Genomic DNA, 56,199 nt, shown 5'->3' with positions numbered 1-56,199 from the left:
GCCGCCAAGACCAGAACGACCAGCCCGACCAGCCAGAGATTCACGCCCGCGTGGCGACCGCAACGACCGTGGCCCACGACGCCCGGAGAACTTCGAAGACAAGATAAGCCGCTTCTTAAAGGATAGTGAAGACCGTCTCACCAGCCTCCGTAAAAACCAGGATAAAAAAGGCCGAGGACGCTAAAACTCCCGCTTTACGGGAGTTTTTTATTTGATCAAAAAATAATTTCCAAAAACGCGTAAAATACCGACAAAAAGAGGAAGGTCATTTTGGAGTCGTGTAGAATATATATAACTAAGCCCGTTTCGCTAAGCGCGAATCACCTGATGGCCGACGTCGATCGCAAAAACGTCGGTCTTTTTTTTTGTCTTTTTTCCTACAAAAGTCGTTTGAATTTGTCGGACGATTCTTGGTATATCGCTCGATGTTTTGACAAATTTTACAAAGAGCCATCCGTATAATGAGAACCACATCATATACAGAACGGGTGGTGCTATCTAACATGTGGAATAAGTCACAAGTCATCTCCGGCACGGGCGGAGTCATGTCCGAGCGGATCAATCAGCAGGTTACGCAGACTGTAGAGTCGTGGGGAGAGAAGATCTCTGCTTTTATTCAGAAGTGGCACGTACTGCCGCTCACGATGGGCTTCTTGCTTGGACGGGCTCTCATATTGGACGAGCTGTCACCGTTTATCGTTCCATACTTTATCGTCATGTACTATCTCAGGCGGGATACATTGCTGGTCAGTTCACTGGCAATGGTGGCCGGGGCACTGACTCACTCGGTTCCATTGGCACTGGAGTCGTTCTTGAGTCTGGTGGTGGCGCTGGGAGCGTCGAAGATGACGGATAAGTTTCGACGAAAAGATTTCTCGCTGACGCCGTTTGTCGTGCTGGGTACTGTGTTTTTCAGCCATATCCTATATAACATCATTACGAATCAGGTTACTACCTACAGCGTGGTGATGGTGGGAGTCGAAGCGATCCTGAGCTTTGTCCTGACGCTCATCTTCGTCCAGTCGCTCTCGATCATCCACCTCGCGAAGCCATATGAGCCACTGAAGAATGAAGAGATTGTCTGTCTGGTCATCCTGCTTGCTTCCCTGATGACAGGGACGGTGGGCTGGACGATACAGGGAGTGTCGATGGAGCATGTGCTGTCCCGCTATCTGATCCTCTTGTTCGCTTTCGTCGGTGGAGGGACGATCGGGGCGGCAGTGGGAGTCGTCACCGGACTGATCCTCAGCCTCGCCGACGTCAACTCATTGCAGCAGATCAGCCTGCTTGCTTTCTCCGGTCTGTTGGCTGGATTGCTCAAGGAAGGCGGCAAAGTCGGTGTCTCCGCAGGTCTGCTGATTGGAACGACCATCCTCGCGATCTACGGCGGGGCGCAGGAGATGCTTTATATCTCCTTATTTGAGACGATGTTCTCCGTGATTTTGTTTATCCTGACACCGGCTACGATATGGAAAAAGGTCTCCCGCTTCATCCCGGGAACCGTCGAGAATATCCAATCCCATCAAGAATATATGCGACGCATCCGCGATGTGACGGCGGGCAAGATCGAGCAGTTCTCCGAGCTGTTCACCCAGCTTTCCCGAAGCTTCGCCCAGACGGCGGAGACCCAAGTCGATGAAGAAGTGATCGACCAGTATATGAAGCGGGTCAGCGCGATGACCTGCCAGCGCTGCTGGAAACGTGAGCAATGCTGGGACCGTGAAGGCGAAGCCACTTATGAAGCGATGCGCGCCATGATCGAGAATGTCCATGAAGAGCAAGGCTCTCTCAATTCCAATGTGATCTCCAAAGACTGGGAGCGTAAATGCGTCAAAACCGAAAAAGTAGTGGACGCGATGGAACAAGAATACGAGCGGTTCCTCGCTTTTAATGAATTGAAGAAACAGGTGCACGAAAGCCGCAAGCTGGTGGCAGACCAACTCTCTGGTGTCTCCCGGGTGATGAGTGATTTTGCCCGTGAGATTCAGCGGGAGGGGATGGAGCTTAGTTTTCAGGAGAAGCAGGTATTCCGTGCCCTCGAAGGTCTAGGGCTTGCAGTCAGGCGAGTCGATATCCACAGTCTGGAGGAGGGTAAGGTAGACATCGAGATCAGCCAGCCGACCTGCTATGGGAGAGACGAATGCGCCAAGATCGTCGCGCCGATGCTGACCGAGATTCTGGGTGAGAATATCATCGTCAAGGAAAGACAGTGTGAAGCATTCAAAGACGGTCATTGCAAAATGTGCCTCAGCTCGGCCCGCACGTACGAGATCGAGATCGGCATCGCAGGTGCTGCCAAAGGGGGCAAGCTGCTCTCCGGTGACAGCTTCAAGACGATGGATCTCGGCAATGGCAAGGTGGCCGTAGCAATCAGCGACGGCATGGGCAATGGGGAGCGGGCTTATCTGGAGAGCCAATCCGCGCTCGATATGCTCCAACAGCTCCTGAAATCCGGAATCGACGAAAAATTAGCAATTAAGACGGTCAACTCGGTACTCGCCCTGCGCTCGACCGATGAGATGTTTGCCACCGTTGATCTGGCCTTGATTGATTTGCAGACAGCCAACACCCGGTTTATCAAAATCGGCTCCACCCCAAGCTTCATTAAAAGAGGCAACGATGTCGTCAGCGTGACCGCCAACAACCTGCCTGTCGGTATCTTAGAAGAGATCGAGGTGGATGTGGTCAGCCGCAATCTCAAGCCGGGCGACCTGCTGATCATGATGTCAGACGGGATCTACGATGCACCGCGCCATATCGAGAACAGGCAGATGTGGATGAAGCGTCTGGTCTCTGAGGTGACGACCGATGATCCGCAGGAAGTGGCAGATCTATTGCTGGAGCGTGTGATTCGGGAGCACCATGGCGAGATTGTCGACGATATGACTGTACTGGTGACACGGATTGATAGATTCGTCCCGCAATGGGGTGCGATTCATGTGAATGGTATGGAAAAAGTAGAGCGGCCAAGAGTGGTCAGCTAGGTATGTTTTTTAGAACCTCCGACGATACTGGTAGAAAAGCTACTAGTTTCGGGGAGGTTTTTATTATGGCGAAAGTAGCAACATTACGGCAAATCTTAGTCGTTACCGATGGATGCTCCAATGTGGGGATCAGTCCGATTGCAGCCGCTACCTTGGCACGAGAGCAAGGCATCACCGTCAATGTCATCGGCGTCGTCGACCGCAATGAGCTGGGTGAGCAAGGAGAGCAGGAGATCCGTGAGATGGCACAGGCTGGCGGGGGCTTAAGCGATATCGTCTATCCGGCTCAGCTTGCACAGACCGTCCAGATGCTCACACGCAAGGCGATGACCCGCACGATCCAGAATGTCGTCAGCCAAGAGCTCAAAGAAATCCTCGGTGATTCCAAGCTGGAGACCCTGACACCAGAGAAACGGATGCAGGTAGCCGGACTCGTCGATGACCTCGGTGAAAAGAGCGGTCTGGAAGTCGTCATGCTCGTCGACACCTCAGCCAGTATGAAAGCCAAGCTCAACGCGGTACAGCAAGCGATCTATGATTTCAGCATCAGCCTTCGCTCCCGCCGTGGCACAAGTCGGATGGCCGTCTGTACATTCCCAGGCAAACAGCGCCACCTCGAAGTCCGCATCCCGTGGACCAATCAGGTGGAAAAAGCCTACGAGCTGACCAATGCCCTGACCATGAGCGGCATCACTCCGACCGGCCCGGCGATCACCGAAGCGATTGCCCTGTTTGACCATGTCGAGCTGCCTGATCATCTCGCCGACCGCTACCGCCTCGAAGACAAGCCACCGCGCAAAGATCACAGAGACCAAGACGGATACCTGCAAGACCATGTATTCTAACGATATGTTTCCCCCACTGCCCCGGCAGTTCAGCGGTAAATGGCATCACAACTCCTACCGGGTGCTCTCTGAGCTGGGGCGAGGGGCAAACGGTGTCGTCTACCTCGTCTCTCATCTGGGCAAGAAGCTTGCGGTCAAAGTGGGCGTCGACCCCATGGATCTATTAATGGAGGTCAATCTATTAAAAAGCGTCCAGAAGCTCCAAGACCCCAAAGTCGGCCCAGCGGTCTGTGATGTCGATGACTTCGTAGTGGATGGCAAAGCCTACAGCTTTTACGCGATGGAATATGTAGAGGGCGAACGCTTGGATGAATATGTAAGTCGGGTCGGTGCGGATTGGGTCCCTGTCCTGATGGTGCAGCTGCTGTCTCACTTGGACATCCTGCACAGCCAAGGCTTCGTCTTCGGAGACCTCAAGCCAGAGAACGCCATGGTGATGAACACGACCAAGCGCATCTGCCTGATCGACTTCGGCGGGGTAAGTAAGATCGGCAACGCCGTCCGCCAGTTCACTGAAGAATATGACCGAGCCTTCTGGCAGGCAGGCGACCGACGTGCTGACACTGGTTATGATCTGTTCTCGTTGGCTGTCATGATGATGCGTCTTACGCTGGATAAAGCAGAGTGGAAAAGAATATCCCAAGCAACACGACACGTCCAAATGCTTTATGATATAATACGGGACAATGAGAACCTGTATGGATATCGCGTGCCACTGGTGAGAGCTTTGCAAGGCAAGTACACCAGTGCTTCCCAGATGAAGGCGGACCTGCTCCAAGCCTTCCGTGAAGGGAATGCTGTATCCAAGCGTAAAGCAGCCAAGGCAAGCAGTACAGCCAGCAAATGGATCGGCGGCTTTTTCGTCGCCTCGTTATTGCTGCTCGCAGGTTCTATGTATCTTGTCTGGATGTGAGGGATGCACCATGATGACCGCTAACAACCACGTGATGGAGACCTGCATACTGGCAGGCAGGATCATGTTGAAGAGCGGAGCGGAAACATACCGAGTGGAAGATACGATGGCTCACATCGCGCAAGCAGCTGGAATGGATGACGTCTATAGTTCTGTGACTCCGAGTACGATTATTCTCAGCTATTGCGACGGAGACCAGGATCATACCAGGATGATTCGGGTCTTCCGTGGCAGTGTTGATCTGAATAAAGTAACACTGGTTAACCAAGTCTCCCGCCATTATGTATCAGGTCAACTGACGCTGGAACAGGCCCACCAACACCTTTTGGAGATCGAGCAGAAAAAGCCACAATACCCAGCCTGGATGCAAAGTCTGGCCTCGGGTTTTGCCAGTGGCTCTTTTACTGTTTTATTGGGGGGAACCATCTGGGATATGATTCCGACGATGATCGCAGGGATGCTGGTCAACAAGAGTATCGTCTACATTGAACAGGTGATGCGGGTCAAATTCTTCACGGAGTTTTTGGCAGGCTGTGTCGGTGGTTTTTTCGTCTTACTTATGTATCACCTGTTTCCTGATCTTCATCTGAATTATATGTTGATTGGCACGATGCTTCCGCTTTTCCCAGGGATGGCCGTGACCAACTCGCTTCGTGATATCTTGGCGGGCGACTTGGTGGCTGGAATGTCCCGAGGCGTGGAAGCCGTACTTACCGCGTTATCGATCGCTGTGGCGACGGCGCTCGTGCTTTCGTTGTGAGGTGGCATAAGAGATGTATGTATTGCTTGGATTAGTACTCAGTTTTGGTTCTGCTGTCGCCTACGGCATGCTGTTTAACGTACCGGTCCGTACCTTGTTGGCCGGAGGAACGGTTGGGATGCTGGCTTGGTTGATTTTTAAATCATTGCCGGTGTTCGGAGCACAGATTGGTCTTGCCACTTTTGCTGCAGCGACGTTTATTTCACTGGCCAGTCAATGGCTGTCCGTGAAGTTGCGGGTACCATCGACGAACTTCAGCACTGCGGGGATCATCCCGCTGGTCCCCGGCTCGACCGCTTACAAGACCATGCTTTCCTTTGTCAACGGGGATTACCTCCAAGGCATCACGCTTGCGGTGGAGACCTGTGTGGCAGCGGGTGCGATTGCCGCAGGATTGACCTTGGGGCTGTCGCTCTTTTCAATATGGAAAGGAATTGTGGCCCGCTATGCTCCTAAGAGTGCAAAAGCGAATTAAAGAAACCAACATGCTGACCCATGGAGAATCGATCGTCGTGGGAGTCTCCGGCGGGACGGATTCGACGGCGTTGTTGCATATCTTGTCTGCGCTTAATCAACAATACAAGTATGGCTGGCAGATTCATGTCGTTCACCTCAATCACTGTTTTCGCGGTGAAGAATCAGACGGTGATGCCGCATACGTGGAGGACTTGTGTCATACAGTAGGGGTAAGGTGCTGGTCGTTTCGGCGGGATGTCCCGGCTTACATGAGAGAGACGGGGCTGGGTTCCCAGGAAGCGAGCCGCCAGATCCGCTACGGGTTGTACCAGCAGGTGGCAGAAGAAACCGGCTCGACCAAGGTCGTATTGGCCCATCACGCCGATGATCAGGTGGAGACGATCCTAATGCGAATCCTGCGCGGCACAGGTATCCATGGTCTGTCTGGTATGCCTGAGCGCAGATGGCTGGTGGATGACCGAGTGGAGCTCGTCCGCCCGCTCCTGACTGTGAGCCGTCGTGATCTGGAAGCTTACTGTCACGAGGTTGGACTCACCCCGCGCGAGGACAGCAGCAACCAATCCCGCAAGTACCAACGCAACAAGCTTCGGCTTGATCTCATTCCGTTGATGGAGGAGCTCAACCCGAGGTACCGGGAGCATATCCTCAAGCTCTCCAGGCTCGCGCAGGCAGATGACGCCTATTTAATGGAAGAAACAAAACGCGTAGCCGGACAGGTGATTTTGTCGCAAGACGCAGAAAAAATCATATTAGATCGAAAGAAATTTCAAACTTGTGACCTTGCTTTACAAAGCAGAATGATTACTCTAATATTAAGTTATCTCTCAAACGGTATGGAGTGGTCTTCGCAGCATGTGGAGGCCGTTTTGCACGTCATTGGGCAAGAGAATCCGTCAGCTGCCGTACATCTCGCCAATCAAGTAGTCGTAGAGCGGATGTATGAGCATATCCATATTAGCAAGGAAGCAACATTTGAGCAGGTGCAACCGTTTGCCTTGCCACTCATCCTGCCAGGGACGACGTGGATTGGGCAGAATGGTACCGTCATCCATGCCAGCTATCTCGACCGCGCCCCTCATTGGCACGGCTTCACAGCGAATCAGGCGGTTTTTGATGCCGACCAGCTGGAAGAGATGCTGCATGTCAGAAGCCGCAGGCCGGGTGACCGGATTACGCTGTCAGGCGGTACGCAGAAGCTCAAGGAACTGCTCATCGACGCCAAGGTACCCAAGCAGGCGAGAGACCGCATTCCATTGATCCTTGCAGGAGACGTGATCATCTGGGTCCCAGGTGTAAGACGTTCCGCCCACGCGCAGGTCTCAGACCGCACGACCCGCTTTCTCTATATCGAAGTTGAGTTCCGAGAAGAATGGCAGGAGGTACATCATGCATAACGACATAAAAGACGTACTACTGAGCGAAGAACAGATCGCGGAAAAAGTGAAGGAATTAGGCCAGACCCTTGCTGATGAATACCGTGACAAAAACCCATTGGTGATTTGCGTCCTCAAGGGTGCTGTTCTTTTCATGGCTGATCTGGTACGTCAAATGCAGATTCATTGCGAAATGGATTTTATGGCCGTATCCAGCTACGGCAACAGCACAGAATCCTCAGGGGTTGTGCGCATCCTCAAAGACCTCGACACATCCGTTCAAGGACGTCATGTGCTGATCGTCGAAGACATCATGGACAGCGGCCTTACCTTGAGCCGTCTGGTCGAGTCTCTCAAAATCCGTGAAGCGGAAACCGTAAAAGTGGTAACCCTGCTCAACAAGCCGGAACGCCGCAAAGTAGACATCTCCCCAGACTACAGCGGATTCACCATTCCAGACGAATTCGTCGTAGGATACGGTCTGGATTATGCGGAGAGATACCGCAATCTGCCTTATATCGGCATCCTGAAGCCTGAAGTGTATACGAAATAAGCAGGTAAGCATTTCTCTCAGGTTGTGAAGATATATTGTATTATGATAAAATATGGGAAGTGTCTTTTTTGTGAGAGGAGGTAAGAAATGAATCGTTTTTTCCGTAATACAGGGTTCTATTTACTCATTTTCCTCGTCACGGTAGGGATTGTTAACTTTGTCCTCTCCGGGACCGACAAAATGGCGCAATTGACCTACCAGGAATTTAGGCAAGACCTGACCAAGGATCAAATCACAGAAGCACAACTCCGGGTTGATGGGGGTACATATCGCATAGAGGGGAAGCGCAAAACAGCCTCTGCGAATCAAGAAGCATTCACGACCAACGCTCCATTATACGATGACGAATTGCTCGCGCTCATCAATAAGAAGATTGACGCAGGGTTGATTACTAAGGTGGATTTCAAGCCGGCTGAAGGCAACAATATCTGGCTGACTTTCCTCACATCGATTATTCCTTTCGTCATTATCTTTATCTTATTCTTCTTCTTGTTGAACCAAGCTCAGGGCGGTGGCAGCCGGGTGATGAACTTCGGCAAAAGCCGTGCCAAGCTGTACAACGATGAGAAGAAACGCGTGACATTCGACGATGTAGCGGGTGCAGATGAAGAAAAAGCTGAGCTCGTGGAAGTGGTTGAATTCCTCAAAGACCCTCGTAAATTCGCTGCCGTTGGCGCGCGAATTCCAAAAGGTGTGCTGCTGGTAGGTCCTCCGGGTACAGGTAAAACATTGCTGGCTCGTGCCGTTGCTGGTGAGGCAGGCGTACCATTCTTCAGCATCTCAGGTTCCGACTTCGTAGAAATGTTCGTCGGTGTGGGTGCATCCCGCGTCCGCGACTTGTTCGAAAATGCGAAGAAAAATGCTCCATGTATCATCTTCATCGACGAGATCGATGCCGTAGGACGTCAGCGCGGTGCAGGTCTTGGTGGTGGACATGACGAGCGGGAGCAGACGCTCAACCAATTGCTCGTCGAAATGGATGGTTTCGGTGCCAACGAAGGTATCATCATGGTGGCAGCGACCAACCGTCCGGACATTCTTGACCCGGCGCTTCTGCGTCCAGGCCGTTTTGACCGTCAGATCACGGTTGACCGTCCAGACGTCAAAGGCCGCGATGCTGTACTCAAGGTACACGCACGCAACAAGCCGCTCGGCGAAGATGTCAATCTCGATACAATCGCCCGCCGTACCCCAGGGTTCACGGGTGCTGATCTGGAAAACCTGTTGAACGAAGCGGCTCTTCTGACCGCACGTAAAAACAAAAAACAGGTCACCATGCAGGAAGTAGACGAAGCGATCGACCGTGTCATCGCAGGACCAGCGAAGAAATCCCGCGTGGTCAGCGAAGACGAACGCCGTCTGGTTGCATACCACGAAGCAGGTCATACCATCGTGGGCTACTACCTCAAGAATGCAGACATGGTACACAAGGTGACCATCATCCCGCGCGGTCAAGCGGGTGGTTATACCGTCATGTTGCCAAAAGAAGACCGCTTCTTCGCAACGAAGAGCGACTTGCTTGATAAAATCGTCGGCTTGTTGGGTGGCCGCGTAGCGGAAGAAATCGTACTCGGTGATATCTCCACTGGTGCGCACAATGACTTCCAGCGCGCGACTGCAATCGCACGAAGCATGATCACCGAATACGGGATGAGCAAGCTTGGTCCGATGCAGTTCGGCCGTTCACAAGGTCAGGTCTTCCTCGGCCGCGACCTCGGACATGAGCGTAACTACTCCGAGCAGATCGCCTACGAGATCGACCAAGAAATGCAAAGCATCATCAATGAGCAGTACGAACGTTGTACACAACTTCTGACCACCTACCGCCAACAGCTTGAAGATGTGGCGCAGGCCCTGCTCAAATACGAGACACTGGATGCCGAACAGATCAAGCAATTGATCGAAAACGGCAAGCTTGACCAAGAGCCGAACTTTGTTCCAGGTGATCTCTCCGTCAACATCCTGCCACGGGATGACAAGAAAGAATAAGCAACAGCTGTAGAAGAGGCGCCGTTATCAGGTGCCTCTTTTTTATAAAAGAAACCGCGTAGGGGGACAAAAGAGATGGATTTTCTCGATGTAGGACTGGCGGCGTTTGACTTGGACGGGACGATGCTGAACCGGCAATCACAGATGAGCGAGGGCAATAAAGAAGCGTGTCGGGCCCTTCAGGCACAGGGATGCAAGCTGCTCTTAGCGACGGGCCGAACGTATCTGTCGGCGTCGATGGCTTGTGATCAGTACCCGTTTGACGGCTATGTGTGCAGCAATGGAGCAGCGATCTATGAGGCAGATGGAACCTTGATTCAGAGTGTCAACCTGCCGCCAGATATTGTGACTGATGCGGTGGATATGATCAAGCAACGGACGATATACTACGAGGTACATGATACGTTAAGCAACCGCTGGATGATCCAGGAAGACCGCGCCCGGGTGGAACAGGAGCTTTTGCCCCAAGAGGATAAGCACGGAGCGTTTTCCCTGCGCAACTATTCCTTCCATAAGCTGACCAAAGTGATCGAGCAGGAAGAACTGTTCCGCAAAATCCGCTCAGGCGAGAACCAGATCGTCAAGGTGTTCTATTGGCATCCTGATCCGGCGGAGATTCTCTGGGTGCGCGAACAGCTGGCTCCACTGGGCGAGCGTATCCATCTCACCTCATCAGGCTCCCGCAATGTAGAGCTGGTAGCTCCCGGTGTGAACAAGTGGCAAGGCTTGCAGCACTTCACGCGGAGATGGGGTATCACAGCAGAGCGTATCGCGGCTTTTGGTGACGCCGCCAATGATACTGATATCCTGTCCCAAGTAGGTGTCTCCGTAGCGATGGGCAATGCCTCCGATGAGATCAAGCAGCTGACCCGATACACGACCCGAAGCCATGAAGAAGATGGTGTGGCTCATTTTATCCGGGAACGATTATGGAAGAACATCTAGGCTGTACAATTCCCCTACTATTTCCGATTGACAACTCTTTGAGACAGGGATACATTAAAACCAATACTGTAAAAGCCAGTAGTAGGAGGTTTTAGAATGGAAGCCTTGGCGCTTGAAAAAAAAGCCCAGCGCAATGCCGAATTGCGTGAACGATTAATGCAACTCAAAAAAGAGCGCAATGCGATTATCCTCGCTCACTTTTATCAACGCCCTGAGATTCAAGAGGTAGCAGACTTCATCGGTGACTCATTTGGTTTGGCTCAAAAAGCAAAAGAAACCGATGCTGACGTCATCCTGTTCTGCGGCGTTCACTTTATGGGTGAGAGTGCGAAAATCCTTAACCCAAATAAAACAGTCATCATCCCAGACGAACGTGCGGGCTGTCCAATGGCCGACATGGTCAACGTAGCTGGTCTGCGCAAACTCAAGGAGCAGCACCCGAACGCAAAAGTGGTGGCGTACATCAACACCTCTGCGGACGTGAAAGCGGAAACATACGTATGCTGTACCTCGTCCAACGCGAAGAAGGTCATCGAATCCGTCGACGCGGAAGAGATCATCTGGGTTCCGGATAAAAACCTCGGTCACTACGTCTCCCAGTTCACCGACAAGAAAATGATCATCTGGGAAGGCTACTGCAACACGCATGACCAGCTGTCTGTCGAAGACATCATGAACATGAAGGCGCAGTACCCAAATGCAGTGGTAGCCGTTCACCCTGAGTGCCGTCCGGAAGTGGTACAGCTGGCTGACTATGTAGGCTCCACAACCGGTATCCTGAAATTCTGCCGTGAGTCCGCTCATGATGAATTCATCATCGGTACCGAAGACGGTGTACGCTACATGCTGGAGAAAGACAGCCCGAACAAGAAGTTCCACTTCGCATCCAAATACCTCGTCTGCCCGAACATGAAGGTCAACAACTTGAAAAAATGCGTCGAGGCGCTGGAAAACATGAAGCCGGAAATCTACGTACCAGAACACGTGGCAGAAGCTGCCCGTGCTTCCCTGGAGCGTATGCTTGAAGTGGCTCCAGACTAATTGTCGAGAGCGAAGAGAAATGCAAAAAGCCGATGAATCCTGCTTGATCGAGAGAGCAGTGGTTCATCGGCTTTTTATGTAGAAGAGTTCTGAATCTTACATGCCATCAGTATAATCCCAAACAAAAAAGGCTATGCTCAGTAGTAGGAACTGTCAAAAGCATAGCCTTTTGATATGACTGTTCGGTTAGGCAGAAGGCATTGGAGTCGGAGTCGGTGGTGCATAATCCGCTTTGTAGTGGTTGTCGATGATGTCGCGGATTTCTTTGTCGGTTTTGCCTTCTTCTTTGAGCTTGGAGGAGACGACAGCGATTTCCATGCATGTACCACAGCGGGTTCCGTGGTCATCCCAGACGACAGAGCCGTCTTCCTTCACTTCTTTGATGAAGCAGTTACCGTTGTTTTGGTGGCCGGCTTCATCACCGCAACCGCAATAGCATGGAATCCATTGAAGGAGGTCATTGTTTTTGGCAGCAGTCTGATAAGCGAGGATGATGCGTGGGTCTTTACCGTTCAAGAAGCTTGGCAGTACATCTTTAGAGGTGGTTACTTCTTGAAGGTCGCCATTCGGCAGTTTATGTTGTTCATGCTGTTCATGTTGTTGATTAGCATTCCCATTCGTGGAATCAACGGCTTGTTGTCCGCAACCAGTGAGGATGGTAAGAGACAAAACCGTCGCGTACATCATTTGGATAGGTTTCATATGCGTACAAACCTCCTTTTCTCTTACCTAGTATATCATATGTCCAAATAAAAATGTTAGGAATCAACTGCAAATCGTAATAGTTCTTATTTACAGATGGGATGCATATAAGTATAATGTTACAAGTGATGATTGTACCAGAATCCCACGGGATAGTACAGGAGGATGGAAAAGTGAAGAAGATTCATGCTAACAAGGCATATACGATTTTATCATTGGTTCTTATGAGCGCGTTATTGACGACGGGGTGTGGGGCACCTGCCACACAAGCGGGCAATGGAGTCGTAGCTGAGACCAGTGCAGAACAGACCGGTCAATTGACGGTGTATACATCGTTTTACCCGCTCTACTATGTAACCTCGCGGATCGCAGGTGAGCATGCGGAGGTGACCAATATCGTACCTGCAGGGGTAGAGCCGCATGATTTTGAACCGACTGCCAAAGACGTGATTGATATGTCCAAAGCGAAGCTGTTCATCTACAATGGTAGCGGTCTCGAGGGCTGGATCGATAAAGCGCTGGAGGGAATGGATCAGTCCAATATGACCGTGGTGAAGGCGACAGATGGCCTTACCCTGCTCAGCGCCGAAGCGGGACATGAGCATGAGGAACATGCAGGAGAAGCTGCGACCGAAACCTCGGCAGACGCGCATGGGCACGAAGCGCATGCGGGTGAAGCAGCCACAACAGAAGGCACAGAGCAAGGCCATGACGAGCACGGACACGCAGAGCATGGCGAATTCGATCCGCATACATGGCTGGACCCAAGCTTGCTGAAGCAGCAGGCAGAAAAAGTCCGCGATACGCTGATCAAGCTGGACGCGGCCCATAAGGCGGACTATGAGCAGAACTATACGAAGCTGGCAGCTGATCTGGACGCGCTTGACCAAGAGTTCAAGGACATGGCAGCAAAAGCACCGAAAAAAGAGTTCATGGTTGCGCACAGTGCGTTTACGTATCTGGCCCACCGCTATGGTCTGGAGCAGGTCTCCATCTCTGGGATCTCCCCGGCCGATGAGCCATCCCCGGCTGAGATGAAAGAGCTGGTTGAGCATGTGAAAGAGCACAAAATCAGCTACGTCATGTTCGAGACACTGGTCTCCCCAAAGGTGGCAGAAGTGATCGCGCGTGAAGCGAATGTGAAGACAGCGACGCTCAATCCGCTGGAAGGCTTGACCGTAGAAGAAGAGAAGGCGGGCAAGGATTATCTCTCCATCATGCGTGAGAACATGGAGACCCTGCGCACCGCCCTGCAATAGGGAACACAATCGTCAGAGTCGGGACAAAAGCTGGTTTTCTTTTCAGAGGAGGCCAGCTTTCTTCTATATAAAAGGCTTGTGACACGGATTGGTCTGTAGTACGATGGAAGTTGGCAAATCAGAATAAGTACGATTACGAATCAACAAGGAATGATGGATATGAGTCAGGAACAAGGTACACCAGTTGTGAATCTCACATCTGTCGGGTTCCGTTATGATGACGGTAAGACGGTGTTGGAGGACATTGGGCTCTCATTGTATAAAGGTGATTTTCTCGGGATTGTCGGGCCGAATGGGTCCGGTAAATCGACATTGATGAAGGTAGTGCTGGGGCTTCTTACGCCGACTACGGGTACGGTCGAGCTGTTCGGTACGCCGCTTAGCAAGTTCCGTGACTGGACCAAGGTGGGGTACGTAGCCCAGCAGGTCGCACATGGTGCTGGCGGATTTCCGGCGACGGTGCGGGAAGTGGTCGCATCCGGTCTGGTCGGGAGAGTCGGGCTGTTCCGCCGCCTCAAGGCCGAGCATTATGCCAAAGTCGAGCAGGTGATCGAGCGGGTCGGTCTGAAGGTGAAGAGCGACGAGCGGATCAACAAGCTCTCCGGTGGTCAGCTGCAGCGTGTATTTATCGCGCGGGCATTGGTCGCAGATCCAGAGCTGTTGATTTTGGATGAGCCGACTGTCGGGGTGGATCAGGAGTCGATCGAGCAGTTCTATGGTCTCTTGCGTTCGCTCAAAGAAGAGAGCGGAATGACGATGATGATTATCAGTCATGATATCGGCGTGATGTCGGAGTGGGTGACCAAGGTGGCTTGTCTGAACCGCCGCATTCACTTCCACGGGACAGCGCATGAGTTCGAGCATAACCAAGAGGATATTTTTAAATCGATGTATGGTGAAGGCTTCAAGCTGCTTGCCCATCATCATCAGTAAGGATGCGGGAAAAAGAAGGAAGGATGCAACATGCTAGCGGATTGGTGGAATTATGAGTTTTTACGGTATACCTTGTTTTCGGGGCTGTTGATCGGCTTGATCTGCCCGATTCTCGGGACATTTCTGATCGTGCGCCGTTTGTCGATGATGGCGGATGGATTATCCCATGTGACGCTGTCCGGGGTGGCGGCGGGGATGCTCCTCGGTAAAAAGTTCGCCTTGTTTGCGGCGATTAACCCGTTGTTCTTCGGGATGGTCTTCTCGGTGATCGGCTCGCTGTTTATCGAGCGGCTGCGTAAGGTGTATAAAGCGTATCAGGATTTGGCGATCCCGGTGATTTTGTCGGCGGGGTTGGGGTTGTTCACGGTTCTTGTCAGTGTCGCGGATGGATTTAATACGGACCTGTATTCGTATCTGTTCGGGAAGATCGTCACTGTGACGATTGAAGATCTATTGGCACTGGTCGGCGTTGCGGCTGCGGTGCTGTTGACCGTGGCGCTGATTTACAAGGAGTTGTTTGCGGTATCCTTTGATGAAGAGTTCGCCCGTGTATCGGGAGTGGCGCGTAAACGGATTAATCTCTGGTTCATGGTACTGGTTGCGTTGACGATTGCGGCATCGATGCGGATTGTCGGGGTGCTTCTGATCTCGGCGCTGATCACGCTTCCGGTGGCGGCCAGCCTGCAGATTGCGGGGAGCTTTCGTCAGGCGATCTGGTATTCGATTATTTTTGCAGAAATCTCGGTGTTGTCCGGGTTGTATATAGCTTACATGATGGATTGGGCATCTGGTGGGACGATTGTGCTGGCAGCTGTATTGATTCTGATGATCGTCCTCTTAGGCAAGCGCGTGCGCAATCTGATGCGGTAAGCAGAAAAGGAGGCTTGCACGATGACTTTAGATGAAGCACTGCAACTGTTAAAAGATAAGGGATTCAAATATACAGGAAAACGCGAAGAGATCATTCGCATCTGTGCCAAGGAGAAGCGTTATCTGTCGGCTAAGGATATCATGGAACGGATGAAAGAAAACTATCCGACGCTCAGCTTTGACACGGTCTACCGCAATCTGTCCACCTTCGTCGAGCTGGGAATCCTCGAAGAGACCGAGCTTGAGGGGGAGGGCAAATACCGCCTGACCTGCACGACACACGGTCATCACCATCACGTCATCTGTACCGGATGCGGCAAGACGACGACGCTCGCCAGCTGTCCGATGACCGTGATTCCGCAGATCCCGACTGATTTTACGGTAACGGGGCATAAGTTTGAAGTGTATGGTACTTGTAAAGAGTGTTCATAGAAGGTGAACATACGGATCGGAATAGAAAAAGCCGGGACGCGGCCCCTCATCAAGGGAGGGAGCGCTTCCCGGCTTTTTGTCTGACCAGCCACTTGCGTAGAACCCAAGGCACGACGAACATGATGAAAAAGACGCGGAACAGCTGGTAGCTGCTTACAATCGACAGATCAGCATGGACGGTATGTGCGGTGATTCCCATCTCGGCGACACCACCAGGAGCGGTACTGAGGAAGGCGGTCGGAAGCGAGATATGGTGCAGTGACGAGAGTAGGATCGCGATGACCACGGAGACAAGCAGCAGTACGATATTGCTGAGGGTGGTGAGCGTGCCTACTTTGCCGAATTGCTTCAAGTTATTGATCTTGAGTGTAAGACCCAGATACGTGCCGACCATTACCTGGGAAATGATGATCAAAAGAGGCGGCAATGGTGGAGCAGGGATGTTGGTCATGATAATGGTCAGTGCGGTGGTCAACAGCGGGCCTGTGATGAGTGCGGCAGGCATATTGATCCGGTGAGCCAGCCATGTGCCGATTGGGACGACGATCAGGAAGAGCAGGAGTTGTGACCAGAACGGAATCATGGATCGAAGTTCCGGTACCGTACCAGCATCTGTTGTGGCAGCAGTGGCAGTCGTTACGGCCGAACCGGCTTCAGTGTGAAGCGTACCTGCACCTAATCCAGATACCAAGCCTTCCGCCAGCCCACCTATGCCATGCACAGTCAGGAGGGGCACGATAAAAATCACGGCGAACAATCGGATCGTCTGCATGAACGTCACGACGGTCGTATCTGCGTCCTCTTCTTCTTCGCTGAGCAAGACGATATGCGACAGACCGCCGGGGATACTGCCGAACACACCGGTTACCGGATTGATCCCTGACTTTTTGGCGACCCAGTAGCCCATCGAGACACTGAGGACCACGACCGTGACCGTTATCAACAGCATATAAGGTGCTTGAATCAGAATCTGCCATGCCGTATCACGGGTAAAGGAAGTGCCAAGCATATAACCGAGAAAAAGAAATGAGATCGTACGAAGCAACGGGGGCGCATATAATGGACGCTTGGTCATCCCGCGCCAGATCATGACAGCGGTGATAGAGCCAAGCATCCAAGAGAGAGGGACGTTCAGCCAAGTGAACAGCAAGGCGCCCACTAAAGCAACGAGGTAAGTCTCAACACCCCGCAGCCAGGGAGACTGAGAAGATCTGGTTCTCATGATGAATAACTCCTTATCCAAAGGGTGACATATTACTTTTATCTTTTAACTATCTTTTATTTTACTATACTTGAAACGGTCATTGTCTTTTGAATTGTTCATTTGGATCATACTTGCTTCCGCTGATGGGCAGGGCTTTCTCATGCTCCCCCGCTTTTGCTATAATGGGTGGGACAAACGTACTTATCACTTACTTTGATGGAGAGAAGGGTATTTTGCTATGATCCCGCGTTATATTGTCAACTTTGACTTAAAGCAGTTGCCACGGGAAAAGACCGATGTGGTTGTGATCGGCGGGGGCATTGCGGGTCTCTACACAGCATTGGAAATCAGCAAATATGCAAATGTTGTCTTAATCAGTAAAAAAAGTCTGGATGACAGTAATACACGATGGGCGCAGGGTGGGATCGCTGCAGTGACAGCGAAGTCGGACTCACCTGCGCTGCATCGTCAGGATACATTGATTGCGGGAGCGGGTCTTTGCTCGTACGAGGCCGTTGAGGTGCTCGTACATGAGGGACCGGATCGCTTGAAAGAATTGATCGAGTATGGAACGGAGTTTGACCGTGACGCTGAGGGCCAGTTTGAGCTGACCAAAGAAGGCGCACACAGCAAACGCCGCATTCTGCATGCTCGTGGGGATGCGACAGGGGCGGAAATCGTCCGTGCGCTGTCGGTCAAGGCGCGGGAGAGCGAACGGATTACCGTGCTGGAGAATCATTTTGTCGTCGATGTGGTGACCTCCAAGGATGAATGCGTCGGAGCGCTGGTGATGAAGCCGGACGGGGAGATGTATTTCCTTGAATCTACCGCGACTGTGCTTGCCACGGGCGGAGCGGGACAACTGTACCGCTATACGACCAATCCAGAGATTGCGACTGCGGACGGGATTGCCATCGCGTATCGGGCCGGGGCAAAGATCAAGGATGTCGAGTTCATCCAGTTCCATCCGACTGCCTTGTATTACCCAGGGGCGCCGCGCTTCCTGATCTCAGAAGCCGTGCGCGGGGAAGGTGCGATCCTGCGCAATATCAACGGGGAGCGCTTCATGGAGCAGTACCACCAGCAAAAAGAACTGGCGCCCCGCGACGTCGTAGCACGCGCGATCGTCTCCGAGATGGAGAAGACCAACTCGTCCTATGTCTATCTCGATATCACGCATGAGTCGGAGGAGCTGATCAAGCACCGTTTTCCGACTATCTATAAATACTGCTTGAAATACGGCTTAGATATGACCACAGACTGGATTCCGGTAGCACCAGCCTGCCACTATATCATGGGCGGAGTCAAAACCGACCTGAACGGCGAGACCTCGACACCGCGCCTTTTTGCCTGCGGAGAGGTCTCCTGCTCAGGCGTACACGGGGCGAACCGTCTGGCCAGCAACTCGTTATCCGAAGCGGTGGTATACGGTCACCGGATCGCCGAGCGGATCAAAGAACTGCAGCCACACGAACAGGTATCTGATCTCTGGTACGAGCAAAAACGCAGCGGCAAAACCGTTAACACGATCCAACAGCGCCTCAAGCTGCAAAAGCTGATGCTCCGCAACGTCGGCCTCAAGCGTCACGAAAAAGGTCTGCTCAAAGCCATTGAAGAGATGGAACGCATGTTGCGTTATTTTGAGGGTGATTACCACGGGCGGGAAGCGTTCGAGTACCTCAACCTGCTGACCAGCGCGCTGTTGACCACCCGTGCTGCCTTGATCCGTGAAGAGAGCCGGGGCGGGCACTACCGCGACGATTTCCCGAAAAAAGATGACCTGATCTGGCGCAAGCACATTATTCAAACCATTGACGAAGGTGTACGAGAGGAGAACAACCAACCCGATGATCTGGAATAAACGTGAACTCCAACAAAAAATCGAAGAGTGGCTGCGAGAGGACGTAGGCTACGGGGACATCACCACGATGACCACCATCCCAGCTGATGAGCAGGGCACAGGAATCCTTTATACAAAAGAAGCTGGGATTATCGCAGGTCTTGATGTGGCTGAGCTGGTTTTTGCTGTGGTCGATCCAACGCTTACTTTTACCAGAAAAGTGGAAGAGGGTACATTCGTAGACAAAGGCGTGCAGATCGCCGAAGTCACAGGCTCTGTCCAATCCCTGCTGGTCGGCGAGCGTCTGTCGCTCAACCTGCTGCAACGTCTATCCGGTATCGCTACCCGCACGAGCGAATATGCCAAAGCGATCGAGGGCACCAAGGCTCGCGTCGTGGATACACGCAAAACTACACCAGGGCTTCGTCTGCTGGAAAAATACGCGGTACGTGTGGGCGGCGGTCATAACCACCGTTTTGCCCTGTATGATGCCGTGATGATTAAGGACAACCATATCAAGGGTGCAGGCAGTATCACCCAAGCCGTACAGGCAGCGCGTGCAGCGATTCCGCACACGATGAAAATCGAGGTGGAGACCGAATCCCTCGAAGAGGTGCAAGAAGCACTGGCGGCAGGAGCGGACATCATCATGCTGGACAATATGCCAAACGACATGATGCGTGAAGCGGTCGGGATGATCGGCGGACGTGCGATCGTAGAAGCATCCGGTGGGGTCAACTTGGAGACGATCCGTGGAATCGCAGAGACCGGTGTTGACGTGATCTCCGTAGGTGCGCTGACCCACTCCGTCAAGGCGCTCGACATCAGCTTGGACTTGAACCAACGCAAACGCTAAACGCCATACATAGCCATATGTAAGAGCAAAAAGGGGATTAGACGATCATGCTGCTGGTCATTGACATAGGAAACTCCAATATCGTACTCGGTCTGTATAAGGGCGAGGATCTGACCCATCATTGGCGCATCGCCACCGACCGGAACAAGACAGAAGACGAGTACGGTATGCTGGTCTACAATCTGTTTTTGAGTGTGGGGCTTCGTCTCGACCAAGTGGACGGCGTGATCATGTCATCGGTGGTTCCGCCGCTCAACAAGACGATTGAGCGGATGTGCCTGAAATATTTTCATAAAAAAGCGCTCTGCATCGGGCCTGGCATCCGCACCGGGCTTAATATCAAGTCAGAGCATCCGCGCGAAGTCGGTGCTGACCGAATCGTCAATGCCGTGGCCGCACTGCATGAATATGGGGCACCACTGATCATCGTCGATATGGGGACGGCTACGACCTTTTGCTATATTGATGAGCGGATGCAATATTGGGGCGGGGCAATTGCGCCGGGGATCGGGATCTCGACCGAAGCACTGGTCAGCCGTGCAGCCAAATTGCCACGGATAGAGATCACCAAGCCATCCTCTGTGGTCGGACGCAACACCATCGCTTCGATGCAGTCGGGGATTTACTATGGCTTCGTCGGTCAGATCGAGGGAATCGTGCGCCGGATGAAGCAAGAGGCATCGGCCAATCCGAAGGTCGTCGCTACGGGTGGCCTCGCGAGGCTGATCGCGGATGGGACGGATAGTATCGATGTGGTAGATGAAAATTTGACGCTCAAGGGGCTTCGGCTGATCTATGAGCGCAATAAGAGTTCGTAATCTCATAAGGACGCCAAAAAAGCCGGTTTTCCCGTACAGGAATTCCGGCTTTTTTGTATTTTTACGTCAATTTGTAGTCAATGGGTAGCTCAATCATCCGCAGATTATTCGCCAGCAGTTTGGGCAGATGCAGCAGCATCAGCAGACTTTTTAAATTCAGGTTTGCCATAGCCTTTGTTCTCCACCATTTCTGTTACACGGGTTTCCATGTCGGTCTTCATCTCAGCTGCTTTTTCAGCGGTAAGCTTGCCGTCTGTCACAGCTTGGTCCAGGCGTGCTTGGTGTTCGCTTACGAGCAGATCGATCACCGCTTGCTTGGTTACACCTTGTGCTTCCGCGATTTCAGCGAGGGACTTGCCGGATTGGAGCTGTTCTTTCAGCGCGTCTTGGTCGAGGTTGAGCAGAGTTGCCAGTTCTTCGCTTGCGAAGCCACCGTGACCGCCGAAGCCGCCGTGTTCACCGCGATCCAGACCTGTTTTTTCGATCATTTCAGTAGCTTTGGTGGCGAATTGGGTTTTCATCTCAGCAGCTTGTTCGGAAGTGAGCTTGCCGTCTGTTACCGCTTGGTCAAGGCGTTCGCTGTTTTGTTTGGTAAGCAGATCGATCACTGCTTGTTTGGTCACGCCTTGTGCTTCTGCGATCTGAGCGAGGGATTTACCAGCTTGGAGCTGTTCTTTCAGCGCGTTTTGGTCGAGGTTGAAGAGAGTAGCCAGTTCTTCGCTGTCAACGCCGCCACGTCCGCCGAAGCCGCCGTGTTCACCTGGGCCGCGATCCAGACCTGTTTTTTCGATCATTTCCGTTGCCTTGGTAGCGAATTGGGTTTTCATTTCCGAAGCTTGCTCGGAAGTGAGCTTGCCGTCTGTTAGGGCTTGGTCAAGGCGCTCGTTGTTTTGTTTGGTGAGCAGTTCGATCAAGGCTTCTTGGGTTACGCCTTGTGCTTCTGCAATCTCGGCGAGGGATTTACCAGCTTGGAGCTGTTCCTTGAGTGCTGCGTCATCGAGGTTGAGCAGAGTGAGCAGCTCGGTGTTGTTGCCGCCGATTGCGCCTTTATTGAAGCCGCCGCGGACTTTCATGTCACCCATTTGTTTTTGACCGAGACCCCAAGGTGCTTTCGCCGTTTGGACGGTGCTGGTTGTTGCTTGGTCAGTTGTGGTGGTGGCAGCAGCGCTTACCCCGCTGATTCCTGCTGTAAGTACGAGTGCTCCGAGTGCGGACAAGATAGTGAATTTTTTCATCATGATTATTCATCCTTTCAGGTGGTTGGTTTTATTTGTGTTTGTGTGTTTGTCTTGCTTACAGGTATTAGTTTAGACCCCGGTTCTTAGCTTTTTCTTTACGAGTTCTTATGTGTTTCTTAAAAGATTGTGTAAAACTCATGGAAAGGAGTGGAAATGCCTGTTTACCATGATTCAACACACGAGCGGCCAGGGTAAGTATGCATGCAGGCACTTATGACGCTTCAATCGGGGCGCCCATTTTAGCTGATGGTACAAGGAATATGTAACACTTTGGAATTCTGAACCGTCTATAACGTAGGGTATGGCCAATCTTTGGCTGTTCGATTATTCGTTACACCAACAGCGATCATTCATGATGATAAGGGATAGAGTGCATAGAGACCGATAACGGATAGAAAAAAAGGAGTGAGAAGCGAGATGTTAGGGAGCGTGACAAAAGTGGCAGTAGGTATCGCCTTGATCGGTTCGCTGTCAGGCAACAGCAAGGTATCCGTCAACGAAGAAAAGCGACTGGACGGCCGTGAAGTCAGAAGCGTGGAGATCGTCACCGACATGACATCCATCCAGCTGACGGCCAGCGAAGATGAGAACGTCCGCGTCCATTTTCATGGAGACGTGAGCGAGGAATATAAGGATAAGCTTGTGTTTACGGCTGAGCAGGTAGGGAACCGGCTGGAGGTCAAGGCAGTGCTGAGTGATGATCGGGCTGGCACGGAGGGGACTCCGGATCATGCGGTGAATACGCGGATTGATATTGCGTTGCCGAGTAAGATGTATAAGAAGTTCAGCATTGCGAGCCAGACGGGGGAGATTAAGCTGGCGACGAATATCCAGGCGGGGAAATGGGAGATGAAGACGGAGACGGGGAAGATTACGGTGGATGTGGTGTAGGGGGGAAGTCAGGAGTCACAAAAAATAAGAATATATCTTGCACCCATTTCTCTCATATAAACTTCACCATGTAAGTACGATGGTGGAGTTTTTCTTTTATGTCCATGACATCTTATCAGTATGGATAGAGTGAGGCGTGAAAGGCTTCTATCTTTGGATAAGATGAAGATAAATGTGGGACCGATCGAAATCCAATTATGACAGGAGATATGTTAAAGACGATGATATATCTGATGAGAGCTTGGCTAATCCTATTTATCCTCAAATATTAGAGCTGGAAGTGATGTGTGGAAAGACTTCCTAAAGTAAAAAAAGACCCTCCGTGATAGGGGGTCTTTGGTTTTCCGAATCATAGCAGGGCGGCGTATCCTGATCTCTTGTAACCTGCCAAATGCAGGCGCGTGGGGAACCTTTCCCACCTCAATGATTCGGTTTATTTATGATATTGCTGTTTGATTCTAATCATGCATGTCATGTTACATTTCAATCATAACATTTACGAAGTACCCTTGCAATATCGTAGGAAACGGAAAGAGCATTTAGAGACTTTAACTGTTGCAGACAGTTATTCATAGGGCTTTAATCTGCCCGAACGTAGCCTTTTTTGTACCTTATTTTCTGCATTTTTTAAATCATAAAAAGTGGAGATGAACAAGTACCCGGATGGATCTATTTTAATGGCTAGAAGGATAGAATCAGAAATCTGCTTTACCAACTCTATGCTGTTTGGTTCTTTTGGGTTTTGTCCTATGTAGTCTGGATTTTGAATGATATCAGGAATATGTTGATGATACAATTCCCAAATGCCAGGGTGTCTTTTCTGAACGTGTTTTTTTAAGCCGGGGTACATCCAGACATGTGGAGACATTTGATAGTCTATCCCTAATATTTGGTTGATTTTTGCAATATCCAAAATCCCAATGATTTGACGCTCAGTTGACTCATATTGTTTTGTAACTGTCCCCATATAAACCGCCCTTCCCTACATGCAATTACACTACGATTGAGTTGAGTAATTGTAAGTTAAGAATAACTCCCATTAAATGATTTTTAGATCTGATAACTCCTTTCGTCGCCTAAATAAACAAAAAGAGGACTACTTATCGGCAGGTTTCATGCCAATAAATAGACCTCGGGTACTCCGTAAGTCAACATACCATTGCCAATATTAAAATTGTATTTTCAGGATAAGAGAAAACACTTAATTCAGCAAATACCTATTTTTGTCCCAAGCGATACCGATTAGAGGATTATCGCTTTTTTTGTCCCAACGACTTGGCGTACGATAGGCACAGTTGATTTTCCCCTTGTAGAAATTCTATGAAAGGAGGCGCCTATCTATCATGCCAAGCAAAACCCCAGTCATCCACCCCATCCGTCTCATCGCTGCCCTGATCTTTGCACTCGCCGTGGCTCTCGGATCGTATCATCTGCTCAAGCCACACACTTTTACCTACGTCAAACTCCGCGATGATGTCAACGTTGAAGGCGGCATGCCGCTTCTGCCCGAGCAAGTCGAACAGGCTGTCCTGACTCTGGGGGGTCTATTCCCCGATAAAAGCCCGCCTCTACCCGGTCTGATTGCTTGGGAAGATACAGCCAAACTCGACGGTCTTACCTTTGCCCGCTCGCTCAAAGGCGGTGTACCGCTGATGTGGAACGACTTGAACATCAAGGGACAGAGCTCGTTGGATGAGAGCCTGCACGACACCCAGACAGGTATCAGTATCCCTGTTGATAATATCACAGGAATATCCCCACACCTGACCGCGGGAGATCGGGTACATATCTATGCCTCTTTTGAAAATGAAGCAGGAGCACACACAGGTCTGCTGCTAAAAGAAATGCCAATCATCGCCCTGCAAAGAGAGATGGACGGTGAAGTGCCACAGTTGACGGCCGTTACCATCGCCCTGCAGGTCAACGAAGCTGTGCTTCTGACACATGCTCTGCACTACGGAAAAATCAGATTAAGCAAGGCCCCACTGAGAGATGGAAAGGTAGAAGCAGGCATCGGCGATTACACGTTTGCTTCGGCCTTGCTCAAAACAAACAAACGTTGGAGTGACGGGGAGGGAGCAGAATGATTCAAGCGGTATCGACGGGAAAAGGCGGGGAAGCCGTGCGAGTTCTTTTGATTCATCTGGGGATGAACAAGTCGGATCAGACTCAGATCGACAACAAGTTGAGTGAGGACGAAACTCTTATAGAAAAGTTGGAAGCGTGCAACCATCTCGCAGTCTGTGGTAAGGTGGGAAGCTACCACGAGATTGTGCAAATGGTAAAGCAGTGTCGTCCTGACATGGTAATCGTTTACCCGACGGCAAATATTTCGCTCGGCGTACTTTGTCAACAAATCCGAGTTACGTTTCCTGAACTGGTCTGCCTTGTCGTGTGTGGAAAAGAATATGCGCATTGGGAACCGATTTTGCAGAACATCGGGCTTTGGACGATGGTTCCGCCTGTTACGGTGGAGAAGCTGGATGTATTGGCGAGGGAGGTGCTTGGGAAGGCGGATTCTTTGCCAGTGAGAGCAAGTCAGGAGGAGATGGAATCGGGGTTACAGATGGGGGCAACAGGGGAGCCAGAGCAGGATAAAAACATAACGCAACAAGTGCAGGTACTGGAGATGGAACGAGTGGAAGGGTCGGGTGAAGGACAAGATGCAAAATATCATGAGGAGCCATTATCCAAGCTTGCTGCTGTACATAACTCTGTTCTCACCATGAATCAGCCATTCATTCCACAATCCAACGTTATAGCCTCCAAAAGACAAGAATCTAACACACAGATCATCCAATCAATCAAACCCCATGCCAACGCACCTTTTAATCCCACTGAACCTGGACCCGCTGTCTCACCCAAGCATTTCATCACCGTATATGGTCCAAAGGGCGGTGTCGGTAAAACCTTTCTCTCCCGTGAACTGGCAGTCTTTTTTGCTTCACACGAAATCACACAATCCCGCCCCAAGGTGCTTGCTGTCGACTTCAACCTCGACCTCGGGACATTTGCCACATCACTCAACCTCGCACGCACACCAAATCTGTTTACATGGGTGCAACAGATCGACCAGCAGCTAACCGATCTTATTTACGCAGAAGGACAAGACCCCGCGTCTATCACCCATGATCAACTTCAAGCATACTGTACCCGTCTGCCGTTTACCCCAAGTGAAATAGCCGACTATATCGTTCACCACACCGAATCAGGCCTCCATGTCCTCACATCCCCGCGTGAAATTCGCCACAGCTTTGACATCAAAGACTATCACCTCTACCACATTCTTGAGACCTTAAAACGAAGCGACTATGACATCATCCTGCTCGATACAGCTCCAGATACCACTGATGCAACAATCCAAGCGCTCTTTTTTGCGGAACGGGTGGTGATGGTCGGCAATCCTGTAGTAGATGCAATTGAAAATATTCAACGCATGCTAAAACTCCTCCGCGAGGCCGACTATCCCGAAGAGCGTATTCAGATCTGCATCAACCGCCTGCAACGAAAAGAGATGTTCACTCTCGATGAAATGAGAGCCTATTTTCAACTGCATCCCAACAAGCAGATCTATACCATTCCGGATGACACCGAGGTCAAGCGATCTTTGAATATAGGGAAGCCACTGATGCTTTCATCCGGCAAGTCTCCATCTAAGGAGGCGATTGCTGCCCTGGCCCGTTCACTCGCGCCCAGTCTGTTTGATGGTGGTGCGGAAGGAAACAAGCAAGACACACAGGCGGGTAAGAGCAAGAAAAGCTTTTCTCTGTTTAATCTTTTTGGCTAATCCGAAAAGTCTTCAGAACGCTAGAAAGGAGCATCTCCATGACCTTTTCCCGCAAAAGTCTGCTTGGTCTCGGTCAGCAGACAGGACGACAGCCGATTGACCTGCGCCATACTACCAGCGATGCAAAACGCGCCCAACAAAAGGCGGGGGGATGGCTGCATGATGAGAACGACTCTGCCCACACCAAGCCACAGCATTTAACCAGCGACCAATCCGCACAGGTCAAAAAACAGATGGTGGAAAAGTACGGTCGCAAGCTGTGGGAGGAGAAAGCTGACCCTGCTTTTTTACATGAAATCTCCGAAAACCTCCGTCTGCTCATCGAAGCGCAGGCCCCGCTCACCACCAATCAGATTGCTGCAGAGACGCATCGGTTACTGCACGAATTAACGGGATGGGGCCCGCTTGATGAATTGTTGGATGACGATGATATAACAGAAATTTTGGTGCACCGCCATGATTATGTCGTCGTCGAGAGAAAAAGCTCAGGCAGGCTTGAGCCTGTGCCCGGAAAGGTTTTTCATGAAGAGCCTCAGCTGTTGCGGCTGATCGAACAGATCGCGGCAACGATGGGGCGGGAATTTAATGAAACAAAAGCCGAGTGCAATACCCAGCTGCCCGATGGTTCGCGGATTGCTGCAACGCACCGGTCGATTTCTCCAGACGGTCATATGCTGACCATCCGTAAACACCGTGACCTGCTGACAGAGGCCGATTATCTTCGCTATGGCTCTGTGTGCCAACCGATGCTCACTTTTCTTCAATGGGCGATTGGACTGGCCCGTTGCTCTGGGCTTGTCAGCGGCGGGACTGGTTCGGGGAAAACCCATCTGTTGAACCTGCTGTCGCAGTATATCCCCAAGCACCTGAGTGCGATCACGATTGAAGACGTGCTGGAGTTGAAGCTGCAGCACCCGTATGTCCGCCGTTTTTTAGCCAAGCCGCCTAATCATGAAGGAAAAGGCGGATTCTCGATCCGGGACTGTGTTCGTCTGTCTCTGCGAAAACGGCCAGATGTCATTATTGTCGGGGAATCACGTGGCGGGGAGATCATCGACATGCTGTGGGCCATGAACACCGACCATCCGGGCAGCTGGAGTACGGCACATGCCAACTCCCCCCGGGCGCTGGTGGATTCTACTTTGCCGATTTTATTTGGAAAAGCTGATGAGACCTATAACACGGTAGAGCGAAATCTGATGATTGGTTCAGCTCTTGATCTGATCGTACAGGTCAAGCGTTTTGAGGAGGACGGTAGCCGCAAAATAGTAGCAATTACAGAGGTAGTTGGCACGGGGGAATCACACGAAGACTGGATTCGTCATACCTGTGGAGTGGAGCAGGTTGTCCCTCATCGTGTTTATTTGCAGGATATTTTCGTGTATGAACCGTTGGGAGTGGTAGACGGTAGAGTGACAGGACAGTTCAAGTGGACAGGCTATATGCCAGAGCGACTTGTACAAAAATGGCGGGCCAAGGGGTTAAAAGATGAGCAGCTGGAGGCAGTATTTTTCGCTGATCCCATTCGGATATAGGGGGAGTTTATGATTGATTTAATCATCACGTTGTTTTTGGCGCTCACTCTCGGTGTCAGCGGAGCGTTTCTGTTTTTACCGACTAAAAAAGCAACATGGCTTCAAGACGAACCTTTGCACGATACCATCATGCAGATGCAAAAAAGGCGGAAAACCCCAATTGAACGTTTAGCGCTTCGGCTGCAACAGGCGCAAGTCAGTCTTTCGGTTACCCGTTATTTTGCTTTTGCTTTGACATCCGGGCTTGTTACCTATTTCTTTACCGGGCTGATTTTGCAGTCATGGTGGCTTTCTTTGCCTGCTTTGCTTGCGGGGATCTTGTTTACGGAGCGGTTTGTCAGCATTTTGCGGGTGAGGTACCGGGAGCGGTTTGAGGAGGGAAATGTCCGTGCCTTGCGGATCATGGCGAGTTCGCTTCGTACGTCGCCTTCGTATCTGCATGCTTTTGAGCAGGTGGCGCAGAGTCCTTTTGTAGATAGTCGGGTGGCTACGGAATATGGGCGGTTGGTGGAGTTTTTGCGGGGACAGATTCCACTGGAGACGGCTATGCAACACATGTTTCAGCGGACAGGCTCTGCTGATATCGCCTATCTTGCGACGATTGTTCAAGTACAGCGTCAACTGGGCGGAGACATGGCAAAAACTCTCGATTTGGCATCCGCCACCATTATCCGTCGCAAGCAGGCACAGCGCAGGCAACGTGCCACGATGTCACAGGTGCTCGCACAGGTGAACATGCTGAGTGTGATGCCTTTTGTGTTTGTGGCGATTCTTTATTTTAATAACCCGCATCATTTTGAACCGCTGACTCAGGCGGTGTGGGGTCGGTTCGCGATGTTGGGATCGTTTCTGTCTATTATTTTAGGCGGCGAGGCCATCCGCTATATGTCGCTCAATCCGTTGCAAAAGGGAGGGGAAAAAGCTTGATCATCGCTCTTTTGCTCGGCTTATCGGCTTGTTTATTTGTGTTGCCGTCTTGTTTCCTGACAGAAGCAGATACCAAAAAGCAGTTGACGTCGAGGATTGAGGTGGAGCAGTCGGCACGGCTGGATCATTTTTTTGCTAGGCAAACCAGGTCTCAATGGTGGCTTGTCGGCTACTTGCGCAGGAATAAGCCGTTAGCAGACAAGTTGATGCAGAGAGTCGGCTTGGACAAAAAAGGTATGGAGCTGCGTCTGTCCCGCCTTCGATGGAATATCGCAATGGAAGAGATTCTTTTGGCTAAATGCATAGGAGGTATATTGCTTATCCCCAGTGTTGCTGTAATAGCCTGGTTTCTTTTGCATGGGGAAAAAGTGGGTATCGTGCCGTTGCTGCCACTCTTTTGTGCTTTGCTTGTCTATATGCTCCCTACGATTTTAATCGAAAAAGCAGACAAGCAGGCGCAAAACGAAATACGGGAGCAAATCCCGTTGTTTTTCAGCATTATTCAGGCTTTGGTTGAGGCCGGAATGCCAATCCATACGGCTATACGGGCGACTGCGGCCAGATATTCAGGCAGACTTGGTCAGGAGATGGCAATGCTCGATATCGAGGAGAGACAGTACGGCAATTGGCGAAAAGCGTTGGAGGAGATGGCGTTTCGCTGGGATGTTGATGTTTTGATTGCGCTCGTGTCAGAAATTAATGAGGCGATGACCAAAGGTGTTGCGATTGCCCCGCTGCTGGCTGGACAGGTCGAGGAACAGCTTCGCCTGCAAGAAGACGAGATGACCGATTACGTCAACAAAATGAGTATCCGACTACTGCCGATTTTGATTATTTTCATGGGTGTTCCGTTGCTGTTCCTGGTGATGGGACCATCTTTTATGGGCATCAAAGCTACTCTTTGAAATTTATTTGCAGAGGGCTCTGTCTTTTGCGAAGCTAAAAGTAACCCAATCAAAAAGGAGGAAGGTATATGCAGGCAAGCGCGTATCTCAGTCGTTTTTGGCAGGAGGAAGAAGCGGTTACGATTGTCGAGATGGTCATTATCATCGCGGTCATTTTGATTTTGCTGATCCCGACGTTGGCGGAACTCGGTTCGACCCAGGATGAGAAAATCAAAGAGCTGAAAGAAAAAATCAGCAAATGACGACGGTAGTTGAGCAGGCGGTCTTACTATTGTTGGCGGTAGCAGCGGGATTCGATATACGTTTTCGTAAGGTTCCCAATCTTCTGGTTTTTACTGCCATAGGTCTGGGATTACTGTATCAACTGGTGTCTGGCTCGTTCCTTGAAGGAGTGTTAGGGCTGTTGGCAGGCTTCATGCTGGCTCTGCTCCCTGTGCTGACAGGCGGGATGGGGATGGGGGATCAGAAGCTTTTGATGGCGATAGGGGCTTGGACGACTGCTTCTGTGATCTATACGTTATTTACCCATTCACTGTTGGCTGGATTACTGATATGGCTCTGTTTTCCCCGTGCTTGGATACATACAGCGCAACATCTGCGCACATTTTGGATTGGCTGGTTGGCTCATCGGCGGCTCTGGCTGCCCGATCAGGAGAATTCGGCTCTTAGCATACCGTATGCTTTTTGCCTGTTCCTGGCCGACGTGTGGCATGTTTGGGTGAAGAGTCATTATGCCACCTAGCATCCTGAAGCGTTTTTGGCGTGAGGAGCGGGGGAGCCAGACGATTGAGTTTGTTCTGGTGTTTCCCATTCTGTGGTTTCTCTTTGCCTTTTCTGTCGATCAGTTTACGATCCTCTACAACAAGCAAAAAGCCTTGGCTGCCGCGTATGAAGCAGGCCGTTTCGCCGCGACCCAACCCAATTTTGGCTTAGCCAAATACTATGCCAGATTGAAAGGCGAAAAGGAATTGGAGCAGGCAATCGGGCTACAAAGAAGTGACATCGAACTGTTACCAGACGGAAGATGGCGCAAGGGCAATCATGTCGAGTCCCGCGTCACGGTGACGTTTCCCTCGCTTGCAACTGGCGAGGTGCATAGCTTGCGCGAATCCTATTTCATGATGATCGAGAATGCGGGGGATTAGGATTTTCTATGACGATGATGATCCATGGCAGAGCCATCTTACATCGATTTATTGCCGACGAGCAGGGGACGATTCTGCCTGCTGCGCTTTTTTTCTGGATTTGTATGGCGGGGTTTGTGTCATTGCTGTTGCTGATTGAACAGGCTGACCTGACTGAGATGAAAACCCAGCAGACGGCAGACCTGATTGTCAGAGGGGCGCGTTATGCCGGTGAGGGTGTTTATGTGACCAAATCAGGAGAGGAGAAGCGACGCCTTTTTGCTACCACGGAGGAGGGACAGCATTATAAAGCGGAGCTGATCCGGGGAGCGAGGGAAGAAGCGGAAATCTTGCTCAGGTACAATCAGGCCGGGCTTCTCTCAACAGTGGATTCCATGCGGATTGACCACCAAAAAGGGGAGCAGGGATCTTTGTACTACCAGGGAATTTATCACGTTGCTGTGGAAGTGAAGAAGCAGACAGACCTGTTCGGGAGGAACACGGAGTTGAAGTTTAGGCGAACAGCCCAAGCAGAAATCGAACACTAACAAAAAAATCCATAAATCGACACATTATTACATTTTTCTGCTTTTTTTGTCCTAAATTGTCGTGTTAGGTTAATAACCGATAAAAATTTAGGACAGGAGTGAGAGGCAAAATGCCATCAACAATCATCGCCAAATACCAAAAAATCCTCGACGGAGAGCAAAAACGTTTCTCGCCATACGAATTCGAAGACGTGCAATACCGCAAGCAAAAAGTGCAAATGATCCTGCGATACGCCATCGAGCAGGTAATGCATTGGACTCCCGAGCAGGCCCGCGACCTAATGACCTATGAAGATGCTAAAGACTTGAAGCTGTTTCTCCTAAACGAGTACATTGAACCACCGATTGAGGCCAAGATGACAGATGTCTACTACATGGTAGATTACGCTTATCCGTATCTGCCGCGTCCCAGTGAAAAAGAAAAGGTTTTGTGGGTGTACAGAGAGGTACTGGAGGGCAAGCGCCGTCACTTCCCGCAAAATTACTTCCAAAGCCTGAAAGGAGAGGAACGAGCGAGAATCTGCTTTGATCACCTCTGCCATGACATTCTCAAAATACGCGATAAACGAAATATCCCAGCTATATTTTCTAAAACCGATCAAGCGCACCAAATCCTCAGAAAGTACAAGTTGAAAATCTTGATTGACAGCTTGTACTTTTCTCCTTTTGATATGGTGACAAATATTCACCATGAACTGACACACCCTGCACTATGGCAGCGTGAAATCAAAATACATATCAGCTAAAAAATGATGTCTTACTATACTTATTGATGTAATTATATGTAATATTTACAAAATAAAGGAGTGGAGTAAACCGTGTTAGTGCAACATCCTTTTGAACTAATCGAACAATCCATGGAGCAGAATTGCGGGCTGTTGGACAAAGAAACGATCAAACAGATGTTTATCGACTATGTATTCGAGACGTATCAGCCGAAAGTAGTCGGAAAGTATGGACTGGATGCATTCTATGAGCATCTGCAACAGCTCAAGCTTGTTCACTGCCGCAGTGATTTTGATGAAGCAGTGGAACAATGGTTTCAGGCAAAATACCATCGGCAAAAGCAAGGGAAGGGATTTCACAAACAGCTTTTTGAGCTGGTAAAAGAGGTCGTAAGTCTCCATCAACCGGTTACCCGCAAGCAGCTGGTTCATGCGTTTATCGACTTTTTAACGACGCCGACCAGCTTCATGGCTAGATGGCGGAGCGAGAAAAATGAGAAAAGCGGTACCACTTTCTTGTATTATCGCCATCTCGACCGCTTGGGCATCCGTACGTATCAAGACATCGAAGAACTGATCGACTCTTATCTGCTAGGAAATCCAGATACCTTCAAAGAGGAGCACCAGCGGTATTTATCACAGCAATCCAGCCGCAGAGGAAGACCGCAGAATATCGAGCTCTCGCTGCTGTTTCAAAAGGTCTCTGAAATGAAACCGGAATTGACACAGCGGGAAAAAGACCGCATCCGCAAAATCTACTACTACCACCGTAAAACACTTTCAACCCATGGAATGGTGCAAAAGTTTTGTAACTACGTTCTCACCAAATCCAATAAAAATAAAATTCGCAGGTAAGCCAGCATGCATCGCGATCTACAGCGTTTCGTCACAACATTCCGCGATCTGGAGCAAAAGGATCATGTGCCAAATGAAGAGGAACGGCAGCATTTTTTGCAGCTGAAGGAAAAGTTGGCGACCACCATGCTGCAGGAAAAAGCAGACACTGTACTGATCCAGCGTGTAATTGCTGTCGCCAGCTTCTATCCGCAGGCAGGGGCCACGTTCCTTGCAAGCAACTACGCATGTGCCCAATCGCAGCTGGGACTTCATGTCACACTCTGCGAATGGCCCCAGGTTACATCTTATCTCTACTTTGCTTTGAATGGAGAGAAGCGAGGCGTTAAAAACGGATCACAGGCAGATGTTCTGAAACTGGGTTCATTAAAAATCTATATGAAGCCCCCGACAGACAACGTGATTACTATGACGTCCGAGCAGGTTATGGCCTGGTTTTTCACACACAGCAAATCTTCCTCGCTGTTTATCATTGATCTCTCATCTAACTGGGATGACGAAGCTGTAGGAACAGTATTGGAATGGGCTGATGAAATTTGGTTTGTAATAGACAGCGATTTACCCCGCCTTGCCAAGCGATTACTTACTGTACCCTGCCCTGAGGTCTGGCGTAACGACCCAGGCAAAATCCGTATCATCGCCAACCGGTGGAATCCATCTCTAGCAAAAGTTCATGTTAAGAAACAAATTGAAGCAACGATATCAATGTGGGCACAGGGAGAGGCAAAACGAAAGATTGAGCACACCATTCCTGTTATCGATCCAGATAAAGTCAGTCAAGCGATGCTCGCAGGTAAATTATTTACCGAATGTTTTCCAGAAGAAAACAAGCAGTTTGAACAACTGACGTTCTTCTAAGACAAGGAGAGAGGCGATGAAGAAAAAGACTCTGCTGGTCATCAGCACTTTGTCATTTGCGTTGGCGGGAGGATGCTTTTACATGGCTACCCTTTATCTTGATTCACTGGTGCAGGAGAAGCTCTTTGCAAAAGTGGTAAAGGTAGCGCAAGGAAGGCAGATCGCACCCTATCAGCCCATAACCCGTGAGGATGTAGCACTCGTACAGGAAGAGGCTGACGAACTACAGACAGGCTCCTTCCAACGGCTTGAAGATGTAGTAGGTAAAATGAGCATCCAAACCATGTTTTCAGGTGAACAGGTGCTGACTCAAAAGCTCCGTGATCACTATTTGCTTCCGGTGAAAGGTTATGGGCGTTATGAATTTCCGCTGTCTATCATGATGCCGGTGACAGAGCTGCGACGGGGTGACTTGGTAAAGGTTTGGGTGCGCTATAAATCTCAAGCCGAACTGCAAACGATGCCGGCTCCGGCCCATTTTAAAAAGACAGACCCTTCGGTGGACCTGTTATTTGAAAGTCAGCTGGTCACAGTAAAAGACAGCAATGGATCTGAGGTCTACACAATCAAACCACAGCTGATGCCGGATGCCAAGGAAATGAATCAGACATTTTTTCAGGGATCTCAGCCTAAGAAAAACAATGATGCGGAAAAGCGCTACTGGGACTATCGGTCACAGCCTTCCGCTTTACCTGCATTCATTGGACTTAACTTAAATGACCAGCAATATGCCATGCTGACCGAGGCATCACAGTATGGAACGATCCAAATCGGTCATATAACCGTTTCAAAGGAGGGGAAAAGCTCTTGAAAACTGTTGTCTGTTATCCGATGAGGTCACTTGTTTGGGGGTTTATTCCCCCAGAATTTGAAGTGCTTGCTGTTGATGATGATTCTACTTTTTATCTACAGGTCATCAAATACCAACCGAAGCTGGCTGTGATGTTTACGGAGGCGTTCCGACAGCCTGTGTGGGATTGGGTACCGGCCTTGTCACTTTGTCTTTCTGATGAGATTCGTAAGGTAATCATTCCATTGCATCAAGACGAAGCATTGGTGCAAGAGATTGTCACCCGCAAACAAATCCCCAATACGTATGTACTTTCAGCTAGCCTCTCTCATGACGAAATTCATCAGCAACTCCGTTTGTTGACCAATTTATCAACGGCCTCAGTCGCCAAAAATATGGAAGTAAGGGAGACAGCACAGCAAGGAAGGGTCTTTTCTCTGATCGGTGCCGGCAGTCCTGGTATTACAACCTTCTGTATCAACTTTCCATTGCTGCTCGCTAGACAATATCCGCATAAAAGAATTGCAGTCATTGATATGAACATCCAAAAGCCGGATCTTTCATCGTTTTTTCAGCTTAGCAAGCATCAGTTGGCACGTTTTCGTCCTGATTTGATTGATGCCCGGCAAGCGAAAAAACGGGATTGGTTGGCATTGTGTAAACCAAGTGAGTTTTCCGAAAACCTTTTCTATGCCAACGCTGCTGCAGCATGGCGCAACTACGAATTAAACATGCTGCTGGATGTACTGCGGAGTCATTTCGACTTGGTCTACTTGGATTGGGGCAATATTCTGCCGCAACGGGAGATGATGCACCTGCTGTTGCGGGAGTCGGATCAGACGATGCTGTTTACACGTCCAGACCCTTTTAATCTTCACCTTGCCGCCAAGTTGATAGAACAGTACAAGAATCCAGCCTACTCTCTACAGCTGATCGTAAGCCCGTTTCATAAGGAAGAGATGAGTCTGCGAAAAATAAGTGAAACGGTTGGGGTCTCCGTCTCACAATTCATTCCATACGTAGAAGAAGGGCGTCTGATTCAATCCCTGCAAAGCCGCAGTATTTTGGTGCAAGAGTTGTTTCCGCCTAAAACCTATACGAACGGACTAAAAATGTTTATCCGGGAAGAACAGGCATGGGAAGGGGTGCCCCATTCGAAATGAAGCCAGAAGTACGCCAATGGAATGCCAAGGAACTGCAGAATGTAGAAGATATCAAGCAGGCAGCCAGAGACTATCTGAACCATTATGGCACGACGAAGGAAGAAAAGTTGGAGATGCAACGGATTTTAGCACTTGCTGAACAGGGAGACCGCCAGAGCCAAAACCATATCATCTTGCGGGTGAAGCATTACTTTGAAGAAATTCTGAATCGCCCTGTTACCGAAGAAATTTTGCCCTGTGTCAACGCGTATGAAGGAATTACGTTTGCCACCTATGGCTGGGGCATTCTGGATGTGGTTCTCCAACTCTCTCCATTGATCGAAGAGGTTCGAATTACCGCCCATAAGCCAGTCGCTTATTTAGAAGGCGGGGTCAAAAAGTTCCTGCCTTATCAACCTTCATGGCAGGAAGTTGAAGTTCTCCAACAAAAATTAGCCAACGCCGCCGGTCTCACTTTTCACGAGAAAAAGCCAAGATTGAGCGGCTATCTGGATAAGCTAAAAGCCAGATTGACCATGTTTACCTTTCCTTATTCCCGGATGCCTACAGCGATTGTACGGAGATTTACAACCACCACTTTTTCGCTGGATCAACTGCGCCTGCAATCTTACCCTACTTTTGATGAAAGAGTGCAGCTTCTGCTTGAGCAACAGGTATTTGGAAGAAGCAATGTTCTTGTCATCGGACCCATGGCTGCTGGGAAAACCACATTAATGATTTGTATGCTCAAGCTAAAAGACCCCAATACAGATTACATCACGATCTACGAAAGTGAGCATGAGATGCGTTTTGCAGATGTCTGGCCGGGGGAAGTGATTGAACTGCAAAATGTTGAGGAAATCGGAATTGATCTCGCCAACAGCTTCAAGGATATTTACCGTTCCACTGCCAATACGGTTCTGATCGGGGAAATCCGTGAGCCGATTGAAGCCTATCATTTCGTCAATGCAGGAATTCGGGGCACAGATGCAACCATTGCCGCATTACATGAGCGATTTCCTGATAAAGCCTTAAACGACTTGACCGACCTGGTGTTTCAATACGGGGGGCGAAGCATTGAATTGACTCAGGAGCGCATAACCAGGGCTGTCACGTTCATCAACTCACTCAAGTATCGTAACAATGGACACCGTTTCATTGATGCGATTTACACGACCGAATGGAATGCCCTGATGCAACGGGCAGAAACCGTTCCACTCGTCTTACTCAATCATGTCACGGGACACTATGAATGGACAGGAAAGCAACTGGCTGGGGAATTAGTGGAATACATGCTGTACATGGGAGGGGCCGATTTAGAAGTACTAAAATGTCTGGGTTTAACCGATCTGGGGAGGATCGTATGAGCGGTTTTGCCAACGGTGTTACGGGGTCTATGAGAGGGACGGGAATAATCGGTGCCACGGAAATCAACGAAGTTACCGGAAACATCGGATTCACTGAATTTGGAACAAGTGAATGGCTCTTAATACCGATGACTCTGCTCCTCTTCATCGGGCTGATAACCTCTGGAGCTCTCCTCCATCAGACTGTCTCAGCACCCAAAATCCTTTATCCCAAGACACTATCCATCCTTCGGCAAAAAATGCTTAGTGACAAAAATGGCCGCTTCATCTATCACCGCTACCTTATCTGGTGCAGTGTAACGGGGAGTAAAGCGACACCGGAAGCATATTTGGCTATATCCATGGTTGGAGCAACAGGTGGTTTTCTCTTCGGCTTGTTGTTTTCCAATATCCTCGTTTCCCTGTCTCTGTTTCTCCTGTTTTTCTTATCGCCATCGCTGATTCTGTATGCCCGCTATACGGTGTTGATCAACCGAATGATCCGATCCTTCTGTACCTTTGTTGACCTCTTTGCCCGGCATTACAGCAGTCGTAAAAATATCGTACTGGCGTTTCGTGATATGTTGGGAGACTGCCCGAAGGAGTTACAGGCTGAATTGATTTTACTAAGCAATACGTTAAGTGATGGGGGAAACCCGGTAAAAGCAGTGGAGGCATTTGCGGATCGGCTTAATCATGATTGGGCGCGGGACTTTGCCACCTATATCATGAGTGGTTTGGAGGGGGAAACAGCCGATATTCAGTCGTCACTTAACCGGCTGACGAATGAGATGTATATCGAGCAGGATGAAAGAGAAGAAAGAAAAAGTGAAATCTACGCCATTTGGATCAGCCTTGTGATTGTGATCATCATCTGCCTGCTCCTTATCCCATACAACCAGTCGCTTTTGCCAGACTCCTACCGTTTGTACTTTTTCACAGCAGATGGACAGGCTCTGTTAGCGATGGCAGTAACGACGTGGTGTTTATCTATCCTGCTTGCCTTTATCTGGGGGAGGAGGCACGGATGATTCCTACTACTTTGGTGTATCTGTTGCTCGTTTTCAGTGCTTTTGGTCTGTTTGTCTGCTTTGTCTCAGCAGGTATTTTTCTGGCGCAACGAACCAGGCAAAAGTACCTTTTCCCCATCGGGCTTTGGCGGCAATGGAGGCAGCAACTTGATAAGACAGCCGATGAACCATGGGACAGTCTTTTGGGACGGGCTGGTTATCCCTTTCACTTCGGTAAAGCAGAATGGTTGGCGGTTCAATGCATCTTGGGGGTTGTCATGTTTTTGTTATTGATCATTTGGCAGATCTCCCACCCGGACCATTCGCTTTCTCTTATCTGGCTTTGCTTGCTTCCGAGTCTGGCATTTTTCGCGCCCTATTGGTTCTTGCGCTGGTGGGCCGATTACAGGGAAGAGATGCTTAGTACCGATATTGCCCGATTCATCAATCGCTATGTGACCCTGTTGGAGAATCAGGTTCCGCCCTATGTGGCGATGGTGAAAGCGGCAAGACCGACCAAAAAGCTGAAGCATTGCCTTCCAAGCCTCTCCGAATGGAATAAAGACCGTTACGAAGCCTTAGAGAAACTAAAACAAATACTTGGTACAGATGACGGTATGATCCTGGTTTCCAATATGCGTACCATTGAGCAGCTTCCATCCGATCTTGTCTCTGTTACGCTCAACCGTTTGGAATGGGTCGTGGATCAGCGCCGGCGGTTTCGTCAGCGTAAAAAAATCAAGTCGCTTGGCCTCGCCTACAGCCTGATTGTCTATCCGGCTTTTTACATCGGGCTGATCGTTGCTATGTTTCCCTGGTACAAATTGCTGACGGAGATTCTGGACAAGTATTTGGTTTAATCAAAGACTCACCAATCTTCATCATGAAAGGGAGTTCACTTGTAATGACAAAACTCTTCGCGATTTTCGCTTGTCTGGTGTTTACCCTTGGCATCATCGTGGCCAGCGTCGGGACTGTGAACTACGCGATTATGAAAGAGAATGGTCTGCGAAATAAAGCGATTCAAAACATTGATCAAGCAATTCCTGCGAATCCTACTAATTGAGATGGAGAGTGACCAATTATGAGTAAAATGTTCTTTATCTTTCTGGCTTGCGTAATGGTTCTTGGTATCGGGGTAAGCTCCTACGGCAACGAACTTTCTCCATCGGCGACGAATGCCGCTGAGCATATCGACACATCCATTACATCTCTCAACTACGACTCTTCAAGTGAAGTGGTTCGCTTTACCACACAAAACGGCACCCTATACAGCTCTGTCAATTAGGCGGTTGTAACGGGCCTCTATGCAAAATCTAATCACCTTTTTCTTGCTGCTCATCATGGTCGGTTCTCTTCTGACAGGATTCTGGGTAAAAGACCCGTCGCATCAGCTGCAACTCACCCAGGAAACCCGAATCAAACATACAACGATTCTCACCTTTCATTAAAGGAAACGTATTGGAGGTAATCAAACATTCTCAAACTAAAAACGTTTCTTATCTGCCTGACCGTGATTCTTTTTGTTTTTTCCATGACGGCAGCCGTCGAGATCTATACCTTGGAGCATTCTATGGCAAGAGGCTTTTTTACAGATATCATGGATGAGATGAGGGATGTAGGCTATCTTAGCCCAGAACTGAGAGCGTATTATCAGGCGGAAATGGAGCAGATGGGATGGGGACAGGCAGATGGAGACTTTTTTGCAGGCAGTAGTCCGCAGGCAGGATCAGAGCGGGCAAGAAAAAACCTTCAGGAACATGTCTCTCTTGTTCTGACGGTACAACCAACAAGGGTATCATCATGGATTCATTTATTCTGGGCAGGGGAGAGCCATTTTCGCTTTGCAGCAAGTCAACCTTCTGAATACTTTGAAACGGGGTGGTAGCTTGAATAAGATGATTTCTGTTTTAGCTGTAATGGTGTTGACTCTTCCTATATCGGTTAGCCTGCTTTTCAACGGGCCAGACAACCTGATGCAAGCAACCACCCGTTTCTTTCAGAGGTTAATGGAAGAAGCGGCTCGCTTTGGAACAAGTGGATGACCCAACTGATTACTACGCTTTTGTCGGTACTTACCTTGCTGGTTGTTCCACTCGGTGTCGTCCAAGTCCATACCGTTATGCAGATGAAGATGGAACTCGCAGACCTTAGCTTTTCTGTTGCCAAATTTATCAGCAACCATGGGGGAAGCAACGACCAAACTGTGGATTCATCTGTCCGCCAATTCATCCAAAACGAAATCGCTGCAAAACAGTACGATGGGCTTCGCGCTTCTGACATCGATTTTCAGATCAGGAGAAATCGTACGGCTAATCCGACGCTCTGGAGCCACGAGGATGAATTTACCCTGATGCTCAAAGCCACGTTTCCCCGTTTTTCCAACCTGTTCCCATATACAGAGGAGCAATACCTGACATCCGAACATAGCGGTACGGTTAACATCATGGAGTATGACATAACACCGTGATACAAGACATCCCACTATCCATACTGGCGCTGGGATCGTAAGGAGGCATTCCTACGGCTGTTCAACTGCTGACAATCTCAACCACTCTGCTCTTTCTTTTCTTCGGTCTCACCATTCTAGACACAAACATGGCCATGCAAAAGAAACAACTAGTAAAACACCTGCTTGAGCTGGCTAATCATCATGCCACATTTGCTATCAATGAATCTCTGAAAACAGAGGGAATTATCTCACTGAATGAAGAGGAGGCCCTTAACCGTTTTGCCGTACGAATGCAACAAAATGGTGGCTATCTCCGGGAGAATGCAAGCTGGATGCCTTCTCCCACCAGTGCCACTAGCGATCCGATCTCTTTCCATCACTACTATATAGACTTCCAGCACTGGCAGACCGATATCCACCTCACTTACCGTTACGCCAACCACCAGCTCACCCTTCAAAATATCGCACAAGCCCCATTCCCCCGTCCAACAGGGGGACAATTCCAAATCACGATCACTAACCAGTCCGGCGAAACCATTCACCTCGCTCCCAAGACCATTACAGGCCCTTCCCTGATCATGCTGGCCTACATAGATGACCGTCCCATTTCACCACTTCTGCCCGGCCACGCCTTCCCCGTACTGAGCGTTGAAACTATCAAATTTTAATGCATTTGTATTTCTATAACCATTTTTCCTTTTTCATGGTAATCAACTAACGTGTTAGACCGTATACTACTTGTATATCAGGCTTTTCAAGGGGGGACGGAAATTTTAATCAGGTTTAATTTGTACAATGCTTGGGTATTATCCCATTAATTTTTATGAGCAAAACTGTTAATTATCTGTTAATATGAAGGAAAGAACGAGATATTGTCGAAAATGTTTATCAGACAGTATTGGAAATAACTGAATATTTTTATTTTCGAATGAAGTGAGGGTTGCATATGACAGTTAGTCACACCTCTTTCCAAGGTAGTCCCCGTCGATGGCGGGAAGTCGAAAAACAATTAGGGATCGTTGTTCCGAAGTCTTTGCGAACGGACACGTCTGCTTTATTGTTCCTGGAAGAAGTCGCAGCAACACCCATGATCGACAAAGAAGAGGAATTGGATTGCCTGATTCGTTACCAACGCGATGGTGACTTGGAAGCTCGTGACCTTCTGGTTCGTGCTTATCTTCGCTATGTTGTTCACACCGCACTTCGTCATTTGAAAAAGGGTATGCCACTTTTGGACCTGATCCAAGAGGGTACATTTGGGCTTTTCACGGCAATTGAAAAGTTTGATATCAACCGAGGCGTCCGTCTGTATCACTACTCTCATTGGTGGGTTTCCCAAGCCATCACCAGAGCGATCAGTGATAAGGGTCGTCTTATTCGCATACCTGTGCATATGCACGAACAAATCCGACTCTACCAAAAACAGATGGCAGAGTTGGCTCATACTCTCAACCGTTATCCAGAACGGCATGAGATTGCCCAATTCTTACGTATTCCCATCGAAAAAGTGGAATCCATCGAGTATGCCCTGGCCATGAAGATGGAATCTTTCGATGATGAATTGGATCATTGGGACGAATTTGAGGACGAGAACCTCAGCTATGCTGAGATTGTAGAAGACGGTGACGCTCATTTGGAAGATTGGATTGAAAAGGTAGATTTGCGTACGCAAGTGTTTGCTGCGCTCAGCCGATTGAATCCACGGTCACAAGAAATCATCGCGATGCGTTATGGATTGTATGACGATCAGGTCTATACTCTTGAAGAGGTTGGCAAACAGTTTGGTCTTACTCGTGAGCGGATTCGCCAGATCGAGGCGACCACAATTGAGAGCCTACGCAAACAGAAGTACTCCCGCGCTTTGATGGAGTACCTGCCTTAACGAGTATTTGAGCCAAAATATCCTCGATCTCTTTGTCATCAACACCCTCCGCCTTCACACACAGCATGTACAGGCCAAAAAAAGCCTTTCGCCACTTACCACGCGACCACGAGTTGCGTGGTTTTTATTTTTATCTAAAGACCGCTTTGGACAAGCTAAAATAAGCAATTGAAAAGGCGATCCATACCCCATGCCTCTTACTTTTGACAAGCGGCTATGTTAAAATAATACGAAAGGGGGTTGATACGCAATGAAAGAGCATCAAATGTGTCCCAAGTTCGAATCAGCCTTTGAGTTGCTTGGTAAACGATGGACGGGTCTGATCATTCATGCGTTGCTTAGTGGACCGAAGCGTTTCAAAGATATCTCTGAAATCATTCCTGGGATGAGCGACCGTATGCTGGCTGAACGGTTTAAGGAGCTGGAGAATGCGGGCATTCTCTCCCGGCATGTCTACCCGGAAACACCTGTACGGATTGAATATGAATTGACTGAAAAAGGAAAAGGGCTCAAAAAGGTCATGGATGAAGTGGGAAATTGGGCCGAATCGTGGGTACAATTGGATAAGGACGAGGAACAAGCCAACGATTAAACTCCTGCTTACATTAGGTTGCGGGGGTTTTATTCTTAAATATCAAAGCCATACGAGGAGGATTTATGCAACAACAAACAGATAACTATATCGTTCGGGCTACCGGATTTGATGGCCATGTGCGGGCGTTTGCTGCACGCACAACAACTATTTTAGAAGGAATCCGTCAGTCTTACGATATGTGGAATACGGCTAGTGCGGCATTGGGACGTACCCTGACCGTGACGGCGATCATGGGCGCGATGCTCAAAGGGGAAGAAAAACTGACCGTGGTCGTCAAGGGTGGCGGCCCGATCGGCAACATCACCTGTGACGCTAATGCCAAAGGGGAAATCCGTGGTTACGTGACCAACCCACAGGTTCATTTTGACCTAAATGAGCTGGGCAAGCTGGACGTCCGCCGTGCCGTGGGTACGGACGGTTCTCTGTTCGTTACCAAAGACCTCGGCATGCGTGAACCATATCAAGGCAGCTCCCCAATCGTCTCCGGCGAAATCGGCGAAGACTTTGCCTATTATTTCGTGACTTCCGAGCAGACTCCATCTGCGGTATCTGTTGGGGTGCTGGTGAATCCGGAAGACCGCTCGATCTTAGGCTCCGGTGGTTTTATCCTTCAGCTTTTGCCAGGTACTCCTGAAGAGATCATCACCAAGCTTGAAGAGCGCCTCAAAGGACTTCCACAGGTATCCCGCATGGTAGCAGAAGGGATTTCTCCGGAAGAGATGATCGAGAGGGTACTGGAAAATCCGAAGATCCTCAGCCGTCTTGATCTGGAGTTCAAGTGCACCTGCTCCGAAGAAAAGGTGGAAGGGATGCTCTACAGTCTGGGCCATGAAGAGTTGGGCGGCATGATCGAAGAACAAGGCGAGGCCGAGGTTCATTGCAACTTCTGCAACCAACGCTATCACTATTCAAAAGAGACCTTGGAAAATATCCGCGCTGACATCCAGAATAGCAAGAAGTAGAGACGTGCAGGGGGAGGAAGTTCATTGAAAAACACCAGGTTCTTGTGGGCGCTGGTCGGCTCGCTTGTGCTTTTGCTCTGTGTAATAACAGCAGCTTGGTACAAAGACGCCAGCGCCTTACAAACCGTTGCTGTTGCAGGTGATTATTCCATTAACAAATCCGATTACCTCAAGAAGCTGGAACAGCGGTTCGGCCCGCGTATCTTAGATGAGATGATCAACCATGCCGTTGTGTTCCAAGAAGCTGAGCGGCTTGGCATTGAAGTGGACCCTACGCGTATCGAGCAAGAGGTACAGAAGCTCAAAGAGAGCTACAGCAGCGGTGAGAATGTGGAGACGGCGCTGAGGGAGCAGCTGGGCACAACCACGGAGGAACTGCGTGAGATGGTGCGCTATCAGCTGCTTTTACAGGAGATTGCTACGCGTGATATCTCCATCAGCGAAGAAGAGATGCGTACGTACTACGGCAATCATCAGGATCAGTACGCACAGCCGGCGAAAGTGAACTTTTTGCAGATTGTCGTTGCTTCTGAGGAGGAAGCGGCCAATGTCCGTCAAGAGCTGTCGGACGGAGCCAACTTTTCCACGCTGGCGAAAGAGCGTTCACTGGACAGCCTCACGTCAGCCAATGGCGGTGATGTCGGCTGGGTAAAAATCAGCGATCTGGAGGAGAATCTGCAGGCAGCCGTCCGTTCTCTTGAGATCAAGGAAGACAGCACGCCGATTCCGATCCAAGAGGGCTTTGCCATTATCCGGGTCATGGAGCGCAAGGAAGCATACCAAGCCGAATACGATGAAGTAAAAGACCAGATCCGCCGCGATATCGCTCTAGGAAAAGTGGAATCGCTGGATACAGTGCTGGAGCGGCTAAAACAGGCTGTAGGTGTCGAAATCAAAGGGAAACAATGAATTGACGGAAAATTAATACCTCTGATATAATTACCTACAAAACCAAGTACATTACTCGGTATTCAGGAGGCGGAGATATATGCGCGTTGCACAATCCATTACTGACCTGATCGGCCAGACACCTTTAGTAAAATTAAACCGTATTGTCGGCGAGGACATGGCTGACATTTATCTTAAATTAGAATTCTTCAACCCAGGCAGCAGCGTAAAAGACCGGATCGCTCTGGCGATGGTCGAAGACGCAGAACAAGCAGGTCTGATCAAACCAGGCGACACCATCATCGAGCCAACCAGCGGTAACACCGGGATCGGTCTTGCGATGGTAGCAGCAGCAAAAGGCTATCGTGCTGTGATCGTGATGCCAGAGACGATGAGCATGGAGCGCCGCAACCTGCTTCGCGCTTATGGTGCTGAGCTTGTACTCACACCAGGCAGCGAGGGCATGGGCGGTGCGATCCGCAAAGCAGAAGAGCTTGCCGCAGAAAACCCAAGCTACTTCATGCCACAACAATTCAAAAACCCATCCAATCCAAAAGTACACCGTGAAACCACAGCTCAAGAGCTGCTTGCGCAAGGGAAAGAAATCGGCGGCATCGATGCCCTGATCTCCGGCGTAGGTACAGGTGGTACCATCACAGGTGTGGGTCAAGTGCTCAAAGAAGAGTACCCAGACCTCCAAGTAATCGCGGTAGAACCGGCAGCATCCCCAGTTCTCTCCGGTGGTCAGGCAGGCCCGCACAAAATCCAAGGGATCGGTGCAGGCTTCGTCCCAGAAACCCTCGATACCGATGTCTATGGTGAAATCATCAAAATCGAAAACGAAGATGCCTTCGAAACCGCGCGTAAGGTTGCCCGTTCTGAAGGGATTCTCGGCGGGATCTCCTCTGGTGCAGCGATTCATGCAGCCCTGCAGGTAGCAGAGCGTCTGGGCAAAGGTAAAAAAGTCGTTGTCTTCATCCCAAGCAACGGCGAACGTTACCTGTCCACTCCACTTTATCAATTTGAAGAATAGGGCTTCTTTTATAATAGAAGGAAAGGAAGCGGCACCGTCCATGATCCGGGCGGGAGCCGCTTTTTTCTACGTTTTTTTCAGTACCCAATCAGAAGCCCGCTGTGGTATGATAAAGCTTGAAACATGAGATTAGTCTAGTATGAGCAGAGGTTGAGAGGAGAGCTGAGCTATGATTTTAATGATTGACAATTATGACTCTTTTACGTACAACTTGGTACAATTCGTTGGTGAATTGGGTCAGGAGCTGGAAGTGTATCGCAATGACGCCATCACCTTAGAAGAGATCGAGCGTCTGGCACCTGATTATTTGATGATTTCGCCAGGCCCGTGCACGCCGAATGAAGCCGGGATGAGTATGGAGATCATCCGTCACTTTGCCGGTAAGATTCCGATTCTGGGGGTATGTCTTGGTCATCAGTCGATCGGGCAAGTCTTTGGCGCTGAGGTCGTGCGTGCTGACCGCCTGATGCATGGCAAGACTTCAGAGGTTTTCCATGACAATCAGACGATCTTCCGCGATGTGCCAACGCCATTCACCGCAGCCCGTTACCACTCGCTGGTGATTAAGCCGGAGTCACTGCCAGAAGAGCTTGAGGTTACCGCCCGTACCGAAGATGGAGAGATCATGGCTGTGCGCCACCGCCAATATGCCGTGGAGGGTGTGCAATTCCATCCGGAGTCTGTGATCACCGAGCACGGCAAGCAGATTCTCCAGAATTTTATCACCACGTACGCAAAAAAAGAATCAATGACAGCATAGGGAACAGACACACGAAGAAACCGCTCATGAAGGCATGGGCGGTTTTTTGCTGTTTACAATACATTAACGCTATCTTAAACCTTTGTTAACTGCCACTAGACATTAGGCCTGTACAATCGTTCTTGAGATACGAAATCGATCAAATTCTTACCCTAAAGGAGCGATTCAATCATGGAAATTAATCGTCGTCAGTTTCTGACCTATCTGGGCGCGGGTACGGCAGCGCTTGCTTCCCTCGCAACGGGAATTCCTGCTCTCGCAGAAGGTGAATCTGCTTCTGGTAAAACAGCCGATGACCTCTTTGGCCTCGACGCCAAGGCCAGCAACAGACCCAAATTCCTGCCGATCAAAGCCACATCCAAAGATGATGTCGTGCTGCCAAACGGCTACAAATATGAAGTAATCGCCCTCTACGGCGACAAGATCAACAGCAAAGGCGACACATTCGGTATGAACGCCGACTTCACCTGCTATCTGCCAATCGAAGGCAAAAGCGATCACGGCCTGCTCTGGGTCAACCACGAGTATTGTGGTGAGCTTGAATATTACGTGAATGGCTATGACACGCTCAACAGCGACTCCTCTAAAAATCTGCGTACCGCTGAACAGATCGAGAAATACCTCTACGCACTTGGTGGTTCCATCATCGAAGTGAAAAAGGCAGACGGCAAATGGACGCTTGTCGCTGATTCCAAATACGGTCGTCGCATCAGCGGCTTGACCAAGCACACCGTAACAGGCCCGGCAGCAGGCTCCAAAGCGATGAACGGTGCAAAAGAAGTGATCGGTACCTTTGCCAACTGCTCCGGAGGCTCTACTCTCTGGAACACCATCCTCTCCTGTGAAGAGAACTACGACACCGTGGTAAAAGAGTGCAAGCTCCCAGATGCGACCCACTATGGCTGGGTCATCGAGGCAGATCCATTCGATCCGAAGTCCACACCGAAGAAGCATACCGCTCTTGGTCGCTTTTCCCACGAAAACACAGCGATGACCATTGCCACCACAGGTCAGCTCGTGGTCTACATGGGTGATGACGCCAACGACCAATACGTCTACAAATATGTCTCCAAAGGCAAGTACGACCCAACCGCAGGCAAAAACAACTCCAAACTGCTCGAAGAAGGTACGCTCTATGTTGCCAACTTCGGCAAAGGCACATGGGTTGCCCTCGACTACGAAACCAACTCTGCCCTGAAAAGTGCGAAAAACACAGAAGGCCAACCGCTCTTCACGTCCCAGGCAGATGTGCTCGTCAACTGCCGTGAAGCAGCCAAAACCGTCGGCGGCACACCAATGGACCGTCCGGAAGACCTCGAAGTACACCCAATCGACGGTTCCATCTTCATTGCTCTGACCAATAACTCCAAGCACGGCAACTTCTACGGTCAAATCGTGCGTATGTTTGAAAAAGATAAAAACCATGCAGGCACGTCCTTCGAGTTCGAAATTTTCGCGACAGGCGGCCCGCAAAGCGGCTTCGCAGCGCCAGACAATCTCGCTTTCGACAAAGCAGGTAACCTCTGGGTAGTAACGGACATTTCTTCTGGCTCCATGAACTCAGGCATCTACAAAAAGTTCGGAAACAACGGTCTTTTCTTCATCCCGACTACTGGTTCCCGCAAAGGCGACGCGTTCCAATTCGCTTCCGCTCCAGTAGGGGCAGAGATGACAGGCCCTTGGTTTACTCCAGATGAAAAAACGCTCTTCCTGTCCGTCCAGCATCCAGGTGAAAACCTTGCCTCCTACGATGCCCCAACCAGCCATTGGCCGCACGGCGGAACTGCTGTTGCCCGCCCAGGCGTCATCGCCATCACCGGCTTCTAAAAAAGGAGTGTTTCCAACATGTTATCTTCCATCGGGGTTCCCGGTTTAATTCTGATCCTGATCATCGCGCTGGTAATCTTCGGACCAAGCAAGCTGCCTGAGATCGGCCGTGCCTTTGGCCGTACCCTCACCGAGTTCAAATCCGCCGCGCGCGACTTGACCAAGGACGACGATGACAAAGAAAAAAGCGATAAAACCACCACGACGCCACTCTTGGCAAGTGATGCCCCTGCCCCTGACGCTGTCAAACGCGTGAACTAGAACGAACCAACAGGATTGAAAAGGTAGTGCCTTTTATGCGCACTGCCTTTTTCCTGTGACATTCCTGTCCTGTAAAAAAAGAGAGGAGTTGAATCGACATGCAGGAGATGAATCTGATTGATCACGTTGCCGATCTGCGCAAGCGGCTGTTGATCACCTTCAGCACGTTTATCATCAGTGTGGTGGTCTGTTTTTTATATGTAGAGCCGATTTATGAATTTCTCTCCAGCCGTTCCGGGGAAAAGCTGACCGTGCTCGGGCCCTTAGACATTCTCGGAATCTACATGAAGCTCGCTGCCGTCGGTGCGATTGCGATCACCATTCCGGTCGCCGCCTATCAGCTGTGGAGGTTCGTCGCTCCAGCGCTGACCAAGCAGGAACGGAAAGTGACCCTGATGTATGTGCCGGCGCTGTTTTTATTGTTTGTGTTTGGGGTCAGCTTTTCCTATTTTGTGCTGTTTCCGATGATGTACCAATTCGCACTGGGACTGGCACAGGGGAACTTTGAACTTTTAATTACCGCCAATGAATATTTTAATTTCCTATTAAATATGACCATTCCGTTTGGGATCATTTTTGAGATGCCGATTGTGGTACTGTTCTTAAGCCAGATCGGGATCGTCAATCCGCATCGCTTGGGCAAGCTGCGCAAGCCTGCTTATCTGCTCCTTACCATCGTCTCGGTGACGATTACGCCGCCGGATCTGGTGTCAGATGTGCTGGTCATTGTACCGCTGTTTCTTTTGTACGAAGCAAGTATCCTGATTTCCCGTGTCGTCTACCGCAAGCAAAAAGAGACAGAGGAGTTGTACGATTCAGCCGTATAGTCATTTTTACCTAAATAAAACGAGATCAAAACGCCAGTCCGGTGAAAACCGGGCTTTTGGTGTTAGTGAAAAAGTCGCATGCACATTCCGTTATTCGTTCGCTAGAATTGTATAGGGAATTTATGTTATGCTATCGACATTATGCAAGAGGGGAACGAACAGAATGAAGCATAACCCTTACGTGGTTCATGTCTATGACCAAGCGTCGATTACAGCAGAGATGAATAAAATCGGTTCAGACCCAGGCGGCATCAAGCTGATGGCCCCCAAGGGAGAGACATTGCTGATCCGTGTCGATAACGTGTCGCTCAAAGCGGCCAACATTCTCAAGCAGGAGATGCTGGCGCGCGGTGGCGACTGTGCGGTACATATGAAGGTATCCATGCTCGATATAGCCGAATCCAGCGTTCTGTTGGTAGCGACCCGCCGGCAGATGCGTGATGTGCTCCGAAAATTGCGCGGGCAGCCATTTGGCCTGAAGCGACTTGGAGCCGAGATTGAGGAATTGCTCTATAATCAGGATAAACTGGGGAAACGTACGGAGCTGGTCTGCCGCAACCTGATCTTGCCGCTCAACCAGCGGACATTGATCATGGGGATTTTGAACGTCACGCCGGATTCATTCTCCGATGGTGGACGCTTCAATGATGTGGAGCGGGCTGTTTTGCATGCGCGGGAACTGGTGGCCCAAGGTGCGGATATCATCGACGTGGGCGGTGAATCGACACGTCCGGGCTTTGCGCCGGTCGGTCTGGAGGATGAGTTGGCCCGTGTGATCCCGGTGATCGAAGCGCTTGTCCGGGACAACTGTCCGGTACCGATCTCAATCGACACCTACAAGGCAGAGGTAGCCAAGCAGGCGATCCAAGCTGGTGCCCATATCATCAACGATGTGTGGGGCGCGAAGAAAGATCCGGATATGGCCAAGACAGCAGCAGAGCTGGACGTGCCGATTATCCTGATGCACAACCGTGAGGACCGCGAGTACACCGACTTTTTCAGTGACTACATCCGTGACCTGCGGGAATCGGTACAGATCGCCGTCGAGGCCGGGGTACGTGAGGAGAACATCATTCTCGATCCAGGGATTGGTTTTGTCAAATCACACGAGCAGAATCTGGAGACCATGCGCCGCTTGGATGACCTCGTCGCTCTCGGCTATCCGGTGCTGCTTGGTACGTCGCGCAAATCCATGATTGGCCGTGTGCTTGATCTACCACCAGAGGAGCGTCTGGAGGGTACAGCTGCCACCGTCGCACTGGGTATCACCAAAGGCTGTCATATCATGCGTGTCCACGATGTCAAAGAAATCAAACGCGTCGCCAGAATGATGGACGCAATGCTAAAGGGGATGGACGTACATGGATAAAATTTATTTTAACCACATGTCATTCTACGGCTACCATGGCGTATTCGAGGCGGAAGCCCAGCTGGGACAGCGTTTTTACGTCGATCTGGAGCTTTCCCTCGATCTGTCTAAGGCCGGAGAAACCGACGACCTGAATGATACCGTCAACTATGCCGACATTTTTGACCTGGTGAAAAAATACGTGGAGGGTGAACGCTACAAGCTGGTTGAGACACTGACCGCCCGAATTGCCGACCAATTGCTGGCTACCTTCCCGTTTACCGAAGTAAAAGTCAAAGTGACCAAACCTAATCCACCGATCAACGGACATTACGAATCGGTTGCAATCGAGATGGTACGAAAGCGAGTGAACACCTAAACATGTCAAGGCGAGTGCAAGCCTATCTGGCACTAGGCACCAACATCGGAGACCGTGAGCTGAATCTTCAAGCCGCGGTCGACGAGATCCATCACACAGAGGGCATCACTGTCCAGCAACTTTCTGCCGTATACGAAACCGATCCTGTGGGTTATACGGATCAGCCTGCTTTTTTCAACATGGTGATACGGGTTGAGACCACGTTGGAGCCGCAGGCACTGTTGACACAGCTGTTATCCATCGAACAAGAATTAGGACGTGTCCGTACCGTCCGCTGGGGTCCGCGTACAATCGACATCGACATTTTGCTGTATGGCACCGAACGGGTAGAGCTGCCTGAGCTTACGATTCCGCATCAGGCGATGTTTTCCCGTGCGTTTGTACTGGTTCCGCTGCGCGATGTCTGGGAGGGCGGCCAGCTGGCAGGGACGACACGGACGATAGACGAGTGGATTGCGTTGACAGAGGATCACAAGGGGGTACACAAATGGGGGACACTCGATTGGGAGGCCGAATCAGAGCCTTCCGCAAATTAAAAGGCTTTACTCAGCAGACTCTCGCAGAGGAGATGGGAGTCTCGCTTTCGTTTGTCGGAACACTGGAAAGAGGCACAAGAATCCCAACGGAAAACGTGTTGCGTAAAATAGCCAACACTTTACAGGTCGATTACGATGAATTATGTGCTATAAATAAGAAATGAATATGTTTCTTAACTTCGAAATCAACCTTCGAGGCTAAAGGAGGGTTAACATACATGAAAATTGGTAACATTGAACTGAAAAACAACGTCGTGCTTGCACCGATGGCAGGGGTCTGCAATCCTGCCTTCCGTCTGATTGCCAAGGAATTCGGTACAGGCTTGGTCTGCGCCGAGATGGTTAGCGACAAAGCGATTGTCCAAGGCAACAAGCGCACGATGGATATGCTCTACGTCGACGAACGCGAAAAGCCATTGAGCCTGCAAATCTTCGGTGGGGACCGTGAGACGTTGGTCGCAGCGGCGAAGCATGTTGACCAGTACACTAATGCCGACATCATCGACATTAACATGGGCTGTCCAGTGCCGAAGATCGTCAGCTGTGACGCAGGTGCCCGCCTTTTGCTGGACCCGGAAAAAATCTACGAGGTCGTCTCCGCTGTGGTCGATGCCGTAGACAAACCAGTAACCGTCAAAATGCGTCTTGGCTGGGACGAAGACCATCTTTATGTGCTGGAAAATGCGAAAGCCGTTGAACGCGCAGGCGGTGCTGCAGTCGCAGTCCATGGACGTACCCGTGTGCAGATGTACAAAGGCAAAGCCGACTGGGAATGGATTGGCCGCGTAAAAGAAACCGTCGGCATTCCAGTCATCGGTAATGGGGACGTAGCCACACCTGAGGATGCCCGCCGCATGCTCGACACGACCGGCTGCGACGGTGTTATGATCGGACGCGCTGCATTGGGTAACCCATGGATGCTGTACCGCACGATTCAATACCTCACGACAGGTCAGCTCTCACCAGACCCGACTCCGCGCGAGCGTGCCGACATCTGTATGCTCCACGCAGACCGTCTGATCGCTCTCAAAGGCCCGCGCGTCGGTGTTCTTGAGATGCGTAAACACGCTGCCTGGTATCTCAAAGGTCTCAAAGGCGCCACCCTCACCAAGAATCTGATCAATGGTGTAGAGACCTATGAAGAGCTCCACAAGGCGATGTACGATTATGTCGAGTGGCTGGAAAACGGTGCTCCTGGTATGGATGAATCAGCCATGGCAACTGATACAGAAGCTGAGGAAACCGTCAACTATTAGTTTTATCCAGACATTGACAACCTGTTCGGCATATCCTATAATACCTCATATTATCGTTAGTAAGCTGCCAGACACTAAAATCTGGCAGCTTTCCCTATGATGACCTCTCAGAAGCGCCAAACGCCTTAATCCCCTCTGTATACCACGAGGGAGATTTACATATAATCCTGAGAATGCCAACTTCGGGATTACTTATTTTTTATAAACGGGGGAATTGAACATGTCTGAAAAAGAAGTCATTCTTACTCCAGATGGTTTAGCGAAACTAGAACACGAACTAGAAGAGTTGAAAACGGTTAAACGTAAAGAAGTAGCTGCCCGTATCAAAGAAGCGATCAGCTTTGGCGATATCAGCGAAAACTCCGAATACGAAGAAGCAAAAAATGAGCAAGCCTTCATCGAGGGCCGCATCCTTACCCTCGAAAAAATGCTCCGCAACGCACGTATCATCACCAATGAAGACGTCGATACTGGTGTGGTGAGCGTTGGTTCTACCGTGATCCTCAAAGATATCGAATTCGGCGATGTCGTAGAATACACCATCGTGGGTTCTGCTGAGTCCGACCCAATCAACAACAAGATCTCTAACGAATCTCCAGTTGGTCAGGCTCTGCTTGGCAAATCCAAAGGCACGACCGTTGATGTTAACGTTCCAGCTGGCGTGATCCAATACGAAATCCTCGATATCAAACTTTAATTCATAAACACCAACCAGGCGTACCTCACATGCAAAGGTACGCCATCTGGCTATATACGAGCAAGGAGTGAATAACGCATGTCACAAGATCAACACGATCAAGAATTACAACAAGACGAACAACAAAAAGAAGAAGGTCTGCACGAACTGCTGCAAGTCAGACACGACAAGATGAACCAACTCCGCGAGTGGGGCATCGACCCGTTCGGCAAACGTTTTGAAGCCAAAAACCAAGCGGCCGACATCGCCCGTGAATTCGGCGACAAGACCAAAGAAGAGCTGGAACAACTCAACCAAACCGTAGTGATCGCAGGCCGTCTCATGGCGAAGCGCGACATGGGTAAGGCGAAGTTCGCTTCTTTGCTCGACCGCAGTGGACAAATCCAAATCTACGTGCGCCAGGATACTGTGAGCGCGCAAGAGTATGACGTGTTTGACCTGGCAGACATCGGCGACCTGATCGGTGTGACAGGCGTAGTCTTTAAAACCAACAAGGGCGAGCTCAGCATCAAAGCAAAAGAACTCGTCTTCCTTTCCAAGTCCCTTCGTCCGTTGCCGGAGAAATTCCACGGCCTCAAAGACGTCGAGACCCGTTACCGCAAACGCTACGTGGACCTCATCGTCAACCCAGAGGTTCGCGATACCTTCATTACCCGCAGCCGCATCCTGACCTCCATGCGCCGCTATCTCGACAGCATCGGCTATCTGGAAGTAGAAACCCCAACCCTGCACGCTATCGCAGGTGGTGCATCTGCACGTCCGTTCATCACGCACCACAATGCATTGGACATGCAGTTGTATATGCGTATCGCCCTCGAACTCCACCTCAAGCGCCTGATCGTCGGCGGCTTGGAAAAGGTGTATGAGATCGGCCGCGCATACCGCAACGAGGGTATTTCTACCCGCCACAACCCAGAGTTCACCATGATGGAGCTGTACGAAGCATATGCAGACTTCCAAGACATCATGAGACTCACCGAGAACCTGATTGCCCACATCGCGCAAGATGTTCTCGGCACGACCAAAGTGAACTATCAAGGCCAAGAAATCGACCTGACTCCACAATGGCGCCGCGTCCACATGGTTGATCTGATCAAGGAAATCACCGGTGTAGACTTCTGGAAACAGATGAGCGACGATGAAGCGCGCGCACTTGCCAAAGAACACGGTGTATCTGTTGAACCGCACCATACCTTTGGACATGTAGTCAATGAGTTCTTCGAGCAAAAATGTGAAGAGACTCTCATCCAGCCAACCTTCGTCTACGGACAACCGCTGGAAGTCTCCCCATTGGCGAAAAAGAACGATGAAGACCCTCGCTTCACGGATCGTTTCGAGCTGTTCATCGTTGCGCGTGAGCACGCCAACGCATTTACCGAGCTCAACGACCCGATCGACCAGCGTCAACGTTTCGAAGCGCAGATGGTTGAAAAAGCAAAAGGGAACGACGAGGCACACGAAATGGATGAGGACTTCATCGAAGCACTTGAGTACGGTATGCCGCCAACAGGGGGTCTCGGAATCGGGATCGACCGTCTCGTGATGCTCTTGACTGACTCCCCGTCCATCCGTGACGTACTGCTCTTCCCGCTCATGCGTGAGAGAGACTAATTTTCCAGATTACGAAACGGGGAAACCCGACTCAGTTTAGACAAAAGGAAGCAACCCGATATAGGGACTGCTTCCTTTTTGTTTTTGATAGAAAAAAATTTCTTGATTATATTTTTCTCGCTGTGATATAGTAAATTTCGTTGTTGTTCAAGCTAATTCCAATATTATTCCTGAAAAATTACTCTTGCTAATTAATTTGATGTGTGCTAGAGTATTAAAGGTCAGCAGGATCACTCAAGAAAATGTTGACGAATGAATATCTGGTTTGTTAAGATCTAAGAGTTGTCCTTTGAAAACTGAACAGCGAAAGCAAATGATAATTCAGCCAAGCAACAAGTTTTTGACCTAGATCAACTTCAACTTTATTGGAGAGTTTGATCCTGGCTCAGGACGAACGCTGGCGGCGTGCC

General features: G+C 50.0%; 62 protein-coding genes (1 of these 62 only partly in view). 58 read left to right on the top strand and 4 right to left on the bottom strand.

Annotated elements, in window-relative coordinates; genetic code table 11:
• From FGI41_RS22640 to nadA, 11 genes are all read left to right on the top strand, one after another.
• Window positions 1-184, top strand: the end of a protein-coding gene (locus tag FGI41_RS22640) for a S1 domain-containing RNA-binding protein (protein WP_139492582.1). 233 nt of this gene lie to the left of the window's left edge; 184 of the gene's 417 nt are visible here — the last part of the coding sequence; the start codon falls outside the window, past its left edge; the stop codon is at window positions 182-184.
• A gap of 361 nt (window positions 185-545) precedes the next feature.
• Window positions 546-2,984, top strand: coding sequence for a stage II sporulation protein E (gene spoIIE / locus FGI41_RS22635; protein ID WP_438358053.1), 2,439 nt, complete (start codon window positions 546-548; stop codon window positions 2,982-2,984).
• 65 nt (window positions 2,985-3,049) lie between these two features.
• The gene (locus tag FGI41_RS22630; protein ID WP_139492580.1) at window positions 3,050-3,829 is read left to right on the top strand and encodes a VWA domain-containing protein; all 780 of its coding nucleotides are present in this window, start codon (window positions 3,050-3,052) and stop codon (window positions 3,827-3,829) included.
• Window positions 3,819-4,742, top strand: a complete 924-nt coding sequence (prkT, locus tag FGI41_RS22625) for a serine/threonine protein kinase PrkT (RefSeq protein WP_139492579.1) — start codon at window positions 3,819-3,821, stop codon at window positions 4,740-4,742. Before FGI41_RS22630 ends, prkT begins: the two co-directional genes overlap by 11 nt.
• A 10-nt stretch (window positions 4,743-4,752) precedes the next feature.
• Window positions 4,753-5,502, top strand: coding sequence for a threonine/serine exporter family protein (locus tag FGI41_RS22620; RefSeq protein ID WP_368656826.1), 750 nt, complete (start codon window positions 4,753-4,755; stop codon window positions 5,500-5,502).
• A 13-nt stretch (window positions 5,503-5,515) separates the two neighbouring features.
• Window positions 5,516-5,977: a threonine/serine exporter family protein gene (locus tag FGI41_RS22615; RefSeq protein WP_139492578.1), complete on the top strand. Its 462-nt coding sequence runs from the start codon at window positions 5,516-5,518 to the stop codon at window positions 5,975-5,977.
• Window positions 5,949-7,373, top strand: a complete 1,425-nt coding sequence (gene tilS / locus FGI41_RS22610) for a tRNA lysidine(34) synthetase TilS (RefSeq protein ID WP_139492577.1) — start codon at window positions 5,949-5,951, stop codon at window positions 7,371-7,373. Before FGI41_RS22615 ends, tilS begins: the two co-directional genes overlap by 29 nt.
• Window positions 7,366-7,905 (top strand): hypoxanthine phosphoribosyltransferase, encoded by a 540-nt coding sequence (hpt, locus tag FGI41_RS22605; RefSeq protein WP_139492576.1) that lies wholly within the window; start codon window positions 7,366-7,368, stop codon window positions 7,903-7,905. The genes tilS and hpt overlap by 8 nt, the downstream gene beginning before the upstream one ends.
• Before the next feature lie 87 nt (window positions 7,906-7,992).
• Window positions 7,993-9,894: an ATP-dependent zinc metalloprotease FtsH gene (gene ftsH / locus FGI41_RS22600; protein ID WP_139492575.1), complete on the top strand. Its 1,902-nt coding sequence runs from the start codon at window positions 7,993-7,995 to the stop codon at window positions 9,892-9,894.
• A 75-nt stretch (window positions 9,895-9,969) separates the two neighbouring features.
• Window positions 9,970-10,839: an HAD family hydrolase gene (locus FGI41_RS22595; RefSeq protein WP_139492574.1), complete on the top strand. Its 870-nt coding sequence runs from the start codon at window positions 9,970-9,972 to the stop codon at window positions 10,837-10,839.
• Window positions 10,840-10,935: 96 nt separating this feature from the next.
• Window positions 10,936-11,880 (top strand): quinolinate synthase NadA, encoded by a 945-nt coding sequence (gene nadA / locus FGI41_RS22590; RefSeq protein WP_139492573.1) that lies wholly within the window; start codon window positions 10,936-10,938, stop codon window positions 11,878-11,880.
• A gap of 186 nt (window positions 11,881-12,066) precedes the next feature.
• Here nadA and FGI41_RS22585 read toward each other — a convergent pair whose 3' ends face one another.
• Window positions 12,067-12,582, bottom strand: a complete 516-nt coding sequence (locus FGI41_RS22585; RefSeq protein WP_176560402.1) for a PCYCGC motif-containing (lipo)protein — start codon at window positions 12,580-12,582, stop codon at window positions 12,067-12,069.
• 224 nt (window positions 12,583-12,806) lie between these two features.
• On the opposite strand from FGI41_RS22585, the gene FGI41_RS22580 reads away from it, so the two are divergent.
• The 4 genes from FGI41_RS22580 to FGI41_RS22565 all read left to right on the top strand — a co-directional run bounded on the left by FGI41_RS22580 (window position 12,807) and on the right by FGI41_RS22565 (window position 16,076).
• Complete coding sequence (locus FGI41_RS22580; protein ID WP_255298611.1) at window positions 12,807-13,841, top strand: metal ABC transporter substrate-binding protein; 1,035 nt, start codon at window positions 12,807-12,809, stop codon at window positions 13,839-13,841.
• 159 nt (window positions 13,842-14,000) lie between these two features.
• On the top strand, window positions 14,001-14,774 hold the full coding sequence (locus FGI41_RS22575; RefSeq protein WP_438358051.1) for a metal ABC transporter ATP-binding protein: 774 nt from the start codon (window positions 14,001-14,003) through the stop codon (window positions 14,772-14,774).
• Between the two features lie 30 nt (window positions 14,775-14,804).
• Window positions 14,805-15,644, top strand: a complete 840-nt coding sequence (locus tag FGI41_RS22570) for a metal ABC transporter permease (RefSeq protein ID WP_139492572.1) — start codon at window positions 14,805-14,807, stop codon at window positions 15,642-15,644.
• 21 nt (window positions 15,645-15,665) lie between these two features.
• Window positions 15,666-16,076 carry a Fur family transcriptional regulator gene (locus FGI41_RS22565; protein ID WP_139492571.1) on the top strand — a complete coding sequence of 137 codons (411 nt, stop codon included), beginning with the start codon at window positions 15,666-15,668 and terminating at the stop codon, window positions 16,074-16,076.
• 49 nt (window positions 16,077-16,125) lie between these two features.
• On the opposite strand, the gene FGI41_RS22560 is transcribed toward FGI41_RS22565, so the two are convergent.
• Window positions 16,126-17,298: an AbrB family transcriptional regulator gene (locus FGI41_RS22560; protein ID WP_139492570.1), complete on the bottom strand. Its 1,173-nt coding sequence runs from the start codon at window positions 17,296-17,298 to the stop codon at window positions 16,126-16,128.
• A gap of 220 nt (window positions 17,299-17,518) precedes the next feature.
• Between FGI41_RS22560 and FGI41_RS22555 the strand changes: the two genes are divergently transcribed.
• From FGI41_RS22555 to FGI41_RS22545, 3 genes are read left to right on the top strand one after another with little or no spacing between them, the layout of a single operon-like run.
• Window positions 17,519-19,141, top strand: coding sequence for an L-aspartate oxidase (locus FGI41_RS22555; RefSeq protein ID WP_139492569.1), 1,623 nt, complete (start codon window positions 17,519-17,521; stop codon window positions 19,139-19,141).
• Entirely contained in the window at window positions 19,128-19,976 is an 849-nt protein-coding gene (gene nadC / locus FGI41_RS22550; RefSeq protein ID WP_139492568.1) for a carboxylating nicotinate-nucleotide diphosphorylase, read from the top strand. The genes FGI41_RS22555 and nadC overlap by 14 nt, the downstream gene beginning before the upstream one ends.
• Window positions 19,977-20,023: 47 nt before the next feature.
• Window positions 20,024-20,794 carry a type III pantothenate kinase gene (locus tag FGI41_RS22545; protein ID WP_139492567.1) on the top strand — a complete coding sequence of 257 codons (771 nt, stop codon included), beginning with the start codon at window positions 20,024-20,026 and terminating at the stop codon, window positions 20,792-20,794.
• A gap of 104 nt (window positions 20,795-20,898) precedes the next feature.
• Here FGI41_RS22545 and FGI41_RS22540 read toward each other — a convergent pair whose 3' ends face one another.
• Window positions 20,899-22,032: a coiled-coil domain-containing protein gene (locus FGI41_RS22540; protein WP_139492566.1), complete on the bottom strand. Its 1,134-nt coding sequence runs from the start codon at window positions 22,030-22,032 to the stop codon at window positions 20,899-20,901.
• A 417-nt stretch (window positions 22,033-22,449) separates the two neighbouring features.
• On the opposite strand from FGI41_RS22540, the gene FGI41_RS22535 reads away from it, so the two are divergent.
• The gene (locus tag FGI41_RS22535; RefSeq protein ID WP_139492565.1) at window positions 22,450-22,923 is read left to right on the top strand and encodes a DUF4097 family beta strand repeat-containing protein; all 474 of its coding nucleotides are present in this window, start codon (window positions 22,450-22,452) and stop codon (window positions 22,921-22,923) included.
• A 565-nt stretch (window positions 22,924-23,488) separates the two neighbouring features.
• On the opposite strand, the gene FGI41_RS22530 is transcribed toward FGI41_RS22535, so the two are convergent.
• On the bottom strand, window positions 23,489-23,890 hold the full coding sequence (locus tag FGI41_RS22530; RefSeq protein WP_139492564.1) for a PBECR3 domain-containing polyvalent protein: 402 nt from the start codon (window positions 23,888-23,890) through the stop codon (window positions 23,489-23,491).
• Window positions 23,891-24,266: 376 nt separating this feature from the next.
• Here FGI41_RS22530 and FGI41_RS22525 point away from each other — a divergent pair, with 376 nt between their 5' ends.
• The 39 genes from FGI41_RS22525 (at window position 24,267) to lysS (ending at window position 55,789) form a co-directional block, all read left to right on the top strand.
• The gene (locus FGI41_RS22525) at window positions 24,267-25,010 is read left to right on the top strand and encodes an RcpC/CpaB family pilus assembly protein (RefSeq protein ID WP_139492563.1); all 744 of its coding nucleotides are present in this window, start codon (window positions 24,267-24,269) and stop codon (window positions 25,008-25,010) included.
• Entirely contained in the window at window positions 25,007-26,710 is a 1,704-nt protein-coding gene (locus FGI41_RS22520) for a CpaE/TadZ family protein (protein WP_255298605.1), read from the top strand. The genes FGI41_RS22525 and FGI41_RS22520 overlap by 4 nt, the downstream gene beginning before the upstream one ends.
• A 38-nt stretch (window positions 26,711-26,748) precedes the next feature.
• Window positions 26,749-28,245 carry a TadA family conjugal transfer-associated ATPase gene (locus FGI41_RS22515; RefSeq protein WP_139492562.1) on the top strand — a complete coding sequence of 499 codons (1,497 nt, stop codon included), beginning with the start codon at window positions 26,749-26,751 and terminating at the stop codon, window positions 28,243-28,245.
• Window positions 28,246-28,254: 9 nt separating this feature from the next.
• On the top strand, window positions 28,255-29,172 hold the full coding sequence (locus FGI41_RS22510; RefSeq protein ID WP_255298604.1) for a type II secretion system F family protein: 918 nt from the start codon (window positions 28,255-28,257) through the stop codon (window positions 29,170-29,172).
• On the top strand, window positions 29,169-30,077 hold the full coding sequence (locus FGI41_RS22505; protein WP_139492561.1) for a type II secretion system F family protein: 909 nt from the start codon (window positions 29,169-29,171) through the stop codon (window positions 30,075-30,077). The genes FGI41_RS22510 and FGI41_RS22505 overlap by 4 nt, the downstream gene beginning before the upstream one ends.
• A 68-nt stretch (window positions 30,078-30,145) precedes the next feature.
• Window positions 30,146-30,319: a pilus assembly protein gene (locus FGI41_RS22500; RefSeq protein ID WP_139492560.1), complete on the top strand. Its 174-nt coding sequence runs from the start codon at window positions 30,146-30,148 to the stop codon at window positions 30,317-30,319.
• Window positions 30,316-30,819: a prepilin peptidase gene (locus FGI41_RS22495; RefSeq protein WP_139492559.1), complete on the top strand. Its 504-nt coding sequence runs from the start codon at window positions 30,316-30,318 to the stop codon at window positions 30,817-30,819. The genes FGI41_RS22500 and FGI41_RS22495 overlap by 4 nt, the downstream gene beginning before the upstream one ends.
• A complete protein-coding gene (locus FGI41_RS22490) occupies window positions 30,809-31,222 on the top strand; it encodes a TadE/TadG family type IV pilus assembly protein (protein ID WP_139492558.1) in 414 nt (137 codons plus the stop codon). The genes FGI41_RS22495 and FGI41_RS22490 overlap by 11 nt, the downstream gene beginning before the upstream one ends.
• A gap of 8 nt (window positions 31,223-31,230) precedes the next feature.
• Entirely contained in the window at window positions 31,231-31,749 is a 519-nt protein-coding gene (locus FGI41_RS22485) for a hypothetical protein (protein WP_255298603.1), read from the top strand.
• Window positions 31,750-31,859: 110 nt separating this feature from the next.
• The gene (locus FGI41_RS22480) at window positions 31,860-32,495 is read left to right on the top strand and encodes a DUF4046 domain-containing protein (RefSeq protein ID WP_139492557.1); all 636 of its coding nucleotides are present in this window, start codon (window positions 31,860-31,862) and stop codon (window positions 32,493-32,495) included.
• Window positions 32,496-32,567: 72 nt separating this feature from the next.
• On the top strand, window positions 32,568-33,329 hold the full coding sequence (locus FGI41_RS22475; RefSeq protein ID WP_139492556.1) for a hypothetical protein: 762 nt from the start codon (window positions 32,568-32,570) through the stop codon (window positions 33,327-33,329).
• Window positions 33,330-33,335: 6 nt separating this feature from the next.
• Window positions 33,336-34,187, top strand: a complete 852-nt coding sequence (locus FGI41_RS22470; protein WP_139492555.1) for a CpaE/TadZ family protein — start codon at window positions 33,336-33,338, stop codon at window positions 34,185-34,187.
• Window positions 34,188-34,203: 16 nt separating this feature from the next.
• Window positions 34,204-34,998 (top strand): SAF domain-containing protein, encoded by a 795-nt coding sequence (locus FGI41_RS22465; protein WP_139492554.1) that lies wholly within the window; start codon window positions 34,204-34,206, stop codon window positions 34,996-34,998.
• Window positions 34,995-36,140, top strand: coding sequence for a CpaE/TadZ family protein (locus tag FGI41_RS22460; protein WP_139492553.1), 1,146 nt, complete (start codon window positions 34,995-34,997; stop codon window positions 36,138-36,140). Before FGI41_RS22465 ends, FGI41_RS22460 begins: the two co-directional genes overlap by 4 nt.
• On the top strand, window positions 36,113-37,486 hold the full coding sequence (locus tag FGI41_RS22455; RefSeq protein ID WP_438358050.1) for an ATPase, T2SS/T4P/T4SS family: 1,374 nt from the start codon (window positions 36,113-36,115) through the stop codon (window positions 37,484-37,486). The genes FGI41_RS22460 and FGI41_RS22455 overlap by 28 nt, the downstream gene beginning before the upstream one ends.
• Window positions 37,483-38,496 carry a type II secretion system F family protein gene (locus FGI41_RS22450; protein ID WP_255298602.1) on the top strand — a complete coding sequence of 338 codons (1,014 nt, stop codon included), beginning with the start codon at window positions 37,483-37,485 and terminating at the stop codon, window positions 38,494-38,496. The genes FGI41_RS22455 and FGI41_RS22450 overlap by 4 nt, the downstream gene beginning before the upstream one ends.
• Window positions 38,493-39,335, top strand: a complete 843-nt coding sequence (locus tag FGI41_RS22445) for a hypothetical protein (RefSeq protein ID WP_139492552.1) — start codon at window positions 38,493-38,495, stop codon at window positions 39,333-39,335. Before FGI41_RS22450 ends, FGI41_RS22445 begins: the two co-directional genes overlap by 4 nt.
• A 44-nt stretch (window positions 39,336-39,379) precedes the next feature.
• Window positions 39,380-39,541 carry a hypothetical protein gene (locus tag FGI41_RS25175; protein WP_176560401.1) on the top strand — a complete coding sequence of 54 codons (162 nt, stop codon included), beginning with the start codon at window positions 39,380-39,382 and terminating at the stop codon, window positions 39,539-39,541.
• Window positions 39,542-39,559: 18 nt separating this feature from the next.
• Window positions 39,560-39,763: a hypothetical protein gene (locus FGI41_RS22440; RefSeq protein ID WP_139492551.1), complete on the top strand. Its 204-nt coding sequence runs from the start codon at window positions 39,560-39,562 to the stop codon at window positions 39,761-39,763.
• Between the two features lie 285 nt (window positions 39,764-40,048).
• Window positions 40,049-40,363, top strand: coding sequence for a hypothetical protein (locus FGI41_RS22435; RefSeq protein WP_255298601.1), 315 nt, complete (start codon window positions 40,049-40,051; stop codon window positions 40,361-40,363).
• A 1-nt stretch (window position 40,364) separates the two neighbouring features.
• On the top strand, window positions 40,365-40,520 hold the full coding sequence (locus FGI41_RS25170; protein ID WP_176560400.1) for a hypothetical protein: 156 nt from the start codon (window positions 40,365-40,367) through the stop codon (window positions 40,518-40,520).
• A complete protein-coding gene (locus tag FGI41_RS22430; protein WP_139492549.1) occupies window positions 40,517-40,945 on the top strand; it encodes a hypothetical protein in 429 nt (142 codons plus the stop codon). The genes FGI41_RS25170 and FGI41_RS22430 overlap by 4 nt, the downstream gene beginning before the upstream one ends.
• A 134-nt stretch (window positions 40,946-41,079) precedes the next feature.
• Entirely contained in the window at window positions 41,080-41,595 is a 516-nt protein-coding gene (locus FGI41_RS22425; protein ID WP_255298600.1) for a hypothetical protein, read from the top strand.
• Between the two features lie 278 nt (window positions 41,596-41,873).
• Complete coding sequence (locus FGI41_RS22420) at window positions 41,874-42,809, top strand: sigma-70 family RNA polymerase sigma factor (protein ID WP_139492547.1); 936 nt, start codon at window positions 41,874-41,876, stop codon at window positions 42,807-42,809.
• A gap of 250 nt (window positions 42,810-43,059) precedes the next feature.
• Window positions 43,060-43,401: a winged helix-turn-helix transcriptional regulator gene (locus FGI41_RS22415; protein ID WP_139492546.1), complete on the top strand. Its 342-nt coding sequence runs from the start codon at window positions 43,060-43,062 to the stop codon at window positions 43,399-43,401.
• Window positions 43,402-43,466: 65 nt separating this feature from the next.
• Complete coding sequence (gene hslO, locus FGI41_RS22410; protein ID WP_139492545.1) at window positions 43,467-44,366, top strand: Hsp33 family molecular chaperone HslO; 900 nt, start codon at window positions 43,467-43,469, stop codon at window positions 44,364-44,366.
• Window positions 44,367-44,390: 24 nt separating this feature from the next.
• Window positions 44,391-45,275 (top strand): peptidyl-prolyl cis-trans isomerase, encoded by an 885-nt coding sequence (locus tag FGI41_RS22405; RefSeq protein ID WP_139492544.1) that lies wholly within the window; start codon window positions 44,391-44,393, stop codon window positions 45,273-45,275.
• A 79-nt stretch (window positions 45,276-45,354) separates the two neighbouring features.
• Entirely contained in the window at window positions 45,355-46,287 is a 933-nt protein-coding gene (cysK, locus tag FGI41_RS22400) for a cysteine synthase A (RefSeq protein WP_139492543.1), read from the top strand.
• Window positions 46,288-46,456: 169 nt separating this feature from the next.
• Window positions 46,457-47,047, top strand: a complete 591-nt coding sequence (pabA, locus tag FGI41_RS22395; protein ID WP_139492542.1) for an aminodeoxychorismate/anthranilate synthase component II — start codon at window positions 46,457-46,459, stop codon at window positions 47,045-47,047.
• 171 nt (window positions 47,048-47,218) lie between these two features.
• On the top strand, window positions 47,219-48,874 hold the full coding sequence (locus tag FGI41_RS22390; protein ID WP_139492541.1) for a PhoX family protein: 1,656 nt from the start codon (window positions 47,219-47,221) through the stop codon (window positions 48,872-48,874).
• 18 nt (window positions 48,875-48,892) lie between these two features.
• Window positions 48,893-49,135, top strand: a complete 243-nt coding sequence (gene tatA, locus FGI41_RS22385; protein WP_176560399.1) for a twin-arginine translocase TatA/TatE family subunit — start codon at window positions 48,893-48,895, stop codon at window positions 49,133-49,135.
• Between the two features lie 98 nt (window positions 49,136-49,233).
• On the top strand, window positions 49,234-49,962 hold the full coding sequence (gene tatC, locus FGI41_RS22380) for a twin-arginine translocase subunit TatC (protein ID WP_139492540.1): 729 nt from the start codon (window positions 49,234-49,236) through the stop codon (window positions 49,960-49,962).
• Between the two features lie 163 nt (window positions 49,963-50,125).
• Window positions 50,126-51,331 carry a dihydropteroate synthase gene (gene folP / locus FGI41_RS22375; protein WP_139492539.1) on the top strand — a complete coding sequence of 402 codons (1,206 nt, stop codon included), beginning with the start codon at window positions 50,126-50,128 and terminating at the stop codon, window positions 51,329-51,331.
• On the top strand, window positions 51,324-51,689 hold the full coding sequence (gene folB / locus FGI41_RS22370; RefSeq protein WP_139492538.1) for a dihydroneopterin aldolase: 366 nt from the start codon (window positions 51,324-51,326) through the stop codon (window positions 51,687-51,689). Before folP ends, folB begins: the two co-directional genes overlap by 8 nt.
• A gap of 2 nt (window positions 51,690-51,691) precedes the next feature.
• Window positions 51,692-52,225: a 2-amino-4-hydroxy-6-hydroxymethyldihydropteridine diphosphokinase gene (folK, locus tag FGI41_RS22365; protein WP_139492537.1), complete on the top strand. Its 534-nt coding sequence runs from the start codon at window positions 51,692-51,694 to the stop codon at window positions 52,223-52,225.
• Window positions 52,177-52,389 (top strand): helix-turn-helix domain-containing protein, encoded by a 213-nt coding sequence (locus FGI41_RS22360; protein ID WP_139492536.1) that lies wholly within the window; start codon window positions 52,177-52,179, stop codon window positions 52,387-52,389. The genes folK and FGI41_RS22360 overlap by 49 nt, the downstream gene beginning before the upstream one ends.
• Window positions 52,390-52,443: 54 nt before the next feature.
• Complete coding sequence (gene dusB, locus FGI41_RS22355) at window positions 52,444-53,481, top strand: tRNA dihydrouridine synthase DusB (RefSeq protein ID WP_139492535.1); 1,038 nt, start codon at window positions 52,444-52,446, stop codon at window positions 53,479-53,481.
• Between the two features lie 220 nt (window positions 53,482-53,701).
• Window positions 53,702-54,178 carry a transcription elongation factor GreA gene (greA, locus tag FGI41_RS22350; RefSeq protein ID WP_139492534.1) on the top strand — a complete coding sequence of 159 codons (477 nt, stop codon included), beginning with the start codon at window positions 53,702-53,704 and terminating at the stop codon, window positions 54,176-54,178.
• A 78-nt stretch (window positions 54,179-54,256) separates the two neighbouring features.
• Entirely contained in the window at window positions 54,257-55,789 is a 1,533-nt protein-coding gene (lysS, locus tag FGI41_RS22345) for a lysine--tRNA ligase (RefSeq protein WP_139492533.1), read from the top strand.
• Window positions 55,790-56,199: the final 410 nt, after the last annotated feature.

The organism is Brevibacillus dissolubilis (genome assembly GCF_006170445.1).
Classification (GTDB): Bacteria; Bacillota; Bacilli; order Brevibacillales; family Brevibacillaceae; genus Brevibacillus_B; species Brevibacillus_B dissolubilis.
The sequence above is the reverse complement of the archived record's forward strand: the minus strand, read 5'-3'. Positions and strand labels throughout refer to the sequence as shown.

What these genes read in the sequence shown, in the direction of transcription:
- spoIIE (WP_438358053.1), top strand. Translation starts at nt 546, where the DNA reads ATGTCCGAGCGGATCAATCAGCAGGTTACGCAGACTGTAGAGTCGTGG.
- FGI41_RS22630 (WP_139492580.1), top strand. Translation starts at nt 3,050, where the DNA reads ATGGCGAAAGTAGCAACATTACGGCAAATCTTAGTCGTTACCGATGGA.
- prkT (WP_139492579.1), top strand. Translation starts at nt 3,819, where the DNA reads ATGTATTCTAACGATATGTTTCCCCCACTGCCCCGGCAGTTCAGCGGT.
- FGI41_RS22620 (WP_368656826.1), top strand. Translation starts at nt 4,753, where the DNA reads ATGATGACCGCTAACAACCACGTGATGGAGACCTGCATACTGGCAGGC.
- FGI41_RS22615 (WP_139492578.1), top strand. Translation starts at nt 5,516, where the DNA reads ATGTATGTATTGCTTGGATTAGTACTCAGTTTTGGTTCTGCTGTCGCC.
- tilS (WP_139492577.1), top strand. Translation starts at nt 5,949, where the DNA reads ATGCTCCTAAGAGTGCAAAAGCGAATTAAAGAAACCAACATGCTGACC.
- hpt (WP_139492576.1), top strand. Translation starts at nt 7,366, where the DNA reads ATGCATAACGACATAAAAGACGTACTACTGAGCGAAGAACAGATCGCG.
- ftsH (WP_139492575.1), top strand. Translation starts at nt 7,993, where the DNA reads ATGAATCGTTTTTTCCGTAATACAGGGTTCTATTTACTCATTTTCCTC.
- FGI41_RS22595 (WP_139492574.1), top strand. Translation starts at nt 9,970, where the DNA reads ATGGATTTTCTCGATGTAGGACTGGCGGCGTTTGACTTGGACGGGACG.
- nadA (WP_139492573.1), top strand. Translation starts at nt 10,936, where the DNA reads ATGGAAGCCTTGGCGCTTGAAAAAAAAGCCCAGCGCAATGCCGAATTG.
- FGI41_RS22585 (WP_176560402.1), bottom strand. Translation starts at nt 12,582, where the DNA reads ATGAAACCTATCCAAATGATGTACGCGACGGTTTTGTCTCTTACCATC.
- FGI41_RS22580 (WP_255298611.1), top strand. Translation starts at nt 12,807, where the DNA reads ATGAGCGCGTTATTGACGACGGGGTGTGGGGCACCTGCCACACAAGCG.
- FGI41_RS22575 (WP_438358051.1), top strand. Translation starts at nt 14,001, where the DNA reads ATGAGTCAGGAACAAGGTACACCAGTTGTGAATCTCACATCTGTCGGG.
- FGI41_RS22570 (WP_139492572.1), top strand. Translation starts at nt 14,805, where the DNA reads ATGCTAGCGGATTGGTGGAATTATGAGTTTTTACGGTATACCTTGTTT.
- FGI41_RS22565 (WP_139492571.1), top strand. Translation starts at nt 15,666, where the DNA reads ATGACTTTAGATGAAGCACTGCAACTGTTAAAAGATAAGGGATTCAAA.
- FGI41_RS22560 (WP_139492570.1), bottom strand. Translation starts at nt 17,298, where the DNA reads ATGAGAACCAGATCTTCTCAGTCTCCCTGGCTGCGGGGTGTTGAGACT.
- FGI41_RS22555 (WP_139492569.1), top strand. Translation starts at nt 17,519, where the DNA reads ATGATCCCGCGTTATATTGTCAACTTTGACTTAAAGCAGTTGCCACGG.
- nadC (WP_139492568.1), top strand. Translation starts at nt 19,128, where the DNA reads ATGATCTGGAATAAACGTGAACTCCAACAAAAAATCGAAGAGTGGCTG.
- FGI41_RS22545 (WP_139492567.1), top strand. Translation starts at nt 20,024, where the DNA reads ATGCTGCTGGTCATTGACATAGGAAACTCCAATATCGTACTCGGTCTG.
- FGI41_RS22540 (WP_139492566.1), bottom strand. Translation starts at nt 22,032, where the DNA reads ATGATGAAAAAATTCACTATCTTGTCCGCACTCGGAGCACTCGTACTT.
- FGI41_RS22535 (WP_139492565.1), top strand. Translation starts at nt 22,450, where the DNA reads ATGTTAGGGAGCGTGACAAAAGTGGCAGTAGGTATCGCCTTGATCGGT.
- FGI41_RS22530 (WP_139492564.1), bottom strand. Translation starts at nt 23,890, where the DNA reads ATGGGGACAGTTACAAAACAATATGAGTCAACTGAGCGTCAAATCATT.
- FGI41_RS22525 (WP_139492563.1), top strand. Translation starts at nt 24,267, where the DNA reads ATGCCAAGCAAAACCCCAGTCATCCACCCCATCCGTCTCATCGCTGCC.
- FGI41_RS22520 (WP_255298605.1), top strand. Translation starts at nt 25,007, where the DNA reads ATGATTCAAGCGGTATCGACGGGAAAAGGCGGGGAAGCCGTGCGAGTT.
- FGI41_RS22515 (WP_139492562.1), top strand. Translation starts at nt 26,749, where the DNA reads ATGACCTTTTCCCGCAAAAGTCTGCTTGGTCTCGGTCAGCAGACAGGA.
- FGI41_RS22510 (WP_255298604.1), top strand. Translation starts at nt 28,255, where the DNA reads ATGATTGATTTAATCATCACGTTGTTTTTGGCGCTCACTCTCGGTGTC.
- FGI41_RS22500 (WP_139492560.1), top strand. Translation starts at nt 30,146, where the DNA reads ATGCAGGCAAGCGCGTATCTCAGTCGTTTTTGGCAGGAGGAAGAAGCG.
- FGI41_RS22495 (WP_139492559.1), top strand. Translation starts at nt 30,316, where the DNA reads ATGACGACGGTAGTTGAGCAGGCGGTCTTACTATTGTTGGCGGTAGCA.
- FGI41_RS22490 (WP_139492558.1), top strand. Translation starts at nt 30,809, where the DNA reads ATGCCACCTAGCATCCTGAAGCGTTTTTGGCGTGAGGAGCGGGGGAGC.
- FGI41_RS22485 (WP_255298603.1), top strand. Translation starts at nt 31,231, where the DNA reads ATGACGATGATGATCCATGGCAGAGCCATCTTACATCGATTTATTGCC.
- FGI41_RS22480 (WP_139492557.1), top strand. Translation starts at nt 31,860, where the DNA reads ATGCCATCAACAATCATCGCCAAATACCAAAAAATCCTCGACGGAGAG.
- FGI41_RS22470 (WP_139492555.1), top strand. Translation starts at nt 33,336, where the DNA reads ATGCATCGCGATCTACAGCGTTTCGTCACAACATTCCGCGATCTGGAG.
- FGI41_RS22465 (WP_139492554.1), top strand. Translation starts at nt 34,204, where the DNA reads ATGAAGAAAAAGACTCTGCTGGTCATCAGCACTTTGTCATTTGCGTTG.
- FGI41_RS22455 (WP_438358050.1), top strand. Translation starts at nt 36,113, where the DNA reads ATGGGAAGGGGTGCCCCATTCGAAATGAAGCCAGAAGTACGCCAATGG.
- FGI41_RS22450 (WP_255298602.1), top strand. Translation starts at nt 37,483, where the DNA reads ATGAGCGGTTTTGCCAACGGTGTTACGGGGTCTATGAGAGGGACGGGA.
- FGI41_RS22445 (WP_139492552.1), top strand. Translation starts at nt 38,493, where the DNA reads ATGATTCCTACTACTTTGGTGTATCTGTTGCTCGTTTTCAGTGCTTTT.
- FGI41_RS25175 (WP_176560401.1), top strand. Translation starts at nt 39,380, where the DNA reads ATGACAAAACTCTTCGCGATTTTCGCTTGTCTGGTGTTTACCCTTGGC.
- FGI41_RS22440 (WP_139492551.1), top strand. Translation starts at nt 39,560, where the DNA reads ATGAGTAAAATGTTCTTTATCTTTCTGGCTTGCGTAATGGTTCTTGGT.
- FGI41_RS22435 (WP_255298601.1), top strand. Translation starts at nt 40,049, where the DNA reads ATGGCAAGAGGCTTTTTTACAGATATCATGGATGAGATGAGGGATGTA.
- FGI41_RS22430 (WP_139492549.1), top strand. Translation starts at nt 40,517, where the DNA reads ATGACCCAACTGATTACTACGCTTTTGTCGGTACTTACCTTGCTGGTT.
- FGI41_RS22425 (WP_255298600.1), top strand. Translation starts at nt 41,080, where the DNA reads ATGCAAAAGAAACAACTAGTAAAACACCTGCTTGAGCTGGCTAATCAT.
- FGI41_RS22420 (WP_139492547.1), top strand. Translation starts at nt 41,874, where the DNA reads ATGACAGTTAGTCACACCTCTTTCCAAGGTAGTCCCCGTCGATGGCGG.
- FGI41_RS22415 (WP_139492546.1), top strand. Translation starts at nt 43,060, where the DNA reads ATGAAAGAGCATCAAATGTGTCCCAAGTTCGAATCAGCCTTTGAGTTG.
- hslO (WP_139492545.1), top strand. Translation starts at nt 43,467, where the DNA reads ATGCAACAACAAACAGATAACTATATCGTTCGGGCTACCGGATTTGAT.
- cysK (WP_139492543.1), top strand. Translation starts at nt 45,355, where the DNA reads ATGCGCGTTGCACAATCCATTACTGACCTGATCGGCCAGACACCTTTA.
- pabA (WP_139492542.1), top strand. Translation starts at nt 46,457, where the DNA reads ATGATTTTAATGATTGACAATTATGACTCTTTTACGTACAACTTGGTA.
- FGI41_RS22390 (WP_139492541.1), top strand. Translation starts at nt 47,219, where the DNA reads ATGGAAATTAATCGTCGTCAGTTTCTGACCTATCTGGGCGCGGGTACG.
- tatA (WP_176560399.1), top strand. Translation starts at nt 48,893, where the DNA reads ATGTTATCTTCCATCGGGGTTCCCGGTTTAATTCTGATCCTGATCATC.
- tatC (WP_139492540.1), top strand. Translation starts at nt 49,234, where the DNA reads ATGCAGGAGATGAATCTGATTGATCACGTTGCCGATCTGCGCAAGCGG.
- folP (WP_139492539.1), top strand. Translation starts at nt 50,126, where the DNA reads ATGAAGCATAACCCTTACGTGGTTCATGTCTATGACCAAGCGTCGATT.
- folB (WP_139492538.1), top strand. Translation starts at nt 51,324, where the DNA reads ATGGATAAAATTTATTTTAACCACATGTCATTCTACGGCTACCATGGC.
- folK (WP_139492537.1), top strand. Translation starts at nt 51,692, where the DNA reads ATGTCAAGGCGAGTGCAAGCCTATCTGGCACTAGGCACCAACATCGGA.
- FGI41_RS22360 (WP_139492536.1), top strand. Translation starts at nt 52,177, where the DNA reads ATGGGGGACACTCGATTGGGAGGCCGAATCAGAGCCTTCCGCAAATTA.
- dusB (WP_139492535.1), top strand. Translation starts at nt 52,444, where the DNA reads ATGAAAATTGGTAACATTGAACTGAAAAACAACGTCGTGCTTGCACCG.
- greA (WP_139492534.1), top strand. Translation starts at nt 53,702, where the DNA reads ATGTCTGAAAAAGAAGTCATTCTTACTCCAGATGGTTTAGCGAAACTA.
- lysS (WP_139492533.1), top strand. Translation starts at nt 54,257, where the DNA reads ATGTCACAAGATCAACACGATCAAGAATTACAACAAGACGAACAACAA.